The following is a 56,428-nucleotide window of genomic DNA, read 5'->3' as shown; positions in this document are numbered from 1 at the left end:
GTAGAACGGGCTCGGCCGCGCCTTGAAGATCGACACGAGCAGGGCCACCGCGGTCAGCGACCGTTCGCCGCCCGAGAGCAGGGACAGCCGCTTGACCTTCTTGCCCGGCGGACGCGCCTCGACGTCCACGCCCGTGGTGAGCATGTTGTCGGGATCGGTCAGCACCAGGCGGCCCTCTCCACCCGGGAAGAGGCGGCTGAAGACGCCCTCGAACTCGCGTGCCGTGTCCCGGTAGGCCTCCGTGAAGACCTGCTCGACCCGCTCGTCCACCTCCTTGACGACCTGGAGGAGGTCGGCGCGGGTCTTCTTCAGGTCCTCCAGCTGCTCGCTCAGGAACTGGTGCCGGGCCTCCAGCGCCGCGAACTCCTCCAGCGCGAGCGGGTTCACCTTGCCGAGCTGCTGGTAGGCGCGCTCGGCGGCCTTCAGGCGTTTCTCCTGCTCGGCGCGGACGAAGGGACGCGGCTGGTTGCGCGGGTGGCCGGGGTCCTCCGGCAGCTCCTCGCCTTCGGCGGGGGGCGAGGGCGGCACGGGCTGATCGGGCCCGTACTCGGTGACCAGCCCCTCCGGTTCGACACCCAGTTCCTCCAGCGCCTTGGTCTCCAGCTGCTCGATGCGCAGCCGCTTCTCGGCACCGAGTACCTCGCCGCGGTGGACCGAATCCGTCAACTTGTCGAGTTCGGACTTCAGTTCGCGTCCCGCGCTACGGGCGGCGGTCAGTTCCTGCTCGCGGGCGGCCTTGGCGGCCTCGGCGGCGGACCGCTCCTGCTCGGCCCGGGTGAGGGACACCTCGATGTGCGCGAGCAGCCGGCGGGCGCCGGCGGCGACGGCCTGGGCGACGGCTGCCTCGTGGCGCAGCCGGGCCCGGCGCTGCTCGGCACGCGCGCGTGCCTCGCGTTCCGCGCGGGCGGCACGGTCCAGGGAGTCGGCCCGTCCGGCCAGGCCCTTCACGCGTTCCTCGTGGGTGCGGACCTGGAGGCGGGCCTCCATCTCGGTCTGCCGGGCGTTCGCGCCGTCGGCGGCCAGCCGGTCGCGCACGGAGGTGTCCGGCTCCTCCTCGACGGGGGTCTCCTCGGCGACCTCCAGCCGCTCCGCCAGTTCCTCGGCGTCCTGGACGGCCTGCTCCAGCGCCTCCTGTGCGCGGGCCGCGGCCGCGGCGGACCGCTCGGCCTCGCCGGCGGCCGCGCGGGCCTGCCCGGCGAGCCGCCCCAGCTGCTGGGCCACGGCCGACTTCTCCCGGTCCGCGGCTCGCCGGCGTTCACCGAGTTCTTCTACGACACCGACGGCCGCGGTACGCCGTTCAGCCGCCATCCGCTGCTCCTCGGCCAGCCGCTCACAGCGCACCGCCAGCTCACCCAGCTCGGCCGCGGCCTCGTCGACGGAGGCCTGCACCTCCAGCAGGCTGGGGGCGCCGGCGGAGCCGCCGTGGGCGAAGTGGGCGCCCAGCGAGTCGCCCTCGGCGGTCACGGCGATCAGCTCGGGGTGCGCGTAGACGACGTCCTCGGCGTCCTCCAGGGTGCCGACGACCACGATGCCGCGCAGGAGGCGGCGGACGGCGGGCATGAGCTCGGCCGGTCCTTTGACGAGGTCCACGGCGGGGCGCGCCCCGGTGTGGGGGGTGGCGGGTGCCTGCGCGTCTGCGGGTGCCTGGTGGCTGGTCGCGCCGTTCCCCGCGCCCCCTCGGGGCGCTTCCGGTGCCCCGGACAAGAGCAGGGCCGCCCGTCCCCCGTCCTGCTTGCGCAGCAGGCGGATCGCTTCCGCTGCTGCGGCCGGGGTCTCGACGGCGATCGCGTCCGCGGCCGCTCCGAAGGCCGCCGCGAGGGCCACCTCGTAGCCCGGCTCCACGGTCAGCAGTTCCGCCGCCGGGCCGATGACTCCCTTGAGGCGGTCGCGGGCGCCGAGCAGTATGCCCGTGCCGTCCTTGCGGCGGAGGCCGAGTGCCAGGGCCTCGTGGCGTGCCTGGGTCGCGGCGCGGCTGCGTTCGGCGGCGGTGAGGGCCTCGCGGGCGGCGCCCAGTGCGGTTTCCGCCTCGGCGAGCTGCCGTTTGGCCGTCTCATGGCGTGCGGCCAGTTCCTCGTCGCCGGCGTCGAGGCCGTCGACCTCGGCCTTGAGCGCCTCGTACTCCTCCTGCGCGGCGACGGCGCGTTCCTGGGCCTCGTCACGTGCGGCGGCCAGGCGGTCGATCTCCGCCTGGGCGGACGCGGCGCGGGAGCGCGCGGCGCCGACCTGGCCGCGCAGCCGCGCGAGGCCCTCGCGGCGGTCGGCGATGGCGCGGGCGACGTCCTTGAGGCGCCGCTCCTCCTGGGCCAGCTCCCGCTCCAGCTCCGCGCGGTGGGCGACGGTGTCCTCCAGGGCCCGTTCGGCGGCCTCCAGCGCGGCCGTCAGCTCGGCCTCCTGCTCGCGGATGCGGGCGGCCTCGCGCTCCATGTCCTCCGGGTCGCGGCCGCGCCGCTCCTCGGGCGGGGCGGAGGTGGCGCTCTTGACCCGGGCGTCGGCCAGGGAGACCGTGCCGCGGACGCGTTCGGCGAGCTGGGAGAGTTCGTACCAGGTCTGCTGGGCGCGCTGGAGGCGTGGCGTGAGCCGGCGTACCTCGTCCTCCAGCAGGGCCTCGCGCTGCTGCGCCTTCTTCAGGTCCTGCTCGGCGGCTTCCTTGCGGGCCTTGAGCGCGGCCTCGTCGGCGATCTCGGTCTGCAGCGCGCGGCGCAGGCGTACGAGGTCGTCGGCGAGCAGGCGCAGGCGGGCGTCACGCAGGTCGGCCTGGATGACGGCGGCCCGGCGGGCGACGGCCGCCTGCCGGCCGAGCGGTTTGAGCTGGCGGCGCAGTTCGTCGGTGAGGTCCTGGACGCGGGCGAGGTTGGCCTGCATCGCGTCCAGCTTGCGCAGGGCTTTTTCCTTGCGCTTGCGGTGCTTGAGGACGCCGGCGGCCTCCTCGATGAAGGCGCGGCGGCCCATGGGGTCGGCGTGCAGGACGGAGTCGAGCTGGCCCTGGCCGACGATGACGTGCATCTCGCGGCCGATGCCGGAGTCGGAGAGCAGTTCCTGGATGTCGAGCAGGCGGCACGTGTCGCCGTTGATCTGGTACTCGCTGCCGCCGTTGCGGAACATGATCCGCGTGATGGTGACCTCGGCGTACTCGATGGGCAGCGCGCCGTCGGAGTTGTCGATGGTCAGCGACACCTCGGCCCGGCCCAGCGGCGGGCGGCCGGTGGTGCCGGCGAAGATGACGTCCTCCATCTTGCCGCCGCGCAGCGACTTGGCGCCCTGTTCGCCCATGACCCAGCTGAGCGCGTCCACGACGTTGGACTTGCCGGAGCCGTTGGGGCCGACGACACAGGTGATCCCCGGTTCGAAGCGGAGCGTGGTCGCCGAGGCGAACGACTTGAACCCGCGGAGCGTCAGGGCCTTGAGGTGCACGCCGTCGGACTCTACCTTCCACGGTTGTCTCACTCTATGAACCCCGGTGCTACCCGCGGTTTCACCGATGAACGGCGAGGGCACATCAGACGTTGTAGAGGGTGAAAGGATGCACGGGGGCAAGAAAGAAGGGACGCCGAGGCGTCCCTTGCACTTCTGACACTGAGCGGTTGACGGACAGCCCAACCACTGCCTGTGCTGTTGTGGAGCGTGCAGTGATCAGGTGAGCGCAGGCTCCGCCTGGTGTGCGTCAACGCTCTCCATGATCCTGTCGTGAGAAGCGGCAGCCTGCAGGGCGTCCTTCTCGGCCTGGATCCGTACGAGCTCGGATTCGAGGTCCTGGACGCGCTGCTGGAGCCGTCGCATCTCGGCGAGGAGTCGCGGGTCGGAGCCGCCGACGTAACCGAGAAGCGCCTTTGCCATGATGGATGGTCCTCCACACTGAGTGACCGACCGAAGCGGTGTGGGTCGTGAGGGATTCGCACCCGCGGCTGCCTGGCGGGCCTGGAGTTGTGCTGCCGTTCAGCCATGCCAAACAGCTAAGGTGCGCGGGCTTTCAGCGTCTCACCAAAAAGTTTGACGGTCAACACGATCACGCCCCGTGTGGGAGGACGACCCGGGGCACGCGGCTGACAAACGCCTGCGCGGCGACTCCTGCGGGCCCCTCGGGGCGTGGCGATCATCCTTGCGTGCGCGGGCCCTCATCGCAAGCCCTTCTCCGCAGCGACCTGCGGTTTCCGGGAGGCGCGGGGGGCGTGCGGAGCGCATCGGCGCGCCGTGGGGCGGACCGGGAGCCGCGCGTCAGCGGATGGCGAAGCCGTCGTAGCCGCCACGGGGTGTGTCCCAGATCTCGGTGACGCCCTCCACGCGACCCGGCGTGTCGCCGCCCCGGAGCCAGTCGAGCAGGCCCTCGCAGCCCGGGCGGGAGCCCTCCGCGACCACCTGGACGCGGCCGTCGGCCAAATTGAGAGCAAAACCACTCAGGCCGCCGATCTCGAGCGCCTTGGCCCGCGTGAACCAGCGAAAACCCACGCCCTGCACGTGTCCACGCACCCAGGCGACCAGTCGTACATCCTCGCTCATGGGTGCAACCTAACCGGCCAATGTCTCTTGGGACACTTCCTCCCCAGGCGCCATGGGGTACCGTCCCGACGCAATGCATCTCATATGAAACTCACCCGATCGGGTGGGTCTGGTCGGCTGCCGGGGGCGAGGGGACCCCCATGACCCGCTGGGCGGGCCGACCGGAGGACGAGGAAGGCCAGGACATGGGACGCCACCGACGCTCCGCCGCCGGCCGCGCCGCCAAGGGCCGCGCCACGGGGGCCGCGCAGCCGGAGGGCTCTCGCGCGGAGCACCGCACCCCGGGCGGTTCGACCCGGGGCGACACCGCCCCCCTGGGCATCGCGCCCTATCTGAACCCCGAGGCGTACGCGGAGGCCGTGGCGAAGAGCCAGGCGTATCTGTTCGCCACCGACGACACCTCCTCGGGGGGCGGCTCCGGGTCTGGCTTCGCTCCGGACGCGGGCGCGCCCCGCGGCGGTGGGCGCCGCCGGCGCAGGCGGGCCGTGACGCCGGTGCGCACCGGTCTGCTGGGGGTCGCGGGCGCGGTCGCCATCGGTACGGTCGCCGTCGCCTCCGGTGTGGTGCCGGGGCTGCACAACTACCGGCTCGGCGGCAGCGCGGGCGGGGACGGCGGGGTACGGGCAGCGGAGGCGCCGACGAACTCGCCCAGCGAGCAGGGCGGCACCTCCGGCAGCGCCGAGGCCGGCAGCACGGGCGGCACGGTCACCGCCCGGACCCCCGGTCGTTCCACCTCGGCGCCGACCTCGGCGTCCGCGTCGGCATCGGCGTCGGCATCGGTCACTCCCTCGCCTTCCGCGTCCCCGTCCACCCCGCCGCCCTCCCCCACGCCCACGCCGTCGAAGACGGCGTCGACGAAGCCGTCGGCCGTGCCGCACACGACCGCTCCCTCACGCAAGGCGACCCCCACGAAGCCGCCGGAGCGGACCAGCACGCCCCCGGCCCCGGTCCCGGTGTCGGCGCGCACACAGGCCGAGGCGGAGGTCCTGCGGCTGGTCAACGAGGAGCGAGCGAAGGCCGGTGTGGCCCCGCTGGCGGCGAACAGCGCGCTGACGGGCCTGGCCGAGAACTTCAGCGACGACATGGCCGCGCGCGGCTTCTTCGACCACACCGATCCCGACGGGCGCACCCCGTGGGACCGTGCCGCGAGGGCCGGTATCACGGGTCTGGGCGGCGAGAACATAGCCCGCGGTCAGGCCGACGCGGCGGCGGTGGTGGCGGCCTGGATGGACAGCCCGGGCCACCGCGCCAACATCCTGAACCCGTCCTTCAAGACCCTCGGTGTCGGCGTCCACCTCGGCGCCGGCGGCCCTTGGTGGACCCAGGACTTCGGATACTGAACCGCCCCGGCCGGGAAGGGCCGGGGCGGCTCAGGGGGCGGGGCCCGCGGCTGCGGGGCCCGGCCTCGAAGGGGGCGGCGCGCCCTGGGAGTTCTGGGTCCTGGTCACGGCTCTCGCCCGGTGGCACCGGACGGGTCAGGCGGCCGCCAGTCCCCGCAGGAAGACGCGGGCCGTGTCCGCCACGCGGCGGCCCAGGTGCTCCGCCGTGGCGAGGTCGGCCTTGTGGACGCCCTCCGGGCCCTCGTCGACATTGGTCTGGGCGGCCGCGCCGGAGAAGAAGCCGAGGCGGTTGAGGTCGTTCTCGGAGGCCGTGCCGCTGTTCCAGCCGGGCAGCAGGCCCAGATTGACCCAGTGCATGCCGAGCTGCGCGGCGAGGATCTGGAAGAACTGCAGCGTGTGCAGCTTGTCGCCGCTCTTGGAGCCGGAGTTGGTGAAGCCCGCCGCCAGCTTGTCCGCCCACGCCCGGCTGGCCCAGCGCTTCGAGGTGGCCTCGGCGAAGACGTGGAAGGCGCCGGACGCGGTGCCCATGTAGGTCGGCGAGCCGAAGACGATCGCGTCGGCGCGGTCCAGCAGCTCCCACTGGGCGTCGGTGATCTCGTCGACCTTGATCAGGTGCACCTCGGCTCCGGCGTCGACGGCACCCGCCCGTACGGCCTCGGCCAGGACGGCGGTGTGACCGAAACCGGAGTGGTAGGCGATCGCGACAACAGGGATGGTCATGCGTACTCCTCGTCAAGGCAGCTCGGAAACGATGACCAAAGGAAAGCACTAACTTTTGGTTAGTGCAACCCAGCAGAAAGCGCTGCGCTGGAGTACGCTCAAGACATGACCGGTACCGACCAGCGCACGCCCGACCAGGACCTGCCGTACAACGTGTTCGCCAAGGCCTGCCCGTCACGGGGCACGCTGGAGCACGTCACCGGACGCTGGGGCGCGCTCACGCTCGGCGCGCTGCACGAGGGCCCGCTGCGCTTCAACGAGCTGCGCCGCCGGGTGGACGGGGTGAGCGAGAAGATGCTGTCCCAGACCCTGCACGCGCTGGAACGCGACGGGCTGGTCCACCGTGAGGCCCAGCCCACGAATCCGCCGCGCGTGGACTACGAGCTGACGCCACTGGGCCGCCAGGTCGCCGAGCGGCTGCTGAGCCTCATCCACTTCGTCGAGGGCAGCATGGACGACGTCCTGGCCGCCCGGGACCGGTACGACGGGTCCCGCGCTACGGCGTGACGCGCGGCGCCCGCTGGCACTTGGGGCAGAAGTAGCTGGAGCGGTTCATCCACGGGCGGCGCCGCATCGGCGTGCCGCACCGCTTGCACGGCAGGCCCTCTCGGCCGTACGCGTCCAGCGACCGGTCGAAGTAGCCCGACTCGCCGTTGACGTTGACGTAGAGGCTGTCGAAGCTGGTGCCGCCGACCGCGAGGGCCTCGTTCATCACGTCGCGGATGTGGCCGAGGAGTTCGGCCGTGCGCGGCCGGGTGAAGCCGGCCGTGGGGCGCTCGTAGTGGACGCGGGAGCGCCACAGCGCCTCGTCGGCGTAGATGTTGCCGACCCCGCTGATCAGCGACTGGTCGAGCAGCGCCCGCTTGATGGTGGTCCGCTTGCGGCGCAGCGCCTGGTGGAAGACCTCGTCGTCGAAGAGGGGGTCGAGCGGGTCGCGGGCGATGTGCCCGATGACGTCCGGCAGTCCGTCGTCGGTGGTGTCGTGCAGCGACAGCCCGCCGAAGGTGCGCTGGTCGACGAAGCGCAGCTCGGTGCCCTGCACGTCGGTGAAGCGGACCCGGATGCGCAGGTGCTTCTCGTCGGGCGCGGCGTGCGGCTGGACCAGCAGCTGGCCGCTCATCCCGAGGTGCGCGAGGATCGCCTGCCCGGTGTCCTCCAGCGGCAGCCACAGGTATTTGCCGCGCCGGCTGGGCACGCCGATGCGGTGCCCTTCGAGCCGGTGCGCGAAGTCGTCGGCGCCGGCCGGGTGGCGGCGTACGGCGCGCGGGTGCAGCACCTCGGCGTCGGCGACGGTGCGGTGGGCGACCCACCGCTCCAGGCCGCGTCGTACGACCTCGACCTCGGGCAACTCGGGCATGGTGCTCCCCCCGTCACGCGGTGCGGCGTCACACAGTATGGAGCGAGCGCCCGCCCCGGTGCGGGGCGGGCGCTCGGTCGTTCGTCGGATCAGGTCGTCCGTCGGAGCAGGTCGTCCGACGGATCAGGCGGAGGCCGACGCCTCGTCGGCGCTCTCGGCGGCCTTCGCCGCCTCGGCCGCCTTGGCGCGCTCGTCCGCGGCGGCGCGGATGGCGCGCCACGCGGACTCGGCGGCCTGCTGCTCCGCCTCCTTCTTGCTGCGGCCGGTGCCGGTGCCGTACGAGACGCCTCCGACGCGGGCGGCAGCAGTGAAGGTCTTCTCGTGATCGGGGCCGGTCTCCGTGACCAGGTACTCGGGAACGCCGAGCCCCTCGGTCGCGGTCAGCTCCTGCAGGGATGTCTTCCAGTCCAGGCCGGCGCCCAGGTTGGAGGACTTCTCGATCAGCGGGTCGAACAGGCGGTGCACCAGTTCGGAGGCCGCGTCGAGGCCCTGGTCGAGATAGACCGCGCCGATCACCGCTTCCAGGGTGTCGGCGAGGATGGATGCCTTGTCCCGGCCGCCCGTGCCCTCTTCACCGCGGCCGAGCCGGATGAAGGAGCCCAGGTCGAGGCCGCGTCCGACCTCCGCCAGCGCACGCGAGTTGACCACCGCGGCCCGCAACTTGGCCAGCTGGCCTTCGGGCAGGTCGGGGTGGGTGCGGTACAGCGTGTCGGTGACGACGAGACCGAGTACGGAGTCCCCGAGGAACTCCAGGCGCTCGTTCGTCGGCAGACCGCCGTTCTCGTACGCGTAGGAGCGGTGCGTCAGCGCTCGCACCAGAAGGGCGGACTCGAGCTGGTAGCCGAGCCGCCCTTCCAGAAGCGTGTGGGACGAGGCCTGGTTGTCCGCCGACTGCTTCTTGGGCGTGGACACAGTGCCTCTCACCAGCCGCTCAGACCTCGAGGACCTGGCGCTTGTTGTAGGTGCCGCACGACGGGCACGCGATGTGCTGCTGCTTGGGCTCGTGGCAGCGCTCGCACGCGACCAGGGTGGGGACCGCAGCCTTCCACTGCGACCGGCGGTGGCGCGTGTTGCTGCGCGACATCTTCCGCTTCGGAACAGCCACGGCTACTTCTCCTGCTTCTCGTCGACGCCCGCTTCGGCGCCGCTCGTGTCGTCCTTGTCGCCGTCCCGAAGTGAGCCGGCGAGTCCCTGCAAAGCCGCCCAACGGATGTCGACGGCGTCGTGGTGGTGGTCCGGGTCGTCCGCGAGCCGTACCCCGCACTCGGGGCACAGACCGGGGCAGTCTTCCTGGCACACCGGCTGCATCGGCAGTGCGAGCACCACCGCATCACGCAGCACAGATTCGAGGTCGAAGAGTCCGTCCTCGAGGAAGAGCCTGTCCTCGTCGTCCTCGGCGTCGTCGCCCGGTTCCGTGTGCTGGACACGGCCCCGGTCGTCGGCGTCAGGGTACGAGAACATCTCCTGGAAGTCCGCTTCGACGTCGAGCTGAAGCGGCTCCAGACACCTTACGCACTCCCCCTTCGCCGTGGCACGGGCGGTGCCTGTGACAAGCACCCCTTCAATGACCGACTCCAGGCGGAGTTCGAGCTCCAGCGGGGCGCCTTCCGGCACTCCGATGACTCCCACCAGACCGAAGTCCCGGGGAGTGGGGACCGTGCGAGTCAGGCGCTGCAGCGCACCTGGCCGCCGACCCAGCTCGTGCGTGTCGAACACGAGGGGGTTGCGGTGGTCGAGGCGGGCGTTGTGAGCCATTCCTGCTTTCGGTCTTCCAGCTCAGGGGGGACGCCGCCGCGGAAAGCTCCGGGCAGCGCTGATCGCGGACGTACTCGCGACCGAAGAGCCAGGATACTGGACCTTTCGCTCTCGGCCCAATCCGGGCCGGACGGCTACAGGCCGCGGCCCTGTTCGTAGGCCCTGAGCTGTTCGGCGCTGATCATGCCGGTGTCGAAGAGGCTGGTCTCGTCGAGGGCGTACGACTGCTGCTGCGCCGTCTGCTGCTGCGGTACGGCCTGGCCCTGCTGCTGGGCCTGCTGCGGGTCGTAGACGGGCTGCTGACCGGTGTCGTAGCCGCCGTAGCCGTAGGGGTCGGCCTGCTGGTAGCCGTAGGCGTCCTGCTGAGCGTACTGCTGGTCCTGTTCGGCGTACTGCTGCGGGTAGCCGGCGTAGGGGTCGGGCTGCTGGGCGTACGCCGCGTACTGCGGCTGGTGCGCCGGCGGGGCCGGGCTGGGCTGGGCCGGGGTGTCCTGCTCGGCGAGGGCGGCGAGGTCGGCGAGGTAGTCGGCGTCGCTGGAGTGCTGGACGGTGCTGGTGTCGCCGGCGAGGGCGCCGAGGTCGTCCGTGGCGATCCGGCCGTGCAGCTTCTGCCGGCCGCGGCCGACCGCCTCCAGGGTCTTGGCCAGTACGGCCTCGAAGGCGCCGAGCTTGGCGTCGACGTAGGCGTCGGCGTCGCGGCGCAGGGTCTCGGGGTCGTGGCTGCGCTGCGGGGCGTCCTCATCCTCGTAGCCGTCCGCGTCGAGGCCGGGGCCGGTGCCGAGCAGCTTCTCGCGGCCGCGGCCCACCGAGCCGAGGGTCTTGGTGAGGACGACCTCGAAGTTGGCGAGCTTGGAGTCGACGTAGTCGTCGGCCTCGGCGCGGATCTCCTCGGCCTCCTGGCGGGCCTCGGCGAGGATCCGGTCGGCCTCGGCCTGCGAGCGGCGGGCGACCTCGGTGTCGGAGATCAGCGAGCCGCGCTCGGCGTGGGCGCCGGCGATGATCCGCTCGGCCTCCTGACGGGCCTGCTCGACCATCTGCTCCCGGTCGCCGATCACCTCTTGGGCGTGGGCGAGGGAGTCGGGCAGGGCCGCGCGCAGCTCCTCCAGCATCGACAGCAGGTCGGCGCGGTTGACCACGCACGAGGCCGACATGGGCATCGACCGGGCACCGGAGACCGCGGAGACGATCTCGTCGAGCTTTTTCTGCACGTCCACCGTGTGCTCGCCACTCTCTACGGATGTGATGGAGACGGACGGGACGACTGTAGCCCGTTCAGCCTTGACGCAGCCGCGTGTTGAGCGCCTGGAGCACGGGGGCCGGGACGAGGTGGGAGACGTCGCCGCCCCACTGCGCGACCTCCTTGACCAAGGAGGACGACAGGAAGCTGTAGGTGGGGTTGGTGGGCACGAAGAGCGTCTCCACCCCGGAGAGGCCGTTGTTCATCTGGGCCATCTGCAGTTCGTAGTCGAAGTCGCTGACCGCGCGCAGGCCCTTGACGATGGCGGGGATGTCACGCTGCTTGCAGAAGTCGACGAGGAGGCCGTGGAAGGCCTCGACCCGGACGTTGCCGTACTCGGCGGTCACGGTGCGGATCAGCTCGATCCGCTCCTCGATCTCGAACAGGCCCTTCTTGGACTGGTTGATCATCACCGCGACGTACACCTCGTCGTACAGACGGGAGGCGCGGGCGATGATGTCGAGATGTCCGTTGGTGATCGGGTCGAACGACCCGGGACAGACGGCGCGGCGCACTTGTGATCCCTCGCTCTCCGGTCCGGTCATCGTGCGTCTTCGCACGTAGAGGCGGCGCGACCGTACCAAAACGTTCCCTCGCCGTAGCGCCGGGCCCGGAGGGCTTCGAAACCGTCCGGCCACCGGAACTCCCCGCCCCTGGTGCTGCGCTCCACGGTGACGAGCGCTTGCTCAGCGAGCCAGCTTTCCGAGCGGAGTGTGAGCAGGATCTCGCGAAGATCGTCGTCGGTGACGGCGTACGGCGGATCGAGAAAGACCAGGTCGTAGGGGGCCTGCGGGGGTCCGGTGCGGACGATCTGTTCCGCTTTGCCGTGTCTGATCTCGGCGCCGGGCAGGCCCAGGCTCCTCGCGTTGTCGCGCACGGTCCTCGCGGCACGGGCGTCGGCCTCCACGAGGAGGGTGTGGCTCGCGCCGCGGGAGAGGGCCTCCAGGCCGACGGCGCCGGAGCCCGCGTAGAGGTCGAGGACCCGTTCGCCGTCGAGGGGGCCGCCGAGGAGGGACTGCCAGGTGGAGAAGAGGCCCTCGCGTGCGCGGTCTGAGGTGGGGCGGGTTCCGGTGCCTGGCGGGACCGCCAGGCGGCGGCCGCCGGCTGCGCCGGCGATTACGCGGGTCATCTCGGGTCCTTGGTAGGGGGCGGCTCGGTGTTCATTGTGGCTGGTCGCGTCCCCACGGCGGTAGCCGCGTACGGGGGGACGCCCCGCGCCCCGGGGCAGGACCGCTTCACCCCTTGTCCAGGTACTGCTCCCTCTCCTCGTCCAGGAGGGCGTCCAGTGCCGTCCGCAGGGCCGGAAGGCCCTCCAGTTCCGGGTCCGCCGCGACGATCCGCGCCGCCTCCTCCCTCGCCTCCGCGATGATCTCCTCGTCCTCGATGACCTCGAGGACGCGCAGGGAGGAGCGGGCGCCGGACTGGGCCTGGCCGAGGACGTCGCCCTCGCGGCGCTGTTCGAGGTCGATCCGGGACAGTTCGAAGCCGTCGAGTGTGGCGGCGACCGCGTTCAGGCGCTGGCGGGCGGGGCTCGCCTCGGGCATCTCGGTGACCAGCAGGCACAGCCCGGGGGCCGCGCCACGGCCGACCCGGCCGCGCAGCTGGTGCAGCTGGGAGACGCCGAAGCGGTCGGCATCCATGATCACCATCGCGGTGGCGTTGGGGACGTTGACGCCGACCTCGATGACGGTCGTGGCGACCAGGACGTCCGTCTCGCCGGCGGCGAAGCGGCGCATGACGGCGTCCTTGTCGTCGGGGTGCATCCTGCCGTGCAGCACCTCGACCGTCAGGCCGGTCAGCGGGCCGCGGGCGAGCTGTTCGGCGACGTCGAGGACGGCGAGCGGCGGGCGCTTCTCGGCGTCGTCCTCGGCGGACTTCTTGGTCTTCTTGTCGTCCTCCTCGTCACCGATGCGCGGGCAGACCACGTACGCCTGGTGGCCGTTCGCCACCTCCTCGCGCACCCGCTCCCAGGCGCGGGCCAGGAAGTGCGGTTTGTCGGCGGCGGGGACGACATGGCTGGCGATGGGCGAACGGCCGGCCGGGAGCTGGTCCAGGACGGAGGTCTCCAGGTCGCCGAAGACGGTCATGGCCACCGTGCGCGGGATGGGGGTGGCGGTCATGACGAGCAGGTGCGGCGGCTGCTTGCCCTTGCCGCGCAGGGCGTCGCGCTGTTCGACGCCGAAGCGGTGCTGCTCGTCCACGACGACCAGGCCGAGGTCGTGGAACTGGACCTTGTCCTCGATGAGCGCGTGCGTGCCGATGACGAGGCCGGCCTCGCCGGTGACCAGGTCGAGCAGCGCCTGCCGGCGGGCGGCGGCGCCCATGGAACCGGTGAGCAGGACGACCTTGGTGCCCTGTTCGGCGCCGCCGAGCAGGCCGCCTTCGGCCAGTTCCCCCATCATCTCGGTGATCGACCGGTGGTGCTGCTGGGCGAGCACCTCGGTGGGCGCGAGCATGGCCGCCTGCCCGCCGGCGTCGACGACGGCGAGCATGGCCCGCAGGGCGACCATGGTCTTTCCCGATCCGACCTCGCCCTGCAGCAGCCGGTGCATCGGGTGTTCCGTGGCCAGGTCGTCGAAGATCTCCTGGGAGACCTTCTGCTGGCCCTCGGTGAGGGTGAAGGGCAGGCGGGCGTCGAAGGCGGCGAGGATGCCGTCCGGCTCGGGGCGGCGGGCCACCGCCGGGAGCTGCGCGTCGGCGTGGCGGCGGCGGGCGAGGGCGACCTGGAGGACGAAGGCCTCGTCCCACTTCAGACGGGCGCGGGCGTCGGCGATGTCGGCCTTGGTGTGCGGGCGGTGGATCTTGAGCAGGGCCTCCGGCAGGGAGACCAGGCCGCGGCCCTCGCGCAGGCTGTCCGGGAGCGGGTCGGCGGCCTCCTGGGCGCTGGGCAGGACCGTCTGGACCGCCTTGCCGATCTTCCAGGACTCCAGTTTCGCGGTGGCCGGGTAGAGGGGGATGAGCGCACCGGCCCATGCCTCGACGCTCTCCTCGCCGTCGCCGCGCAGCAACTCGTAGGCGGGGTGGTTGAGCTGGAGGCGGCGGTTGAAGACGGAGACCTTGCCGGCGAACATCGCGCGGGTGCCCGGCAGCAGTTCCTTGTGGGGCTTGTGCACGCCGGCGTTGAAGAAGACCAGCTGGAGCCTGCCGCTGCCGTCGGTGATGGTCACCTCCAGCCGCTGGCCCTTGCCGCGCGGGGCCCGGGAGGAGGCGAAGGTGTGCAGGCGGGCGTCGGCGACCTGGGCGACCACCGTGACGTGCTCGTCCATGGGGAGGTCGGCGAGGTGGGTGAGCTGGCCCCGCTCCTCGTATCTGCGCGGGTAGTGGTGGAGGAGGTCGCCGACGGTGTGCAGGCCGAGGTGCTCGGCCATCACCTTGGCGGTGGCGGGGCCGAGCACCTTCTTCAGGGGTTCTTGCAGTGCGGGCACGAGATCCATTGCACACCACGGCACTGACAATGCCGAAGACGTGCGGCGACTCCGGTCCCTCGGCACGCGTGGCACGCGTCGGGAGGGGGCGGCGACGGCTTGGGCAAGTCTTCGGAAATCCCTGGTAGGGACGTTCGTTCGAACCGTAGGATGACGCGCTCCGGCCATCCCCCGCGGATCCCCGCCCCACCGGGACCGCCCGACCCCGCGCCCTCGGCCCTCCCCCACCAGCGGCGCTGTGACGATGGACTCGCAGACCTCACAGTCATCCCAGGCATCCCGGTCACCTCAGACACCTCAGACACCTCATTCGTTCCAGGTCGACCTGCGTGGTCTGGTCGACCTGCTCTCCCACCACCTCTACTCCAGTCCGAAGGTCTATCTGCGCGAGCTGCTGCAGAACGCCGTCGACGCCGTCACCGCCCGCCGGGCCGAGGAGCCCGGCGCTCCCGCCCGGGTGCGGATGTACGCCGAGGGCGGCACCCTGCGCGTGGAGGACTCCGGGATCGGGCTCACCGAGGCGGACGTGCACACCCTGCTGGCCACCATCGGCCGCAGCTCCAAGCGGTCGGACGGGTTGCGCGAGGCGCGCTCGGACTTCCTCGGGCAGTTCGGTATCGGGCTGCTGGCCTGTTTCGTCGTCGCCGAGCGGATCCGGGTGGTCAGCCGCAGCGCCCGTACCCCCGACGCGCCGCCGGTGGAGTGGACGGCGCGCGACGACGGCTCGTACACCGTGCGGACGTTGCCGGTGGCGGATCGGCCGGAGCCGGGCACGACCGTGTACCTCACCGCCCGTCCCGGGGCGGCCGAGTGGCTCACGCCCGAGCGGGTGCTGACGCTGGCCCGGGACTTCGGCTCGCTGCTGCCGTACGACGTGCGGGTCGGCGAGGAGGCGGTCACGGACCTGCCGGCGCCCTGGGACCGCTCCTATCCGAGTCCCGCGACGCGCCGCGTGGCGCTGGCCCGGCACTGCCACGCTCTGTTCGGGTTCACTCCGCTGGACTCCATCGACCTGGACGTGCCGGTGGCCGGCATCCGCGGGGTGGCCTACGTGCTGCCCCAGGCGGTGAGTCCCGCGCAGCGGGCGGGGCACCGCGTGCACCTGAAGGGCATGCTGCTGACCGAGCGGGCCGAACAGCTGCTGCCGGACTGGGCGTTCTTCGTGCGCTGCGTGCTGGACACCGACAGCCTGCGGCCCACCGCCTCGCGCGAGTCGCTGTACGAGGACGAGACGCTGGCGGCCGTGCGGGAGGCGCTCGGGGAGCGGATCCGGACCTGGCTGACGTCGCTCGCGGCCGGTGACCCCGAGCGGCTCGCGGCCTTCCTGTCGGTCCACCACCTCGGCGTGAAGTCGCTCGCGCGGCACGACGCGGAGATGCTGCGCACGATGCTGCCGTGGCTGCCGTTCGAGACGACGGACGGGCGGCTGTCGCTGGAGGAGTTCGCGCAGCGCCACCCGGTGGTGCACTTCACGCGGACGGTGGAGGAGTACCGGCAGGTCGCGCCGATCGCCTCCGCGCAGGGCGTCGGTGTCGTCAACGGCGGCTACACGTACGACAGCGAGCTGGTCGAGGCGCTGCCGTCGGTGCGGCCCGGCACGGTGGTCGCCGAGCTGGATGCGGACACCGTCACCGCGCATCTGGACGGGGTCGAGGCGGACGTGGAGCTGGCGCTGGCGGGCTTCCTGGCGGCCGCGCGGGCCAAGCTGGACCCGCTGGGCTGCGATGTCGTGCTGCGCGCCTTCCATCCGCTGTCGGTGCCCGCGCTGCACCTGGACGACCGGGCGGCCCGGCACGAGCAGGCGCGCGCCGAGGCGCAGGAGCAGGCGGACGACCTGTGGGCGGGCATCCTCGGCTCGCTGCGCGGCAGCGCGCCACGCGCGCGTCTCGTGCTGAACCACCTCAATCCGCTGGTGCGCCGGATCAGCGCGCTGGGCGATCCGGAGCTGATCGGCACCGCGACGGAATCGCTGTACGGGCAGGCGCTGCTGATGGCGCAGCGGCCGCTCAGGCCCGCCGACTCGGCGCTGCTGAACCGCGCCTTCATCGGGCTGCTGGAGTGGGCGACGCACGGGGAGGGCGAGCAGCGATGAACGAGATCACCGACTTCGACGCGTTGCGCCGGGCGATGGCGGAGAACTCCGAGCAGCCGGAGGGTCCGGCGCGCAACGCGCGTGCCGAGCAGCTGCTCGCCGAGGCGGAGAAGCTGGACATCCCGCTCGCCGTGATCGAGGCGCTCGGGCACCAGCTGAAGGTCTACAACTACAGCTCCGAGAAAGCGAAGATGTTCGTCCCGTTCGCGCGGCTGCTGCGTATGTGGGACGAACGGCCCGAGGACTTCGACGCGTACGAGGCGCACTCGCTGCACTGGGTGTTCAAGTGGATGTCGTCCGGCATGCTCGACCAGCCGCACATCCCGCTGGAGTCCATCGAGAAGTGGCTCGGCGAGATGGAGCACCGCTACCGGCTCGCCGGGTACTCCGAACGGGCGGTGCGCAGCGCGGAGCTGTCCGTCGCCGCGCATGTCGGGGACATCGCGCGGGCCGAGCGGGCCTGTGCCGGGTGGCTGGCCGCGGACCGCGACGACATGGCCGACTGCCACGCCTGCGAGCTGCACCAGCAGGGCTGGTGGCAGTCCGAGCGGGGCCGGGACGCGGAGGCGCTCGAGGCGTGGCGGCCGGTGCTGGAGGGCGAGTTCAGCTGTGCGCACGAGCCGCACACGGTGCTCGCCTCGTCGCTGCTGCCGCTGCTGCGGCTGGGACGGACGGACGAGGCGCGCGCGCATCATCTGCGGGGCCTGCGGCTGGTGCGGGCCATGGAGAGCATGCGGGGCGCGTTCGCTGACCACGTGGAGTTCTGCGCGCTCAGCGGCAACGAGGCACGCGCGCTGGAGCTGCTGGCCGAGCGTCCGGCGTACTTCACCGACGACGGGCATCCGCGCAGCCGCATGGATTTCCTGGCGGTGGTCGCGCTGCTCATGGACCGGCTGGTGCAGCTGGGCCTGGCCGGGCAGCGGGTGCCGGGGCCGGCGGGCCGGGGGTGGACGGCGGGGGAACTCGCCCTGCACGCGCGTGCCGAGGCGCTGGCGCTGGCCGAGCGCTTCGACCGGCGCAACGGCACGGCGTACGTGAGCGAGTGGGTACGGGCGCGGATGGCGCAGCGGCCGCTGGTGGAGCGGCTTGCGCTGGGCGTCCGGTCGGTGCGGACGGCTCCGCCGGCACCGGTGGCCGCGCCCGTGGCCGAACCCGCCGTCGAAGCGGACCTGCCCGCGCTGCTCGCCGAGGCACGGCGGCTGTCGGACACGCTGCGGCCGGACGCCCTCGAGGCGTGGGCGGCCGTCGCGCGGGCCGCCGAGGGCGCCGAGCTGACGCCGTACGACCGGGCGGAACTCCTCGACCACGAGGCGATGAGCCGCGGCGAGGAGGGCGCCGAGCTGTTCGAGCAGGCGGCCGGGCTGTACGCGCGGGCGGGCGACGAGGGTGAGGCCCTCGCGGCACGCGCGCGTGGGGCGTACGTGCGGGCGCTCGCCGGTGACGTGGACGCGGGACTCGCGGCGGTAGCGGAGCCGTACGACCGGGTGCTCGCGCTGTACGCCGGTGACGGCACCGGGCTGCGGCAGGCCGCGTCGGTGGTGATGAGCCGGGCGCGGATCCTGATGCGACGCGTGCACGAGGCCGAGGGGCCGGTGGACGCGGAGGTCGCGGAGCGGGCCGAGGGGGCCGTACGGGAGGTGCTGGCGCTCGTCGAGGGCCGCACCGGTGACGACGTGCGGCTCGCGGCGCGGCATGCCGAGGGGCTCGCGATCCTCGGCGAACTGGCCGCGCACGGCGGGGATCCGCGGGCGGCCGCCGAGCTGTTCGGCCGGGCGGCACGGGAGTTCACCGACGCCGGGGTGCCGTGGTTCGCGGTGGAGTACGAGGCGCGGCTGGCGCAGCTCGCCCATCACCTCGGGGACACGGCCGAGGCCGAACGGGCGCTGCGTGCGGCCCTGGAGCACGGCGGGGCGCAGCTGACGCCGGTCGGGCGGGCACAGCTGCACCTGCAGCTCGCCGAGGTCGTCGGCGGACGCGGTGAGGTGGCGGAGGCCGCCGAGCACACCCTGGAGGCCGCGCAGTGGGCGGACGAGGCGGGCGAGGGGCCGGCGCTGGGCGCCTGGGCGCGGCACCAGCTCGGCGGGCTGCTGGTCCGGCAGGGACGGTGGGCGGAGGCGGCGGAGGTGCTGGAGTCGGCACTGCCCGACGTGCGCGCCGAGACGCACGGCGACGGGGCGGTGGTGCAGACCCTGTGGTGGCTCGGGGACTGCCTGGGCGAGCTGGGCGAGCATCGGGCGGCGGCCGAACGGCGTCTGCAGGCGGCCGACATCGCCCGGCACTGGCCGGAGCAGCAGGACCACGCCACGCTCGCCCACCTCGCCGCGACGAGCCTGGAGGCGGCGGGGCTCGCGGAGGAGGCCGGGCAGGCCTACGCGCGGGCCGGTGAGCTGTGGCGCGCGGTGGACGACGTGCACGGCTTGGTGCGTTCGCTGCGTGCCCGCGCGTGGCTGGCGCTGCGGGCCGAGGACGGCCCGGCGGCGGCCCGGGAGCTGATGACGGCGGCCGCCGAGGAGTGCGCGGCGGCGCTCGCGGCGGCGGACGGGGACGAGGAGGCACGGCACCGGGTCACCGCGGAACTGGGCCACACCCACCGCCAGTACGGCGATCTGCTGGCCCGCTGCGGCCCGGAGGCCTTCGAGGACGCCCTGGCCGAGCTGGAGAAGGCGATCACCGTCTTCGCCTCGCTGGGCCCGGACGCGGTCCACGCCCGCACCGGCGCGGAACTCGCCGCGGGCCGGCTGGCGGCCGAGCTGGGCCGGCCCGACGCGGCACAGGCACGCGCGCGTGCCGTCCTCACGGCGTACGAAGGGGCCCCCGAGGACGACGGGACGGCCGCGTCCCGCCGTGCGGAGGCGGAACAGCTGGCGCAGGCGGTGGGGAAGGCACAGGCGGTGCAGAAGGAGGCGGTGCAGGAGGCACAGGCGGTGCGCAAGGCGGCGGACTGAGCGCGTCCGCACCGCCTCCGGTGTCCCCGCCGCCCTGCGCACCGCCGGGCGGCGGGATCACCCGCCGGTCAGCACGAACGCGTCACTCCACGCCGATCAGCAGGAGCGCGCCCTGCCGGCCGCCCCGGTAGACGACCGTGTCGACGGCCAGGTAGGTCTCCCGCACCCGGCTCTCCAGCCGGTCGGTGACGCCGTCGGGGGCGTCGTCACCGAGGACGAGGGTGACGAGTTCGCCGCCGGCCGCGAGCATGCGGTCCAGGACGGTCTCGGCGGTGGCGGTGACGTCCGCGCCGATCACGGCGACGTCGCCGTCGATGAGGCCGAGGACGTCACCGGCCTGGCAGATGCCGGCCGTGGTCCAGGACTCGTGTTCGGCGACGGTGACCTCGGCGTAACGGGTGGCGCCCGCGGCCGAGGTCATGGAGACGACGTCCTCGTCGAAGCGGCGGTCGGCCTCGTGCACGGCGAGCGCGGCGATCCCCTGGACCGCTGACCGGGTCGGGATGAGTGCCACCCGGATGCCCTCGGTGCGGGCCTGCTCGGCGGCCGCGGCGGCGGTGTGGCGCAACTCGGGGTCGTTGGGCAGCAGCACGACCTCGCGCGCGTGGGCGCGTCGTACGGCCTCCACCAGTTCGCCGCTGGCGGGCGGCTCCCCGGGACGGGCGAGCACCGTCGTCGCGCCCGCCTCGGCGTACAGCCCGGCGAGGCCCTCGCCGGGGACGACGGCGACGACGGCCCGCTGGGCGCGCTCGCGGGGCGGGCGCTCGCCGCGCGCGGTGTGTACGTCGTCGGCGCCGAAGTGGGTGATCCGGATCCGGTACGGCCGTCCGGCCTCCACCCCGGCCTCCACGGCGGCGCCGGCGTCGTCGACGTGCACATGGACGTTCCACAGCCCGTCGCCGCCGACCACGACGAGCGAGTCGCCGAGGGCGTCCAGGCGCCGGCGCAGCCGGGCGACGGCGTCGTCGTCGGCCTCCAGGAGGTAGATCACCTCGAAGGCCGGGGTGCGCTCGTCGGGAGCGGCTCCCGCGTCGGGGCAGGCGATGAGCGTCTCGGCGGGCACGCGCGCCTGCGCGGCGGCCCGCACGCGCGGGTGGCCGCCCGGATCCGACGGCGTCTCCCCCGTGAACGTCTCCACGAGCGCCCCCAGCACCGTCACCAGCCCCCGTCCGCCGGCGTCCACCACCCCGGCGTGGCGCAGAGCGGCGAGCTGGCCGGGGGTCGCGGCGAGCGCCGTGCGTGCCCCGTCGTACGCGGCCCGCGCGACCGTCCCGCAGTCGCCGCCCCGGCCGCCCTCGCCCTCGGCGGCGTCGGCGGCCGCCGCGGCGACGGTCAGCACGGTGCCCTCGACGGGGTGGGCGACGGCCTGCCGGGCGGAGTCGGCCGCGCACCGCAGCGCCCGCCGCAGCCCCGGCCCGTCGGTGTGAGAGTCGTCACCGTGGCCGGCGAGGACCTGCGCCATGCCGCGCAGCAGCTGGGCGAGGATGGTCCCGGAGTTCCCGCGCGCCCCGATGAGTGCGCCGTGCGCCATGGCGTGGACGGCGTCGGCCAGGGAGGGCCGCCCGCCGCCGGTCTCGTACCCGGCGAACACGGCCTCGACCGCGGCGGCGGCCGACTCCAGGGTCAGATAGAGGTTGGTGCCGGTGTCCCCGTCGGCCACCGGATAGACGTTGATCGCGTCGATCTCCTCGCGGGCGCGACCGAGCGCGTCCAGCGCGAGGGAGCACCACGTGCGCACCGCGAGAGCATCGAAGAATGTCTGCGGCACCTGCGCCACCTGCGCCTCCCTGAGCTGCTGGACGTGGGACGCAGCGTAGACCCCGGCCCGGTGCCCGCCGGAAGAGGGCCGTGGCCGGACCCCTGGGCCGCCATGGTAGTTTCGTTGTCCGGACGCAGTCGTTGTATGCTGCTCCGGTTGCCCGATCCCATCGGGCTGTTCCCCTGGCAGCGCCACTCAGATCTCAGATCACTCACCGATCGCAGGATCCGTCCCGGCATGCCGGGATTAACCGTACGTGCATCTGAAGTCTTTGGAGTGACCCGTGGCTGCCAACTGCGACGTCTGCGGCAAGGGGCCGGGCTTCGGCAACAACATCTCCCACTCGCACCGCCGTACGCCCCGTCGCTGGAACCCGAACATCCAGCGCGTGCGTACCGTGGTCGGTGGGACGCCGAAGCGCGTGAACGCCTGCACCTCGTGCATCAAGGCCGGCAAGGTCTCGCGCTGACGCAACGCTAAAGCGCGCGGCCACTGTCGGTTCGCTGCACAGAGCCGGTCCACCTCGGTGGGCCGGCTTTTTGCCGTACCCATGACGCGCTGTGGCCTGCCAGAATCCGCAGAATGCGCTTCGGCATCCTGGGCCCGTTGGAGATCGTCACCGACGACGGCGTCGCCCTCTCCCCCGGCGGTCCCCGCCCCCGCGCCCTGCTCACGCTGCTGCTGCTCGACGCCGGCCGGCCCGTCCCGGCGGACCGGCTCCTGGACGGCGTGTACGGCGCCGAGCCACCCGCCGAGGCCACGAACGCCCTGCAGTCCCAGATCTCGCGGCTGCGCCGGCGCCTGGGCCCGCACATCGCCGTCGAGGCCGCCGGGACCGGCTACCGGCTCGCCGTGGACCCCGCCGCCGTCGACGCCCACCGCTTCGCCCGTCTCGCCGCCGAGGGACGCACCGCCCTCGGCGCTGGTGATCATCCGCGGGCGGCGGCACTGCTGCGGGACGCCCTCGCCCTGTGGCGCGGCCCGGCGCTGCCCGACCTGCCGGACGCGCACGCCGAGCGGACCCGGCTTGAGGAGCTGCGGCTGGCCGTCGTACAGGACCGGATCGAGGCCGATGTCGCAGGTGGCAGCGGCGCGGAGCTGGTGCCGGAGCTGCGGGCGCTGATCGCGCAGCAGCCGCTGGACGAGCGGCTGTACGGCCGGCTGATGCGGGCCCTGCACGCGGACGGGCGGACCGCCGAGGCGCTCGCGGTGTTCGACCAGGCCCGCCGTGTGCTCGCCGACGAGCTGGGCGCCGACCCGTCGCCCGAGCTGTCCGCCCTCCACCTGGACCTGCTGCGGGCACGCCCCGGCGCCCCGCCCCGGCCCCGGCTGCCGGCGCAGCTGACCCGGTTCGTCGGCCGGGAGCCCGAGCTGGCCCGCCTCCCGGAGGCGCTCGCCGGGTCCCGGCTGGTGACGCTCACCGGGCCCGGCGGCGTCGGCAAGACCCGGCTCGCCCTGGAGGCCGCCCGCGGCCGGCTCGACGGGCCGGCCGGGCAGCCACGGCAGCCAGCGGCCGACGCGCCTGACGCCGCCCCGGACGTCTGCCTGGTGGAGCTGGCGCCGCTGGCCGACGGCGAGCGCATCCCGTACGCCGTGCTGGCCGCGCTCGGGGTGCGCGACGGGTTCCGCGCCCCGGCCACGGACGCCATGGACCGGCTGCTGACCGCGCTGGAGGACCGCGCGGTGCTGCTGGTGCTCGACAACTGCGAGCACCTGATCGACGCCGCCGCCCGGACCGTGGCGCTGCTGCTCGGCGCCTGTCCCGGTGTGCGGGTCCTCGCGACCAGCCGGGAGTCGCTGGGCATCACCGGCGAGGTACTGGTCCCCGTGCCGCCGCTGCCCGAGGAGCCGGCCGTACGGCTGCTGCTGGACCGGGCGCGCGCCGTACGCCCCGACGTCGACGGCGACGACGCGCGCGTGCCGGAGATCTGCCGTGCGCTGGACGGCCTGCCGCTGGCGATCGAGCTGGCCGCGGCCCGGCTGCGCACCCTGTCACCGCAGGAGCTGGCCGAGCGGCTGCACGACCGGTTCCGGCTGCTGGCCCGCGGCGACCGCGCCAAGGCGCCCCGGCACCGCACGCTGCGCGCCGTCGTGGAGTGGAGCTGGGAGCTGCTGGACCGGCGGGAGCGGGAGCTGGCGAGCCGGCTGACCGTGTTCCGCGGCGGCGCCACCCTGGACGCGGTGGCCGCGGTGTGCGCGGTGCCGTACCCGGAGGACGTCCTCGCGTCCCTGGTGGAGAAGTCGTTCGTGGAGGTGGCGGACGGGCGCTACCGCATGCTGGAGACGATCCGCGCGTTCGCGGCGCAGGAATTGGCGGGCGGCGCCGGGCACCCGGCCGGCTCGGCAGGGCTCCAGGACGCCCACGCCGCGCACTTCCTCCGGCTGGCCGAGCGCGCGCAGCCGTATCTGCGCGGCGGTGAGCAGTTGCCGTGGCTGGCCCGGCTGGCCGCCGAGCACGAGAACCTGGACGCGGCCCTGCGCCGGCTGACGGACACCGCCCCGCGCGAGGCGCTGCGCCTGATGGCCGCCCTGACCTGGTTCCGCCGGCTGCGCGGCCTGCACGGTGAGCGGGTGCCGCAGGCCCGTGCTCTGCTCGCGGCGGTCGGCGACGAGCCGCCCTCCGGCCTGTCCGAGGAGTACGCGCTGTGCCTGATGAACGCGGTCTCCGGGCAGGGCGACGACCCGGCCGACCCGGGCCTCGTCGCGCGGGCGGCCTCCGTCATGGCGACGCTGGAGACACCGCTGCGGCTGCCGTTCACGGTGGTCCTGTGGTCCCTCACGGGCGGCCCGCAGCTCACGGTCGACGCGCACGTGCGCGTGCAGGTCGGCGACGAGCCGTGGGGCCGGGCCCTGCTGGACCTCGGTCTCGCCTACCAGGCGTGGTTCTCGGGTCGCGCGCAGGAGGCGGAGGAGGTCTTCACGCGCGCGTGGGAGGGTTTTCGCGCCACCGGCGACCGCTGGGGCATGGCCAACTGCCTGGACCCGCTCGGCGGCTTCGCCCTCGCGCGCGGCGCACACGCGCGTGCCCTCGCACTGCTCGACGAGGGCCTGACCCATGTGCGGGAGCTGGACGCGCCCGAGGAGACCGCGGACCTGCTGCACCGGCGCGCGTACGTGCTGCTGGCGCGGGGCGCCCACGAGGAGGCCGCCGCGCACTTCGCCCGCTGCCGCGACCTCGCCCGCACGGCCGGTGCCGCCGACAAGGTGGCGGGCGCGCTGCGCGGCCTGGGCGACGTGGCCCGCCACGCCGGTGACACGGCACGCGCGCGGACGCACTACGAGGACGCGCTGCGGGCGTGCGCGGCCACCTGGTTCAGCGTCGGCGAGACGGTACGCATCCTGATCGGCCTGGGCCGCACGGCCGCCGCCGAGGGCGACACCGGTGCCGCCCGCGACTGGCTCGCGCAGGCCCGCGCCCAGGCCCTGCCGTCGTCCGACGTGCTGCTGCTGGCGGACGTCGCGGACGCCCTGGCCGGTCTCGCCGCCCGGCCGGAGGAGGCCGCCGAACTCCTGGGCGCCGCCACCGGTCTGCGGGGCCTGCGCCTGGACGGCGACCCCGATGTCGTCGGCACGGCACGGCGCACGCGTGCGTGCCTGTCGTCCGAGGCCTACGACAGCGCCTACGCACGCGGCGCACGGCTGCGGTCAGCGGCGGTCAGCACACGGTAGGGAAACGGTAAGCGGCGGTCGCGAGGCTTCTCGCATGACGCAGAAGCTGAGCCACCTCACCGTCCTGATCTCCGGCGCGAGCGTCGCCGGACCGGCCCTCGCCCTCGCCCTCTCCCGGTACGGCGCGCAGGTCACCGTCGTCGAGAAGGCGCCCGCGCTGCGCGGCGGCGGCTTCGCGGTCGACTTCCGCGGACACGTGCACCGCCGGGTGCTCACCGCCCTCGGCATCTGGGACGACGTCCACGCCCACCGGACGCGCATGGGCCGGCAGACCGTCGTCGACGCCGACGGCACCCCGCGCGTGGACCTGCCCGCGGAGATGATGAGCGGGGACGTGGAGATCTTCCGCGGCGACCTGTCCCGGATCATGTACGAGCGCACCAAGGACCGTGTGGAGTACGTCTTCGGCGACTCGGTCACGGCGCTGACCGACACCCCGGACGGGGTCGAGGCCGCCTTCGAGCGGGGCGCGCCGCGCCGCTTCGACCTCGTCGTCGGCGCCGACGGGCTGCACTCGGCCACCCGCCGTCTGGTCTTCGGCGACGAGTCCCGCCACCTGCGCTTCTTCGACCACTACGTGGCCGGTTTCCCCGTACCCAACCACTTGGGTCTCGACCGCACGGGCCGGCTGTACAGCGAGCCGGGCCGCTGTGTCGTCATCGGCAACTACGACGGCGACCCGGAACGGGCGGGTGCCCTGCTGGTGTTCCGGTCCGAACAGCTGGCGTACGACCGCCGGGACGTCGAGGCGCAGAAGCGGATCCTCATCGAGCGGTTCGCGGGGATGGGCTGGGAGACGCCGGCGGTGCTGAAGGCGCTGGCGGAGACCGACGACCTGTACTTCGACGCCATCGCGCAGATCCACCTCGACCGGCTGACGAAGGGCCGGGTGGCGCTCCTCGGGGACGCCGGGTACGGGGCGACGATGGGCGGCATGGGCACGGGCGTGGCCGTCGTCGGCGCGTACGTCCTCGCCGGGGAGCTGGCGCTGGCGGGCGGCGACGTGCGCGTCGCGCTGGCGGAGTACGAGGCGCGCATCCGGGACTTCGCGCGGGGGTGCCAGAAGATCTCCGGCAACGCGGGCCCGTTCTTCGCCCCGGCGACCGAGCGCCGCATCCGCAGCCGGGACCGCATGTACCGGCTGCTGAGCTCCCGGATGCTGGCCGGCTTCTTCAAGCGGCTGACGGAGAGGGCGGCGACCGCGATCGACCTCAGGGAGTACCCGGCGTGAACGACCGGCGCGGTGCGCCGGGCCGCCGCCCGGCGGAAGGGGCCGCCCGTGTCCCCGGGCGGCGCGGGCGCGCCGCTCCCGGGGCGGCGGCATGGCGGCCGGACGAACGACCGGCGCGGTGCGCCGCGGCCGCCGTGCGGCGACATGGCGGCCGTACATGCCGTGGCAGGCGGTCGCCTCCCGGATGCGCCGCTCGGGCGGTCGCCCGGCGGAAGGGGCCGCCCGTGTCCCCGGTCGGCGCGGGCGCGCCGCTCCCGGAACGGCGCGGCGGCCGTGCGCAGGCGTTGGCGGCCGTGCCCTGCGTGGCAGGCGGTCGCCTCCCGGATGCGCCGTTCAGGCGGTTGCCCGCGGGAAGGCCCAGCCGTGGTGTACGGGGCCGATGCCGGCGCCGAGGGCGAACCCGGCGGCGATGGCCCCGGTCACGTACTCCTTGGCCGCCGTGACCGCCTCCGGTACGGACTGCCCCTTCGCCAGGCCGCAGGCGATGGCGGAGGCGAGGGTGCAACCGGTGCCGTGGGTGTGCCGGTTGTCGTGGCGCGGGGCGCGCAGCCAGTGCTCCTCGGAGCCGTCCGTGAGCAAATCCACGGCGTCCCCGGCCAGATGACCGCCCTTGATCACCACCCAACGCGGCCCGTACGCCAGGACGGCCGCCGCGGCCCGCCGCAGGTCGTCCTCCGACTCGACGTGCACGCCGGTGAGTTGGGCGACCTCGTCGAGGTTGGGGGTGGCGACGGTGGCCGTCGGGAGCAGCTTGGTGCGCACGGCCTGAAGCGCGGAGGCGGCGAGCAGCGCGTCGCCGTGCTTGGAGACGCCGACCGGGTCGACCACGGCGGGCGCGTCCGTGCCGGCCAGCAACTCCGCGACCGTCTCGACCAGTTCGGCGGAGGCGAGCATGCCGGTCTTCACGGCCTGGACGCCGATGTCGTCCACGACGCTGCGGTACTGCGCGCGCACCGCCTCGGCCGGCAGCTCCCAAGCGCCCTGCACGCCGCGGGAGTTCTGCGCGGTGACGGCGGTGAGCACGCTCATGCCGTGCGTGCCGAGCGCGAGCATCGTCTTCAGGTCGGCCTGGATCCCGGCGCCGCCCCCGGAGTCGGAGCCGGCCACGGTGAGCACCCGGGGCGGCGCGGTCATGACTCGATGTCCCCGAAGTGGTCCCAGCCGCCCTTGCTGGTCCAGGGGGCGCCGTCGACGGTCACCTGGGGCAGTGCGGAGGGGTTGAGCACCTCGCCGATCACCTTCCAGCGGGCGGGCAGCTTGGCATCGGACGGGAACGTCGCGACGATCGCGTGGTCCTCTCCCCCGCTCAGCACCCACTGGAGCGGGTCGACGCCGACGGCCTGCCCGATGTCGTGCATCTGGGTGGGGATGTCGATGGCGCCGGAGCGGATGTCGATGCGCACCTTGCTGGCCTCGGCGATGTGTCCGAGGTCGGCGATCAGGCCGTCGCTGACGTCGCACATCGCGGTCGCGCCGAGCGCCGCGGCGGCCGGACCGGCGTGGTACGGCGGCTCGGGGCGGCGGTGGGCCTCGACGAAGGCGCGCGGCGAGCGGAAACCGCGGGAGAGCACCGCGTACCCGGCGGCGGACCAGCCGAGCCAGCCGGTCACGGCGACGAGGTCACCGGGCTGCGCGCCGGCCCGGGTGACGGGTTCCTGGTTGCGCAGGTCGCCGAGGGCGGTGATCGACACCATGATCGTGTCGCCGCGCACCACGTCGCCGCCGACCACGGAGGCCCCCGCGACCTGGCACTCGTCGCGCAGACCGTCCATCATCTCCGTCGGCCAGGTCACCGGCAGCTCGGCGGGCACGACCAGGCCGAGCAGCAGCGCGGTCGGGACGGCGCCCATGGCGGCGATGTCGGCGAGGTTCTGCGCGGCGGCCTTGCGGCCGACGTCGTAGGCCGTGGACCAGTCACGGCGGAAGTGCCGGCCCTCCAGCAGGATGTCGGTGCTGGCCACGACCCGCCGGTCGGGGGCGGCCACCACGGCGGCGTCGTCGCCGGGGCCCACCCGGACCGCCGGGGTGGTGGTGAGACGGGAGGTGAGCTCCCTGATGAGCCCGAACTCCCCGAGCTCACCAACAGTGCCCTTCATTGTCCTGGCTCCCCTTCCGTCCCTGCTGACGTTGTCCGTGCCCGGTCGCGCGGGACCAGTGTCCTCGATACCGTCGAAGTGACCGGCCGCAGGTGCCCGGTCGGTGAGACCGGCCCCCGCTGAGCGGTCTCTTCGGTCATCCTCGTCCGCCCTGTCCGTACCCCGGCACGCAAGGCCCGGTTCCCGCAGGTCTCCCCGCGGGGAGCGGCGACGCGGTACCGTGGCGTTCCTTTTCCCCACATGATCCTCGTGGCCGCCCTGGAGGTTCCGTGGTACAGGCGTACATCCTGATCCAGACTGAGGTCGGCAAGGCGTCGACCGTCGCCGAGACGATCGGCAAGATCCCTGGAGTGATCCAGGCCGAGGACGTCACGGGTCCCTATGACGTCATCGTGCGCGCTCAGGCCGACACCGTCGACGACCTGGGGCGCATGGTGGTCGCCAAGGTCCAGCAGGTGGACGGCATCACCCGCACACTGACCTGCCCGGTCGTCCATCTGTAGCCCCCGTCTACGCTTGGCCGGTGAGCTGCTTCCGTCACCGGCCCTTCGGCCTGCCCGCCCTCGTCCTGCTCCTCGGCGTCGCGGGCTGCTCCTTCGCAGACGACAGCGCGTCGGTCGCGGTTCCGTCGCCGGTGGCGAAGACCGCGGGGCTCTGCCGGGAGCTGGACCGGGTGCTGCCGTCCCGGGTCGACGGCCAGGACCGCCGGGACCCCGGCCCCGCGTCACCGCTGACCGCGGGCTGGGGGGACCCGGCGATCATACTGCGGTGCGGTGTGGAGCGGCCCGCGGCGATGAACGACGAGGAAGCCGACGGGGTCGACGTGAACGGGGTCGGCTGGCTGCTGGAGAAGCAGCAGGACGGCTCGTTCCGCTTCACGACGAGCCTGCGCAAGGCCTACGTCGAGGTGACGATCCCCGCGGGGCGTACGGCGGACGGCGTGGCGCCCCTGATCGACCTGGCACCGGGCATCAAGAAGGCGATCCCCGAGGGGATCGCCGACTGAGCGACTCAAGGGCCGCCGGAGGCCCTAGGGGGTGTCGCGCCTAGCGCAGGCCCGTGGACCTGCGCAGCGCCGCCTGGATGAGGCGGTCGACCAGCTCGGGGTAGCCGACGCCGGTGGCCTGCCACATCTGCGGGTACATCGAGATGGGCGTGAAGCCGGGCATCGTGTTGATCTCGTTGATGACGAACTCGCCGTCCTCGGTGAGGAAGAAGTCCGCGCGCACCAGGCCCTCGCAGGACGCCGCGTCGAAGGCGTCCACCGCGAGCCGCCGCACCTCGGCGGTCTGCTCGTCGGTGAGCGGCGCCGGGACGACGCCGGGCGTGGAGTCGATGTACTTGGCCTCGAAGTCGTAGTACGCGTGAGCGTCCGGCGGCGGGATCTCCGCGGGCACCGAGGCGCGCGGGCCGTCCTCGAACTCCAGCACGCCGCACTCGATCTCACGGCCGCGCACGGCCGCCTCGACCAGGATCTTCGGGTCGTGCCGCTGCGCCTCCTCGATGGCCTCGTCCAGGCCGGAGAGGTCGTCCACCTTGGTGATGCCGATGGAGGAGCCGGCCCGCGCGGGCTTCACGAACAGCGGCCAGCCGTGCTCGCCGGCGAAGTCGACGATCTTCTTGCGGGCGGCGGCGGTGTCCCGCTCCCACTCGCGGGGCCGGATCACCACGTACGGGCCGACCTTGAGCCCGAAGGAGGTGAACACCCGCTTCATGTACTCCTTGTCCTGGCCGACGGCCGAGGCGAGCACACCCGAGCCCACGTACGGCACGCCGGACAGCTCCAGCAGGCCCTGGAGGGTGCCGTCCTCGCCGTAGGGGCCGTGCAGCACCGGGAAGACCACGTCGACCTCGCCGAGCGCCTTGGGCACGGAGCCGGGCTCGCTGTAGACGACCTCGCGGCTGGCGGGGTCGACGGGGAGCACTACGCCGCCGTCGCCGGGCTCGGCCATGTCGTCGACCTCGGGGGTGCGGCGGTCGGCGATGGCCATCCGCTCCGGCTCGTCGGCCGTCAGCACCCAACGGCCCTCCCGGGTGATGCCGATCGGCAGGACGTCGTACCGCGTCCGGTCGATGGCGCTCAGGACGGCGCCGGCCGTGACCATGGAGATCCCGTGTTCGGAGCTGCGTCCGCCGAACACGACGGCCACGCGCGGCTTGCGGGACGGCTGCTCAGGGCTCTGGGGGAGGTTCTCGGTGCTCATATCGCGTTGAGAGTACCCGTTGGTATTCCCCGAGTCAGCGCCCGCCGGGCCACGGTGACTGCGTGTCCCCCGCCCGGTCGCGCAGCGTCGCGCGGACGGGCGCCGGTCAGCGCCGTTCGGGCTTGGCGCTGCGCGACATCAGCTCCTTGAGGGCGACCACCGGCGACTTGCCCTCGTGCACGATGGACACGACGGTCTCGGTGATCGGCATGTCGACGCCGTGCCGGCGGGCCAGATCCAGCACCGACTCGCAGGACTTGACGCCCTCGGCGGTCTGCTTGGTGACCGCGATGGTCTCCTGCAGGGTCATGCCCTTGCCGAGGTTGGTGCCGAAGGTGTGGTTGCGCGACAGCGGCGAGGAGCAGGTGGCCACGAGGTCGCCGAGGCCCGCGAGTCCGGAGAACGTCATCGGGTCGGCGCCCATCGCCAGGCCCAGCCGGGTGGTCTCGGCGAGGCCGCGGGTGATGAGCGAGCCCTTGGCGTTGTCGCCGAGCCCCATGCCGTCCGCGATGCCGACGGCGAGGCCGATGACGTTCTTGACGGCACCGCCCAGTTCGCAGCCGACGACGTCGGTGTTGGTGTACGGCCGGAAGTACGGCGTGTGGCAGACGGTCTGCAGGCGCTGCGCGACCGCCTCGTCGGTGCAGGCGACGACGGCCGCGGCCGGCATCCGGGCGGCGATCTCGCGGGCCAGGTTGGGTCCGGTGACCACGGCGACGCGTTCCGGGCCCACCTTGGCGACGTCCTCGATCACCTCGCTCATCCGCATGGTCGTACCCAGCTCGACGCCCTTCATCAGCGACACCAGCACGGTGCGCGGGGCGAGCAGCGGGGTCCACTCGGCGAGGTTGGCGCGCAGCGTCTGGGAGGGCACCGACAGCACGGTGAAGTCGGCGCCGGCGGCCGCCTCGGCGGGGTCGGTGGTGGCGCGGAGGTTCTCGGGCAGCTCCACGCCGGGGAAGTAGTCGGGGTTGGTCCGGGTGGAGTTGATCGCCTCGGCGACCTCGGGGCGGCGTGCCCACAGCACGACCTCGCACCCGGCGTCGGCGAGGACCATGCCGAAGGCGGTGCCCCACGAACCGGCGCTGAAGACGGCTGCCTTGACCGGCGTGACCGGCTTGCTCACGTGCCCTGTCCTTCCGCCTGCTTGCCCTGCGTCCGCGCCTCGGCCTGGGTACGGCGGCGCTGCTCGATGCGCTCGCGGCGCGGGTCGTACGGCGTGGCGGGCGCCTTCTCGCCGCGGATCTCCTCCAGCTGGCGGGTGATGGCCGCCATGATGACCTCGGTGGCCTCCTTCAGCACGTCCGCGGTCATCTCCTTGCCGTAGAAGCGGGAGAGGTCCACGGGCGGCCCGGCCAGCACGCGGTGGGTCTTGCGCGGGAAGAGGTCCGGCTTCTTGGCGTACGGCGGCAGCAGCTCGTTGCAGCCCCACTGGGCGACCGGGATGACCGGGCACCTGGTCTGCAGGGCGACGCGCGCGGCGCCCGTCTTGCCGGTCATGGGCCAGCCGTTGGGGTCGCGGGTGAGGGTGCCCTCGGGGTAGAAGGCGACGCACTCGCCGCGTTCCACGGCGTCGATCGCGGCCCGGAAGGCGCTGAGCGCGTCGGTGGACTCGCGGTAGACGGGGATCTGGCCGGTGCCGCGCATGGCGGCGCCGACGAAGCCCTTCTTGAAAAGCCCGCTCTTGGCCAGGAATCGCGGGACCCGGCCGGTGTTGTACTGGTAGTGGGCGTATGCGAAGGGGTCGACGTGCGAATTGTGGTTCACCACGGTGATGAATCCGCCGTCGGCCGGAATGTTCTCCATTCCGCGCCAGTCCCGCTTGAGCAGAAACACCAGCGGCGGTTTGCAGATCACCGCGGCGAAGCGGTACCAGAAGCCGATTCTGCGGCGGGGCACGCGGACACCTTCCTCTAGGGCTTGCCACCGGGGGCCCGTGGGGCCGCACAAGTGTCGCCCCGGGCCGCCGGTCTGTCGAGAACACCGTACGCCCGCCCGTCACCCACCACCGCCCTCGCGCGGAGCTTCGCACCCTGCCCCCGCTGTCCGGCACAGGAGCTCGCCCGGCGACAATGTCGAGGACACGAGAGGGACGGTACGCCGGTGCAGTGGACCTTGGTCATCCCCCTGAAGCCTCTGGCGCGGGCCAAGAGCAGGCTCGCGGACACGGCCGGGGACGGGGTGCGCCCGGGCCTGGCGCTCGCCTTCGCGCAGGACACGGTCGCGGCGGCGCTGGCCTGTGGCGCGGTGGGCGGTGTGGCGGTCGTCACGAACGACGCGCTGGCCGGCCGGGAGCTGGCGGCCCTGGGGGCCCGTATCGTCCCCGACGCCCCCTCCAGCGGCCTGAACGCGGCCCTGGCGCACGCGACCGCGGTCGTACGTGCCAAGGATCCCCGGACCGCCGTGGCGGCCCTCAACGCCGATCTGCCGGCCCTGCGGCCGCCGGAATTGGCCCGGGTCCTCGATTCGGCCGCCGCATTCCCGCGCGCTTTTCTCCCGGACGCGGCGGAAATCGGCACCACGCTGCTGTCGGCGGCCGTGGGCCAGGAATTGCATCCGGCATTCGGCCCGGACTCCCGTGCCCGTCACCGCGCGTCCGGCGCGGTCGAGCTGCCCCTGGACCGGGTGGATTCGGTACGCCAGGACGTGGACACCGGCGAGGACCTGCGCGCCGCGCTGTCCCTCGGTGTGGGCCCCCGGACGGCCGCGGCGGCCGCGCGGCTGCTGATCCGCGGGCAGTAGGCTGACCGTCATGCACGCGACCGCATACACGTACGACCCCGGGACCCGCTCCGGTCAGGTGCTCCTCGACGACGGCACCCCGGTGCCCTTCGACGCCCCGGCCTTCGACGCGGGCGGCCTGCGGCTGCTGCGCCCGGGTCAGCGGGTGCGGATCGAGACGGAGGGCGAGGGAGAGTCCCGCCGCGTCACGCTGGTGACCCTGCAGACGTTCTGACACGGGTCTCGGACGCGTCGCAGACGTGTCGACGCGGGTCCCGGCCGGGCCATCCCGTCCCAAAACCACTGCGCCACCAGGACATCGGGTCCAGCACACGCCGCGGGCCGGACTCCGTCAGGGAGTCCGGCCCGGCGCGTGAGCAACCCTTGCGCGTCGCCTCCTAGCGCGCGGTCGTCTTCTTCGCGGCGGTCTTGCGCGCCGACGACTTCTTGGCGGGCGCCTTCTTGGCGGTCGCCTTCTTCGCCGGGGCCTTCTTCGCCGTGGTCTTCTTCGCGGCGGCCGTGGTCTTCGCCGCGGTCGTCTTCTTGGCGGCCCCCGTCGTGGTCTTCTTCGCCGGGCTCGCCTTCTTGGCCGTGGTCTTCTTCGCGGCGGCCGTGGTGGTCTTCTTCGCCGGGGTCGCCTTCTTGGCGGTGGTGGTCTTCTTCGCGGCCGCCGCCGTCGTCTTCTTGGCCGCGGCCTTCTTGCCCGCGGACTTGGCGATGGTGGGCGGCGCGCCGGACAGGCTGCCCTTCGGGGCCTTCTTCACCGCGATGTCGTTCTTCGGGAGCTTCTTCGACCCGCTGACCAGGTCCTTGAAGCCCTGGCCCGCGCGGAAGCGCGGAACGGAGGTCTTCTTGACCCGAACCCGCTCGCCCGTCTGCGGGTTACGGGCGTAGCGGGCCGGCCGGTCGACCTTCTCGAAGGAACCGAACCCGGTGACCGAGACCCGGTCGCCCCCGACGACCGAGCGGACGATGGCGTCCAGGACCGCGTCGACAGCATCGGCGGCCTGCTGGCGGCCACCCATCTTGTCGGCAATCGCTTCTACGAGCTGCGCCTTGTTCACGTCTTCCCCTTCGGAGACATCGCCAGAACGAAAGTGTTCAAGCTTTTTCGCACGTTAGGCAGATATATACCGCAAATCAAACACGAAACGGGCTTATCACCCTTGTGCCGCAACGAACTCGGCGATCGCGGATGTGTTCAGTGGTCCTCTTCGGGGATGCGTCCCGCGTCGAGGTCCGCCATGAACCGCTCCAGCCGCCTTGTCGCACCGGCAAGATCGTGTTTGGCCGCGGCCGTAATGACCAGCAGCTTCCGGGTCAGCGCCATCCGTACGCCCTCCGGGACTTGCAGTGCGCGCACCCGGGTGTGCGCTTGTTTCAGTTGGTCCGCGACCGCCGCATAGAGCTCGAGTTGGCCGTCGTGTTCCATGCACAGATTGTGCCATCTGGGGCGAGTTGTCGCCCGCGCAGGGGGCAACTGCCGCCTCCGACAGCCGTCCCGGCGCACCGGGGGGACGCGTTCCGGAGCCTCGGGTACCCCGGCAACCACCGCCGTAACGTGGGAAGTTGAACGGTGATCGACCGGCCGACGGGGCCGTACGGGCCCGGACATGCCTGTACCCCCGATCGGTCCGATCGGGGGTACAGAGGGGGTGATGCGGTGGCCGAAACCCGCCCTTCGGGGGGCCGGGCCGCGCCGAAGGTTCAGACCTGGAGGGTGCGCGGCTTGAAGGAGGGCCGCTTCGCCTCGTACGCGGCGATGTCCGCCTCGTTCTGCAGGGTGATGGAGATGTCGTCCAGACCGTTCAGCAGCCGCCAGCGGGAGTTCTCGTCCAGCTCGAAGGAGGCGGTGATGCCCTCGGCGCGCACCTCACGCGCCTCAAGGTCCACGGTGACCTCAGCGGTGGGGTCCTTCTCGACCAGGTCCCACAGCGCGTCCACGGTCTGCTGGTCCAGGACCACGGTGAGCAGGCCGTTCTTCAGCGAGTTGCCGCGGAAGATGTCGGCGAAGCGGGAGGAGATCACGGCCTTGAAGCCGTAGTTCTGCAGCGCCCACACCGCGTGCTCACGGGAGGAGCCGGTGCCGAAGTCGGGGCCGGCGACCAGGACGGTGGCACCCTGCCGCTCGGGACGGTTCAGCACGAACTCGGGGTCCTTGCGCCAGGCCTCGAACAGCCCGTCCTCGAACCCGTCGCGGGTGACCTTCTTGAGCCAGTGGGCGGGGATGATCTGGTCGGTGTCCACGTTGCTGCGGCGCAGCGGGACGGCCCGGCCGGTGTGCGTGGTGAAAGCTTCCATGATCCTCAGACTCCAGCGGGCGTACGGGTCTCGGCGTCGGTCAGGTCGGCGGGCGAGGCCAGGTGCCCCAGGACCGCGGTCGCGGCCGCGACCTGCGGCGACACCAGGTGGGTACGGCCGCCCTTGCCCTGCCGGCCCTCGAAGTTGCGGTTGGAGGTGGACGCGGAGCGCTCACCGGGGGCCAGCTGGTCGGGGTTCATGCCCAGGCACATGGAGCAGCCCGCGTGCCGCCACTCGGCGCCGGCCTCCTTGAAGACCACGTCGAGGCCCTCGGAGACGGCCTGCAGGCCCACCCGGGCAGAACCCGGGACGACCAGCATCCGTACGCCGTCGGCGACTTTGCGGCCCCGCAGCAGGTCGGCCGCGGCACGCAGGTCCTCGATGCGGCCGTTGGTGCAGGAGCCTACGAAGACGGTGTCCACCTTGATGGACCGCAGCGGCTGGCCGGCCTCCAACCCCATGTACTCCAGGGCCTTTTCGGCGGCGAAGCGCTCCGAAGGGTCTTCGTACGAAGCCGGGTCGGGGACGGACGCGGAAAGCGGCGCACCCTGGCCGGGGTTGGTGCCCCAGGTGACGAACGGCGACAGTGCGGCGGCGTCGATGACGACCTCGGCGTCGAACTCGGCGTCGTCGTCCGTCTTCAGCGTCTTCCAGTACGCCACGGCGGCGTCCCAGTCGTCGCCCTCGGGGGCGTGCGGGCGGCCCTTGAGGTACGCGAAGGTCGTCTCGTCGGGGGCGATCATGCCCGCGCGGGCGCCGGCCTCGATCGACATGTTGCAGATGGTCATCCGGGCCTCCATCGAGAGCTTCTCGATGGCGGAGCCGCGGTACTCCAGGACGTAGCCCTGGCCGCCGCCGGTGCCGATCTTCGCGATGATCGCCAGGATCAGGTCCTTGGCGGTGACGCCCTCGGGCAGCTCGCCGTCGACCGTGATCGCCATGGTCTTGGGGCGGGCCATGGGCAGCGTCTGGGTGGCCAGCACGTGCTCGACCTGCGAGGTGCCGATGCCGAACGCCAGCGCGCCGAAGGCACCGTGCGTGGAGGTGTGGGAGTCACCGCAGACCACGGTGGTGCCGGGCTGGGTCAGGCCCAGCTGGGGGCCGACCACGTGCACGACGCCCTGCTCGACGTCGCCCAGCGGGTGCAGCCGCACGCCGAACTCGGCGGCGTTCTTGCGCAGCGTCTCCAGCTGGACCCGGGAGACGGGGTCCGCGATGGGCTTGTCGATGTCGAGGGTCGGGGTGTTGTGGTCCTCGGTGGCGATGGTCAGGTCGAGCCGGCGCACCCGGCGGCCGCTCTTGCGGAGGCCGTCGAAGGCCTGCGGGCTGGTCACCTCGTGCAGCAGGTGCAGATCGATGAAGAGGAGGTCGGGCTCGCCCTCGGCGCGCCGGACGACGTGGTCGTCCCAGACCTTCTCCGCGAGTGTCCTACCCATCGCTTTCCCTCCGGCCGGCAAGCGTCCACCGGCCCAACTAGAGATCTTGAGGAGGCGTTGCCCGTGCCCCGTGCGTCCGGACAACGGCCACCAGGCCCGTTGATCCGCGGGCCGCTGTGCCTTCGTGACATCCAGAGTGGCGGGTTCCGGAGAAAATTGAACTTGCGTTTCACAGAGTGAGACGCGAGTATCGTTGCATGGACAACAGTAGCGGCGTCGGCGTTCTGGACAAGGCGGCCCTCGTCCTGAGCGCTCTGGAGTCCGGTCCGGCCACCCTCGCGGGTCTGGTCGCGGCCACCGGACTGGCTCGACCCACGGCTCACCGCCTGGCCGTGGCATTGGAACACCACCGCATGGTGGCGCGTGACATGCAGGGACGTTTCATTCTCGGCCCTCGGCTGGCAGAACTGGCCGCCGCGGCGGGTGAGGACCGTCTCCTCGCCACCGCCGGCCCGGTGCTCACGCACCTGCGGGACGTCACGGGCGAGAGCGCGCAGCTCTATCGCCGCCAGGGTGACATGCGTATCTGCGTCGCCGCCGCGGAGCGCCTGTCCGGACTGCGGGACACGGTCCCGGTCGGCTCCACGCTCACGATGAAGGCGGGCTCGTCCGCGCAGGTCCTGATGGCCTGGGAGGAGCCCGAGCGCCTCCACCGCGGCCTGCAGGGCGCCCGCTTCACGGCGACGGCCCTCTCGGGCGTACGGCGCCGCGGCTGGGCCCAGTCGATCGGTGAGCGCGAGCCGGGTGTCGCGTCGGTCTCCGCGCCCGTGCGCGGCCCCTCCAACCGCGTGGTGGCCGCCGTGTCGGTCTCCGGCCCCATCGAGCGCCTCACGCGCCACCCGGGCCGTATGCACGCCCAGGCGGTCATCGACGCCGCCGCCCGCCTCTCGGAGGCCCTGCGCCGCACGGGCTGACCCCCACGCGACACCGAGGAGGGCCCGCCTCAACGCCGCGGCGGGCCCTCTTCCACGCCCGTACACCCCACCAGGCGTGCACGGCGGCCGCGCACCCCAGAGCCCACCCAGGGACGCCGGGAACTGCGCGACCGGCCACAGCGGACCGGTGCCCGCGCGGCCAACGGTCAGGCGCTCGCCTGCGAGCGGTGGGCGAAGCGGTCCTTCGCGTACCGCCCGCGCGCGGCGAGCGGCACCTGCCCGTGGGCGGCGGCCAGCCCGAACGCCGGCATGTCGGCGTAGATCGATTCGTGCGACCCCTCCGGCACGATGTACGCCTCGTGCCACAGTCCCACGCGCCCGCGGACCTTGCCGGCCTTCTCCAGGCGGTTGATCGTGGCCCACACCGAGTGGTGCAGGGCGCCGGGGTCGTGCGCGTAGGCGTAGAGTTTCTCCTTCGACTCCCAGTACTGCACGACGTAGTACGTCCGCGGTGACGCCGTCAGCAGGACGTGGCCGAGCAGTCCCCGGCTTCGGTCCCGGCTCAGCTCGCGCAGCATGCGCGGCATCGCCAGGAACACCGGCAGCCACTGGTGCACCGCCCAGAAGCGGTTGATGCGCATCCCGATCAGCAGGACGACGACGTCGCCCTTGGTGTCCGCGGTGGTGCGCCCGGCGGTGATGTGCTTCCCGAACATCGAGCCCCCTCGTCGGTGAGCGGCGCTATCCAACAGCACCGTGCTTGGATAGTGCCGTTATCCAAGGAGGGACGCAAGGGATGCGGCTGGCGGAGCTGAGCGAGCGCAGCGGGGTTTCCACCGCGACGATCAAGTACTACCTGCGCGAGGGGCTGCTGCCGCCCGGCCGGCAGGTCAACACGACGACGGCCGAGTACGACGAGGAGCATCTGCGCCGGCTGCGGCTGGTCCGGGCGATGATCCAGGTGGGCCGGCTGCCGGTGGCGACGGTCCGGGCGGTGCTGGGCCACGTCGACGACGACTCCCTCGGCCGCACGGTCCGTCTGGGCGCGGCCCTGTGGGCGCTGCCGCAGGTGCCGGACCCGGACGCCGACGACGAGTTCGTGCGAGGCGCCCAGCAGGAGGCGAAGCGGCTGCTCGCGACGCTGGGCTGGTCCAACGCCGCGCTGCTGACGACCATCTCCCCCGCCTTCCGCTCCCTGGTCGTGGCGATGGCCGCGCTGCGCCGGCTCGGCTACGACTGGAGTCCCGAACTGCTGGTGGGCTACGCACGGTTGATGCACCGGGCCGCCGAGCTGGACCTGGACTTCGTGGAGACGCAGCCGACGGAGGCCGAGAAGATCGAGGCGGCGGTGCTGGGGGCGATCCTGGTCGAGCCGATGCTCCAGGCGCTGCACCGGCTGGCACAGGAGGAGGAGTCGGCACGCCGGTACGGCTTCCAGTGAACGACGAAGGCCCTCCACCGAGGTGGAGGGCCTTCGTACCGTGTACCCCCGACCGGATTCGAACCGGCGCTACCGCCTTGAGAGGGCGGCGTGCTAGGCCGCTACACAACGGGGGCGTGGACACTGCAGGCGTTCAATACTGCACCGCCGCAGGTCCGAGCTGGTCTACCTGGACTCGAACCAAGACTAACTGAACCAGAATCAGTCGTGCTGCCAATTACACCATAGACCAATGATGGTTTAGACCAGTCAGTACCCCCGACCGGATTCGAACCGGCGCTACCGCCTTGAGAGGGCGGCGTGCTAGGCCGCTACACAACGGGGGCCCTAGCGATCCCGACATGATCGAGATCAGTACCCCCGACCGGATTCGAACCGGCGCTACTGCCTTGAGAGGGCAGCGTGCTAGGCCGCTACACAACGGGGGCTTTGCAGATAAGCTCTGCGAGCTGGCCTACCTGGACTCGAACCAAGACTAACTGAACCAGAATCAGTCGTGCTGCCAATTACACCATAGGCCACTGGAACTCAAGCCCCCTGCGGGGATCTCGTTCTAGTTTCGCTCCCCCGGGTCCCGGCCTTTCGGCCCGCTCCCCGGCGGCGCAGGAAGAACATTACCCGAAGGTGGACCGGGCTCCAAAACGGGTATCGCCGCCGAGGACCGCCGGGAGTTCGGCGAGGGTCGAGATCCGGTGCGGACGCGGGGGCGCATCACCGCCAGTACGCGCTCCGTCACGGTCGATCCACACCGACAGCAGGCCCGCCTCGGCCGCGCCGCGCCCGTCGATGTCCGGGTGGTCGCCGACGTAGGCCACCTCGTGCGGGGCGAGGCGCAGGGCGTCGCAGGCGGCGTGGAAGGCGGCGGCCTCGGGCTTGGAGACGCCCAGCTCGGCCGCGCACAGGATGGTCTCGAAGCGGCCGTGGACGCCGAGGACGCGCAGCTTGCGGTCCTGGACGCTGAGGCTGGAGTTGGACAGCACCGCGTGCCGGTAGCCGGCGTCCAGGGCGGGCACGGCGTCCGGGAAGAGGGCCCAGGCGGACTCGTAGTGACCGATGTAACGCCGGAACCAGTCGTCGCTCTCCGCGTCGCTCAGTTCGGCGGACAGGAACGTCCGCACGCGGTCGCGGCGCTGCCCTTCGAAGGTCGTCTCCCCCGCGGAGAAGCGCCCCCAGTGCAGCTCGGTGGCCTCCCTCCAGCGTGCGAGCGCCTGCTCCGCCGTACCGAAGACCTCGAGCAGACCCTCGGCGGCCAGGTGCGCGCGCATGCCGGCGCGATCGGCGCTCGTGCAGTCGAAGAGGGTGTCGCCGACGTCCCGGACCACGGCTCGGATGCTCATGGCCCGACGGTAACGACACGGCGGGGGCGGCACCCGGACGTTCCGGATACCACCCCCGCCGCGGGTGCGCCCTACGCCGTCAGCTTCGCCAGCGCCGCGTCGATGCGGGCCAGCGACTTCTCCTTGCCCAGGACCTCCAGGGACTCGAAGAGCGGCAGGCCGACCGTGCGGCCGGTGACGGCGACCCGGACCGGGGCCTGGGCCTTGCCGAGCTTGAGGCCGTGCGCCTCACCGGCGGCCAGGACGGCCTCCTTCAGCGACTCCGGGGAGGTCCAGTCGGCCGACTCGAGCTTCTCGCGGGCCGTGCGCAGCAGGGCGTCGGAGCCCTCCTTCATCGCCTTCGTCCACGACGCCTCGTCGAAGACCGGCTCGGCGAGGAACAGGAAGTCGACGTTGTCGGTGATCTCCGACAGCACCTTCACACGGGTCTGCGCGTGCGGGGCGACGGCCTGCCACTTGGTCTCGTCGAAGTCCTCCGGCGCCCAGGTGGCGAACGGGGCCTTCAGCCACGGGCGGCAGCGCTCGGCGAAGTCCTTCACGTCCAGCATGCGGATGTGGTCGGCGTTGATCGCCTCGCACTTCTTCAGGTCGAACCGCGCCGGGTTGGGGTTCACGTCGGAGATGTCGAAGGCGGCGACCATCTCCTCGACGGAGAAGATGTCCTGGTCGGCGGAGAGCGACCAGCCCAGCAACGACAGGTAGTTGAGCAGGCCCTCGGGCAGGAAGCCCTGCTCGCGGTAGAGGTTCAGGCTGGACTGCGGGTCACGCTTGGACAGCTTCTTGTTGCCCTCGCCCATCACGTACGGCAGGTGGCCGAAGGAGGGGGTGTCCTTGGCGATGCCCAGCTCGATCAGCGCCTTGTAGAGCGCGACCTGGCGCGGGGTGGAGGAGAGCAGGTCCTCGCCGCGCAGGACGTGGGTGATCTCCATCAGCGCGTCGTCGACCGGGTTGACCAGCGTGTACAGCGGGGCGCCGTTGGCGCGCACGATGCCGTAGTCCGGCACGTTCTCCGGGGTGAAGGTCAGCTCGCCGCGCACCAGGTCGGTGAAGGTGATCGTCTCGTCCGGCATGCGGAAGCGGACGATCGGGGCGCGGCCCTCGGCCTGGTACCGCTCGACCTGCTCGGCGCTCAGCTCACGGCAGTGGCCGTCGTAGCCGGAGGGCTTGCCGGCGGCCCGGGCGGCCTCGCGGCGGGTGTCCAGCTCCTCCTGGGAGCAGTAGCAGTGGTAGGCGTGACCGGCGTCCAGCAGCTTCTGCGCGACGTCCTTGTAGAGGTCCATGCGCTGCGACTGGCGGTACGGCGCGTGCGGGCCGCCGACCTCGGGGCCCTCGTCCCAGTCGAAGCCGAGCCAGCGCATCGCGTCGAGCAGCTGGTTGTAGGACTCCTCGGAGTCGCGGGCCGCGTCGGTGTCCTCGATGCGGAAGACCAGGGTGCCCTGGTGGTGCCGGGCGAACGCCCAGTTGAACAGGGCGGTGCGGACCAGGCCCACATGGGGGTTACCGGTGGGCGAGGGACAGAAACGGACGCGTACGGGAGAGCCGGATGCGCTAGCCACGCTTGACAACCTTGTTGGTGAGAGTGCCGATGCCTTCGATGGTGACGGCGACCTCGTCGCCGACGTTCAGGGGGCCGACCCCTGCCGGGGTGCCGGTGAGGATGACGTCGCCGGGCAGCAGCGTCATGGCCTCGGAGATGTTGACGATCAGATCCGCGATGTCGTGGATCATCTCGCTCGTGCGCCCCAGTTGGCGCTGTTCGCCGTTGACCGTGAGCTGGATGGTCAGGTCGGACGCGGTCGCGAGGTCCAGGTCCGTCTCGACCCAGGGGCCGAGCGGGCAGGAGGTGTCGAAGCCCTTGGCCCGCGCCCACTGCTTCTCGCGCCGCTGCACGTCCCGGGCGGTGACGTCGACGGCGCAGGTGTAGCCGAAGATCACGTCCGCGACGCGCTCGCGCGGGACCTCGCGGCACATGCGGCCGATGACGACGGCCAGCTCGGCCTCGTGCTGGAGGTCCTCGGTGAAGGCCGGGTACTGGATCGCGTCGCCGGGGCCGATCACCGAGGTGGACGGCTTGAAGAAGGCGAAGGGGGCGTCCGGCACCTCGTGGCCCAGCTCGCGGGCGTGCTCGGCGTAGTTGCGGCCGAAGGCGACGACCTTGTTGGGCAGCACGGGGGGCAGCAGCCGCACCTTGCTCAGCGGGACCTTGGTGCCGGAGAGCTCGAAGTCCGCGAACGGGATGCCCTTGATGATGTCGAGGACGAGCACGTCCGGCTTGTCGCCCTCGACCGCGCCGAAGGCGACGTTCCCGTCGATGGAAAACCTGGCGATGCGCACGGGATCCTTGCGCCCCTTAACTTGTCACTGAGCTGGCTGAAGTCTGACGCTCCAGGCTAACGCGGTGAACCGTCCGGGCCGCGCGCATCACGCCGGGCGGCCCGCCCCCGAGGTCCGTCACCCGGCCGGCGGCGCCGGCGCGGCGGGCGGGACGCCCCTGGCCGGGGCGGGCGTCCGCGCGGCGGGCGGGATGTCCGGGACACGGCGAAGGGCGCCCGCTTCGTGCGGGCGCCCTTCGCCGTCGTATCACCGCTGTGCGCTCACTGCGCGACGGTCACCGGGGCCTCCATGAGGACCGTGCGCCGCGGGTTGGCGGTCTGCGCCGGCAGATCGATGGAGTGCTCCGGCTGCTCCGGGATCTGCAGCTCGTCGGCTGCGTCCAGGTGAGCCAGCGTCGTGCGCCGCGGGTTGGCAAGCGGGCGGAACATCATCGTCGTCTTCACGGTTAACAAGACCTGTTCGTCTCGGGGCGCTGGGAGGGGCCCAAAGCTACCTCACGTGCGCGCGGATTGTCAGAACGTCACCTCTTGTCAAGCACGAGGCCAAACCCGCGCATTCCCGCCGAAGACGTGAAGACCACATGAACCTCGTGTGAGTTTGCTCACGAATCACCGCTCAAACCGGTCAATTCAGGCTCGCGGATCACCCCAGAGAAACGGACATTGCGCCCCTGAAGCCCTCATTCCGCTCCTGATCATGGCGACTGGGACACCACCCGCGCTCCGGCGACTCGCTCGGATACGCCCGATTGGTACGGGATCACTTTCCACACCTGGTAACCCGTCCCTCACGTGCTGTCACGGTCGTCACACAACAACCCACGAACCTTGTTGGAGATCCTGCACTGTGCTGGAATGCCACGGACCGCCGCAGGATCGAGCCGGCGCACAGGGGGCGCCCAGCAGCGTCGCTCCCGACAAGGTGGGCGGCGAGAGGGGGAGTCCAGCGCCGGTCACTCACGACCACCCGGGAGACGCATTCAGGGCGCTCTCCCAAGACGCCGACACCGTTTCTCCGTCTCTGCGGAGGGACGCCTGGTCCAGAGGTTGCGACGCTAGTGCAGGGACGTTTCAAGAGGGATGGCAGCGCTTCGGCGGAGCCGGAGCCGCACGGCGGGACTGGCCCGATGGCCGTCAGCTCCTCGCCCCAGCACGCCCAGAACCCGGGCCAGGCGGCCCCGTCCGGCGACGGCGGTGAGCGCCCCGGGCGCCCGGGGGTGACCGTGTCCGCTCCCACCCCCGCCACCCCCAAGGTCAAGCCGCCGCAGGGCCCCTCCGGCCCCGGCACGCGAATAGCCCTGCGCAACTGGCGCATCTCCACCCGACTGGTGTCGCTGCTCGCACTCCCCGTGGTCGCGGCGACCACGCTGGGCGCCCTGCGCATCAGCGAGTCGATGGACAACATCCAGCAGCTCGAGAACATGAAGCTGCTGACCGAGATGACCAAGCAGGCCACCGAGCTGGCCGCGGCGCTCCAGGAGGAGCGCGACGAGTCCGCCGGTCCGCTGGCGCACGGTTCCAAGGCCGAGGACCCCACCGTCAAGGGGCTGCGGGACAAGACCGACCGCGCCAAGGACAACTTCATCGACGCCTCGGAGCAGGTCGAGGACGGCAACCTGCAGGGTGTGCGCGAGAGCGTCGTCGCCATCGCCCGTGACCTGAACACCCTGGGCAAGATCCGCCAGGAGGCCTACACGGCCGACGGCAACTCCTCCCAGACGGTCGAGGCGTACCACCGGCTGATCACCCACCTGCTGGACCTGTCCCAGGACATGGCCGAGGCCACCAGCAACCCGGAGATGATCCAGCGCACCCGCGCGCTGGCCGCGTTCTCCTCCGCCAAGGAGTACGCCTCCATGCAGCGCGCGGTCATCGCGGCCGCCCTGCCCGCCAGCAACACCACCTACGGCGACCTCTCCGAGAACGACCGCAACTACGCCGAGTCGGCGACCGAGGGCCAGAAGTCGGAGCTGAGCACCTTCCGCAGCATCTACGGCGACAAGAACGCCGAGGAACTGCTCAAGCCCATCCAAGAGGGCAACCCGATCATCGAGGACGCCGACACCTACGCGAGCCGCGCGGTCCAGGACATCGGTGGTCTGAAGAAGCTGGACAAGCGGTCGTACAAGGACTGGCTGGACGACAGCGGCACCAAGCTCCAGCAGATGTCGAACATCGAGCTGACACTGCTCAGCGAGATGGAGCAGAAGGCCCGTGAGCTGCGCAGCGACTCCGAGCGCGAGGCGATCATCTCCGGTGCGCTGATCCTGCTCGTGCTCGGTGTGTCGCTGGTCGGCGCGTTCGTCGTCGCCCGGTCCATGATCCGCTCGCTGCGCCGGCTGCAGGAGACCGCGACCAAGGTCGCCCAGGAGCGCCTGCCCGAGCTGGTCAAGCACCTGTCGGAGTCCGACCCGCAGGACGTCGACACCTCCGTCGAGTCCGTCGGTGTGCACTCCCGGGACGAGATCGGCCAGGTGGCCGCGGCCTTCGACGACGTGCACCGCGAGGCGGTCCGCCTCGCCGCCGAGCAGGCCCTGCTGCGGGGCAACGTCAACGCGATGTTCACCAACCTCTCGCGCCGCTCCCAGGGTCTGATCCAGCGCCAGCTGTCGCTGATCTCCGAGCTGGAGTCCCGCGAGGCCGACCCGGACCAGCTGTCCTCGCTGTTCAAGCTGGACCACCTCGCCACCCGTATGCGCCGTAACGGTGAGAACCTCCTCGTTCTCGCGGGTGAGGAGCCGGGGCGGCGCTGGACCCGTCCGGTCCCGCTGGTCGACGTGCTGCGCGCCGCCGCCTCCGAGGTGGAGCAGTACGAGCGCATCGAGCTGGCCGCCGTGCCGACGACCGAGGTCGCCGGCCGCGTGGTCAACGACCTCGTGCACCTGCTCGCCGAGCTGCTGGAGAACGCGACCTCGTTCTCCTCTCCGCAGACGAAGGTCAAGGTCACCGGTCACGCGCTGCCCGACGGCCGGGTGCTGATCGAGATCCACGACACCGGCATCGGTCTCTCCCCCGAGGACCTCGCCGCGATCAACGAGCGGCTCGCCTCGCCGCCCACCGTGGACGTCTCCGTCTCCCGCCGCATGGGTCTGTTCGTGGTCGGCCGCCTCTCGCAGCGCCACGGCATCCGCATCCAGCTGCGCCCGTCCGACTCCGGCGGTACGACCGCGCTGGTCATGCTGCCGGTCGACGTCGCGCAGGGCGGCAAGAAGCCGCAGCCGCAAAAGCCCGGCCAGGGCTCCACCGGCGGTCCCGCCGCCGCGCAGGCCGCCGCCGGTGCGGCCGCCGCGCGCCGCCAGGCCACCGGGCACAACGGTGGCGGCCAGGGCGCCGGAGCCTTCGGCGCCTCCCCGTCCGCGGGCGGCCCGGGTGCCCCGGGTGCCGGCAACGGCGGTCCGCTGGGCGCCGGCCAGGGTCCGCGTGCCGCGCTGCCCGGCCGCGACGGCTCCCGCCCGGGTGCCCCGGCCGCTCCCCGTGGTCAGCAGCCGCAGGGCGGTCCGCAGCAGGGCCGGCCCGCGCCGGCCGGTACGGGTGCGCCCTTCGGTCAGCCGGCCGCGCCGCAGGGTCTGCAGGCAGCCGGTCCGGGCACGCCCGGTCAGGACCCCTTCGGGACGTCGCGCGGCCCGGTGCCGTCGCAGCGGCCCGCCGAGGACGCGGGCGCGGAGAAGGGCGGCCGGCGTCGCCGTCCGCAGCTGCCGGCGCGCGGCGGTGCCCGGGCCGAACTGCCCGGCAGCGCCCCGCAGCAGCCGCGTACGCCGAGCTGGAGCGACCAGAGCGCCGAGCCGCCGGTGTCGCGTGCCTCGCTGGACACCCCGCGCGGTCACGAGGAGCCGGAGGTCTCGCAGACCTCGCGGATGCCGCGGATCGACGACCGCCAGGGTCCCGGCGCGACCGCCGAGATCCCGGTGGTGGGCCGTGGGGACGACGCGCAGGGCCCGGGCGCCACCTCCGAGTTCGCCCGTCCGGACTTCGGCGCGCCGCGCCCGAGCGGTGACCAGGGCAGCGACCAGTTCGTCCGCTCCGACATCTTCGGCGCCCCCGGCACGCCGGGTGGCCGTGACTCCGGTCCCGGCGCGGGCCGGTTCGCGGCCCCGCAGGGCTACGACGACGGCTCGACGGGCCAGTTCCCGGCGCCCCCGCGCGACGGTGCCACCGGCCGGTTCCCCGCGCCGCAGCACGACGGCTCCACGACGGGCCGGCATGCGCTGCCCGCGCGCCCGGAGCCCACGGCCGGCGACCCGTTCGGGCAGCCGCAGCCGGGAGGTTACGGCTACCCGCAGCCGCAGGCCCCGCAGCAGCGCCCGGCCCAGGGGGAACCGCAGGCCCCGCAGCAGCGGCCCGCGTACACCGAGCCGCAGGCTCCGCAGCAGCGTCCGGTCCGCCGTGAGCCGGAGGCGCTGCCGCCGGCCAGCGGCCCGGGTGACGGCCGTACCCCGCTGTACGACACGCTGGAGACCAACTGGTTCCGCGGCGGCCGCGAGGACGAGCAGCAGCCAGGTGCCGCTGCGGCCCCGCAGCAGCAGCCGCAGGCGCCGGCGGGTCCCTCGGCTCCCCAGCAGCGTCCGGCCCAGAGCGGCTGGCGCAGCTCGCCGAACGACGATCTCGTCCGGCAGGCGGAGCGGGTGCGTCAGCCCGCCTCGGGTGGCGTCACCACCTCCGGTCTGCCGCGCCGCGTGCCCCGGGCGAACCTCGTGCCGGGCACGGCTCAGCAACAGCAGAACCAGGCCGGTCCGCAGGTCTCGCGCGCGCCTCAGGACGTGCGCGGACGGCTGACCAATCTCCGTCGGGGCATCGCTCAGGGCCGTCAGGCCGGCAGCGGCCAGACCGGCAGCTTCCCGAGCCCCACTCACCAGCAGGAGCGTTAGTTGAGCCAGATGAGCCAGGCGGCACAGAACCTCAACTGGTTGATCACCAACTTCGTGGACAACACCCCCGGGGTGTCCCACACCGTCGTCGTGTCCGCCGACGGTCTGCTGCTGGCGATGTCCGAGGGCTTCCCGCGCGACCGTGCCGACCAGCTGGCGGCCGTCGCGTCCGGGCTGACCTCGCTGACGGCGGGCGCCTCGCGGATCTTCGAGGGCGGCACGGTGGCGCAGACGGTCGTCGAGATGGAACGGGGCTTCCTGTTCCTGATGTCCGTCTCGGACGGCTCGTCGCTGGCCGTGCTCGCGCACCCGGAGTGCGACATCGGCCTCGTCGGCTACGAGATGGCGCTCCTGGTCGACCGCGCGGGCGCGGTGCTCACGCCCGACCTGCGTGCCGAGCTCCAGGGAAGTCTGCTCCACTGACCGGCCTGTGATCCATACGCGTCACCGAAAAACCGTCCGGCCGCCACAATCCCCCCACCGGCCCCGTCCGACGGCCAGCCCGACCGACTTGCTGTCTCGCCCGGAGGATTCATGACCCCGCCCACCGCCCATCATGATCCGTACGCAGGGTCGTACGAGGAAGAGGGCGACCAGCCGCTGGTCAGGCCGTACGCCATGACCGGCGGCCGGACCCGGCCGCGCTACCAGCTCGCCATCGAGGCGCTGATCAGCACCACGGCCGATCCGGCTGCGCTCATGGGGTTGCTCCCGGAGCACCAGCGCATCTGCCATCTGTGCCGTGAGGTGAAGTCGGTCGCGGAGGTGTCCGCGCTGCTCAACATGCCGCTGGGCGTGGCCCGCATTCTCGTCGCGGACCTCGCCGAGGCCGGTCTCGTCGCGATCCACCAGCCGGGCGGCGACGAGGCCACCGGTGCTCCGGACGTGACGCTGCTCGAAAGGGTGCTCAGTGGACTTCGCAAGCTCTAGCGGTCAGGCGACGACCGCGCGCTCCACCACCTCCGCGAAGATCGTGGTGGCGGGCGGCTTCGGCGTGGGCAAGACCACGTTCGTCGGCGCCGTCTCGGAGATCAACCCGCTGCGCACGGAGGCCGTGATGACGTCCGCGTCCGCGGGCATCGACGACCTCACCCACACCGGGGACAAGACCACCACCACGGTGGCCATGGACTTCGGCCGCATCACCCTCGACCAGGACCTGATCCTCTACCTCTTCGGTACACCGGGCCAGGACCGCTTCTGGTTCATGTGGGACGACCTCGTGCGCGGCGCCATCGGCGCGGTGGTGCTCGTGGACACCCGGCGCCTGGCCGACTGCTTCCCCGCCGTCGACTACTTCGAGAACAGCGGCCTGCCCTTCGTCGTCGCCCTCAACGGCTTCGACGGGCAGCAGCCGTACCAGCCGGAAGAGGTGCGCGAGGCCCTGCAGATCGGCCCCGACACCCCGATCATCACGACGGACGCCCGGCACCGCGCCGACGCCAAGTCCGCCCTGATCACGCTGGTGGAGCACGCCCTGATGGCGCGGCTGCGGTAGCGCGCACACCGGTACGACACGGGACCGACACTCAAGTCGGAAGGGCGATACGGCAGTTGTCGTAGGGCCCCCGCGGAGCCGGCTGTGGCCTTTGACACGGCCGGCTCCGGTGTTCATAACAGTTCGGCAGAGGAATCGTGGAGAACCGCCACGCGTCGCGGTCGACCGGTGTCGCTGTGCGCACGAACGCCCCGTCTTTTGGCGGGGCTCGCTCTTTATGACCGTTTTATGTGGGGCTTACATCACCTCGAGCCCGCGCATTCCGCTGTTTGGAAGAGCGCAGGTCGTCGTGCTGGAATGCCTGAACTGCCCAATAGTCAAAGACGTACTGGTAGGCGTACCGGGAGTCGTTGGCCGACCGGGCACGGACACACTGCGGCACGACGAAGGTGCCGACCGCCGAGAGGTTGTTGGTCGAGTGAGGCGAAGCAAGAACAGTCCCGAGCCGGCGGCGCGGGGCAACTTCACCCCGCCGCCGCGCACAGCGGCGCCCGCCCCTGTGCCCGGTTCGGAACCGTCGGCGGCGCCGGCCCCGAGCGGTGGCCGCTTCTCCCCCCGCAACTGGCGGGTGCCGACCCGGCTGAACGCGATCCTGCTCATACCCGTGCTCGTCGGCCTCGTCATGGGCGGCTTCCAGGTCAAGAGCTCGATCGACACCTGGCAGAACGCGGAGGACGCGGAGAACGTGGCGCTCCTGGTGCGCGCCGCCGAGGACTACGGCCAGGCCCTGCTCGACGAGCGCGACCTCACCGCGCCCGACCTGCTCCAGGGCAAGGGCGAGACGGCCGAGGTCAAGCAGCTGCGCGCCGCGACCGACTCCGCCAAGGGGAAGTTCGACGAGGCGGCGAAGAACCTGCCGCACACGGCCGCGCTCGACCGCCGTATGCAGCTGTTCCGCTCCAACGAGAACAAGCTGTCCGCGCTGCGCCAGGCCGCCTTCACCAAGCCGATGGACCCGGTGAAGACGGAGGAGGGCTACGTCCTCGTCCAGCACTCCCTGATGGAGTTCGCCAACGAGCTGAGCCTCGGCACCGGCAACGTCACCTCCTACGGCCGTACCGTCTACGCGGTCTCCCTCGCCAAGGCCGCGACCTCCCTGCAGCGCGCGATCGGCGTGCACCTGCTGATCCGGCCCGCCGAGAAGCAGAGCGTGGTGGCGCAGCAGCGCGTCTCCCTCGCCACGTACCGCTACCTCGAGGGCATCGCCGTCAACGAGTTCGTCTCCGGAGCCACCCAGGCCGACGTCAACCGGCTCGACCAGGTCATGGCGCAGCAGCGTCAGAAGGTCGGTGACCGGGGCGCCGCCGTCAACGCCGGCGACACCAGCTCCACGCAGGGTGGCGCCTACACCGCCATGCCCGTGGCCGACAAGATGCTCCAGGGCATCGCCTCCGGCGCGTTCAGCTCCCAGGAGCTGGCGGCCAAGGGCGTGACGCCGCAGACCTGGATGGGCGCCTCCACCGCGAAGTTCGACGGCTACCGCCAGGTCGAGACCGAACTGGTCGACAAGGCCGTGGCCGACGCGCAGGACATCGCCGACAACGCCAAGCAGGACGCCATCGTCACCGGCGCCATCGTGGTGGTCGCCCTGCTGCTCGCCTTCATCCTGGCCGGTGCCGTGGCCCGCCAGATGAGCCGCGCGATGCGCCAGCTGCGCAACGCCGCGTTCGGCATCGCCGAGCAGCGCCTGCCGATGCTGGTCGACCAGCTCTCGCGCACCGACCCCGGCCGGGTCGACACCCGGGTCGCCCCGATCCCGATCACCACCACCGACGAGATCGGCGAAGTCGCCCGCGCCTTCGACCAGGTGCACCGCGAAGCGGTCCGGCTCGCCTCCGAGCAGGCCCTGCTGCGGGGCAACATCAACGCGATCTTCACCAACCTCTCGCGCCGCAACCAGTCGCTGATCGAGGGTCAGCTGACCCTGATCACGGACCTGGAGAACAACGAGGCCGACCCGGACCAGCTGGAGAACCTCTTCAAGCTGGACCACCTCGCCACCCGTATGCGCCGCAACGGCGAGAACCTCCTGGTCCTCGCCGGCGAGGAGCCCGGCCGCCGCTGGGACCAGCCGGTGCCGCTGGTGGACGTGCTGCGCGCCGCCTCCTCCGAGGTGGAGCAGTACGAGCGCATCGAGCTGCAGGGCGTGCCGGAGGCCGAGATCCACGGCCGGGCCGTGACCGACCTCGTGCACCTGCTGGCCGAGCTGCTGGAGAACGCCACCACGTTCTCCTCCCCGCAGACCAAGGTCCGGGTCACCGCGACCCGTCTCCCGGACGGCCGCGTGATGATCGAGATCCACGACAAGGGCATCGGCCTGACGGCCGAGGACTTCGCCGACATCAACCACAAGCTGGCCAACCCGCCGACCGTGGACGCCGCGATCTCGCAGCGCATGGGCCTGTTCGTGGTCGGCCGGCTGTCCGACCGGCACGGCATCCGGGTCCAGCTGCGCCCCTCGGGCGAGCAGGCCGGCACCACCTCGCTGGTCATGCTGCCGGACGCGATCACGCACGGCGGTGGCGGCGAACAGCACGTCCAGCGCGACGAGTTCACCGTCTCGCAGATCATCCCGGAGCAGAACTTCCAGGGTGAGAACTTCAGCCAGCCGATGCGCACGGCCGCGGAGCTCGGCTTCGACGACAGCCGCTACAGCGAGGTCCCCGACGACCTGCGCGACCTGGACCCGGTCGGCCGTTCGCTGATGCGCGAGGAGCGCCGCGCGGCCCTGGAGGCCCAGGGGCACGGCCAGCCGCAGGAGCAGAACCCCGAGCAGGGCGGGTACGCCGACGACTTCGGCTCCGGCACCCGGCAGCAGCCGGCCTACGACGCCCACCAGGGCGGCTTCCCCGAGCAGGGCTCCGGGTACGACCAGCACACGGCGTACGAGGAGCAGCGCGGCGGCTACGACGGGCAGCAGGCGCCGTCGTACGAGGAGTCCTACTACGGGCAGAACGGCCACGTACCGCAGAACGACGGTTTCGGCACCGCCGGCGGCTACTCCGAGCGCTCCTATGCGGAGCCCGCGCAGGAGGAGTCCGCGTCGGCGCACGCCGCCGCCCCGGAGAACCTCTCGGGCTTCGACCAGACGTCCTACCAGGACGACTGGCCCCAGCACAGCGGCTACCAGAACGGCTACGGGTCCCAGTACGCTGCGGACGCACCGGAAGCGGAACCGCAGCGGACCGCTGACGCGAGTCAGCAGGACCACGTAGGCTTCGACCGTCCGGGACCGGCCACTTCCGCCGTCCACGAGCTGACCGACGCCGGGCTGCCGCGCCGCGGTTCCCACGCGAGCGGTTCGAACGGCTCCGCGCAGCGCGTGAACCAGGAAGCGCCGGCGCCCACTGCGGAGAACAACGGCGACAATGGCAGCTGGCGGTCGGCGAACGACGACCGCTGGCAGCAGGCCGCACAGCTTCGCAAGCCCAAGGCGGGCGGGGTCACCGCCTCCGGCCTGCCACGGCGGATTCCCAAGGCCAACCTGGTCGACGGCGCCGCCGAAACCACCCCTCAGGGGGGCCCACAGGTCTCCCGCGCCCCGGAGGACGTCCGGGGCAGGCTGAGCAACCTGCGCCGGGGCGTCCAGCGTGGACGCAGCGCGAGCGCAGGCAGTGAAACGAACGGCCAGGGCTTCGGTCCTGACAGCACCTACAACCAGGAGCGTTAGTGTGAGCCCGATGAGCCAGGCGGCACAGAACCTGAACTGGTTGATCACCAACTTCGTGGACAACACCCCGGGGGTGTCCCACACGGTGGTGGTCTCCGCCGACGGACTCCTTCTGGCGATGTCCGAAGGCTTCCCCCGCGACCGCGCCGATCAGCTCGCGGCCGTCGCCTCCGGTCTGACCTCGCTGACCGCCGGTGCGTCCCGGATCTTCGAGGGCGGCAGCGTGAACCAGACGGTTGTGGAGATGGAGCGGGGATTCCTGTTCATCATGTCCATTTCCGATGGTTCCTCGCTTGCGGTACTGGCGCACCCGGAGGCGGACATCGGTCTCATCGGGTACGAAATGGCCCTTCTGGTGGACCGGGCCGGTACTGTCCTGACGCCGGATCTGCGGGCCGAGCTCCAGGGCAGCCTGCTCAACTGACGGGGGGACGGTGCGTTTTGGCGTCCCGGGGCCGTAAGGTTTCGGGACGCGGGCTTCCACGTGGTGGGATGCCAGACACGCTCGGAGGAGGAGAGAAAGTGGCAACACCCCCAGGCGGTTCGTCTTCGGGCAACTGGTCGTACGGCCCTGGCCAGGGCCACGGCGACGGTTCCGCGAACCCGTACGCCTACCCCTCCGCCCCGAGCCACCGGCAGCCGTACATGCCCCAGGGCCCCGGCCCTTCGCCGTACGACCAGCCGCCGGCCCCGCGTATCCAGCCCGTGCAGCCGCAGCGTCGCACCCCCGAGCCGGCGCCCGCCGGGGCGTCGAACAACCCGCTGGTGCGTCCGTACGCCATGACCGGCGGCCGGACGCGTCCGCGCTACCAGCTCGCCATCGAGGCGCTGGTGCACACCACCGCTGCTCCGCACCAGATGCAGGGCCAGCTGCCCGAGCATCAGCGGATCTGCAACCTGTGCCGCGAGATCAAGTCGGTGGCCGAGATCTCGGCCCTGCTGACGATCCCGCTCGGCGTGGCCAGGATCCTCGTCGCCGACTTGGCGGAGGCGGGACTGGTCGCCATCCATCAGCCCGGCGGCGACGAGAACGCCGGCGGCCAGCCAGACGTGACACTGCTCGAAAGGGTGCTCAGTGGACTTCGCAAGCTCTAGCGGCGGTCCTTCCCGCTCCACCACCTCCGCGAAGATCGTGGTGGCGGGCGGCTTCGGCGTGGGCAAGACCACGTTCGTCGGCGCCGTCTCGGAGATCAACCCGCTGCGCACGGAGGCCGTGATGACGTCCGCGTCCGCGGGCATCGACGACCTCACCCACACCGGGGACAAGACCACCACCACGGTGGCCATGGACTTCGGCCGCATCACCCTCGACCAGGACCTGATCCTCTACCTCTTCGGTACACCGGGCCAGGACCGCTTCTGGTTCATGTGGGACGACCTCGTGCGCGGCGCCATCGGCGCGGTGGTGCTCGTGGACACCCGGCGCCTGGCCGACTGCTTCCCCGCCGTCGACTACTTCGAGAACAGCGGCCTGCCCTTCGTGATCGCGCTGAACGGCTTCGACGGGCAGCAGCCGTACCAGCCCGACGAGGTGCGCGAGGCCCTGCAGATCGGCCCCGACACCCCGATCATCACGACGGACGCCCGGCACCGCGCCGACGCCAAGTCGACGCTCATCACGCTCGTCGAGCACGCGCTGATGGCGCGGCTGCGGTAGCGGACGCCCGCCCGACGCTCCGGCCCCCGACCGTTCGCGGTTCGGGGGCCGTCGTGCGTGGCCGGCGCGGGCGCGTGGTTGCTCAGTCGCCGCAGAAGGGTGCGGTGCGCACGGATCCGCCGAGGTGCTCGTCGTCGGTGCCGAGCAGGGCGTCGGCCGTGCCGGGCAGGCACTCCACGGCCTCGATCTTGTGCCCGGGGAAGGTGCCGAGGACGGCCGGCTTCCTCGCGAGCGTGACACGGATCCGGCCGGACGGCGACACGGTCACCCGGCCCGCGTCGCTCACCGCCGAGTCGAACGGGCCGTCGTCCCCGGCGTCGGCCGCTGAGCTGACCAGCACGCGCCCCGAGGAGGTGACGGAGACATCCGATATGTGGCGCGTGCCCGGGGCGGTGGGGTACGACGCCCGGTAGGTGTGCCGGGTGACGGTGCCGAACTGCGGCTGCCCCCAGGGGGCGAAGGTCAGGGGGGCCACGTTCAGGGTCGCGGGGCGGTCGGTGCCGGAACCCCGGTCGGCCCACAGGGCCACGAGCCGGCCGCCCTGGCGCACGAGCGCCAGACTCTCGTAGTCGTCGCCGGCCGCGATCCCCGGCACGGGGGTGTAGTCGACGACGGTCGCGGTCGTGTCGGTGACCGTGAGCCGGTAGACGATGCCGCGGGAGGCGAGGGCCAGGTACTCCCCCGGTGCGTCCGGGATCGCCTCGATCGCCTCCAGGTCCACGGGTTCGGCTCCGCTCCAGGTCAGCGGGGTGACCTGGGGCGCGCCGTCGGCGCCGAACGCGAGGCGGGAGAGCCGCGGCTGCCCGGTGAGCTTGTTGTCGTGGACGATCAGCGCGGTGCGGCCCTCGTGGGCCAGGCCGCTGACCCCGGTGGTGGAGTCCGTACCGACCCTGTGCCAGCCGTCGTCGGCCCCGGCCGGGGCGGACGCGAGCACGGCCAGCAAGGCGGCCGCCGCGGTGGCGTACGCGGTGGGCCGCAGCATGGGGAGTCTCACGTGTGGATGCCTGCCTTCCCTGTCGCCGGCGCGGGGATCACGCGCCGGGGGGCCAGGTTAGTGATCTTGCTCGTGGCGGCCACAGAAGCAGAACGTCCGAATCCGCTTCGGTTCCGGACCGGAGGAACGTCCAGCCCGACGCGACGCAGCGGGCGCGCCGGGGCGGCGGCCGGTGCCGGACAACGCGGCGGCCCCGCTCTCCTCGGGGGAGGGCGGGGCCGTCGGTGTCGCGTGGGTCAGCGCCAGCTGTGCGGAGCGCGGAAGCCGTTCTCGCGCTCCAGGCGGCGCCAGCCGGCGCGCGGGCGGCCGCGGTGGGCCGGGACGGTTTCGGCGGGGCGGGCGGCCGCGCGGGCCAGGAGGACGGCCGTGATGGCGGCGACCTCCTCGGGCTCGGCGTGACCCTTCTCGACGCGGATGTCGGCAGTGCTCATGGTGTCAGTCTCCGTGAGTAAGGGGTCCGCGGGGTTGCCGCGGTGGGTCCGCTGGGTTACTGCGGAGGGTTGCCGTGCTTGCGCGAGGGCAGGTCGGCGTGCTTGGTCTGGAGCATGGCGAGGGAGCGGGCGAGGACTTCGCGGGTCTCGGCGGGGTCGATGACGTCGTCGACGAGGCCGCGTTCGGCCGCGTAGTAGGGGTGCATCAGCTCGGCCTTGTACTCCTTGACCATCTTCTGCCGCATCGCCTCGGGGTCCTCGGCGTCGGCGATCTGGCGGCGGAAGATGACGTTGGCCGCGCCCTCGGCGCCCATCACGGCGATCTCGTTGGTCGGCCACGCATACGTCAGGTCCGCGCCGATGGACTGGGAGTCCATCACGATGTAGGCGCCGCCGTAGGCCTTGCGCAGGATCAGGGAGATCCGCGGCACGGTCGCGTTGCAGTACGCGTACAGCAGCTTCGCGCCGTGCCGGATGATCCCGCCGTGCTCCTGGTCGACACCGGGCAGGAAGCCCGGCACGTCCAGGAACGTGATGATCGGGAT

51 protein-coding genes and 5 tRNA genes (1 of these 56 cut by a window edge) are annotated in these 56,428 nt (G+C 72.4%); 21 read left to right on the top strand and 35 right to left on the bottom strand.

Translation table 11 applies throughout. The features are described 5' to 3' along the window. From smc to ACZ64A_RS36640, 3 genes are all read right to left on the bottom strand, one after another. On the bottom strand, nt 1-3,411 hold the 5' portion of the coding sequence (gene smc / locus ACZ64A_RS36650) for a chromosome segregation protein SMC (protein ID WP_469816344.1). The gene continues 198 nt to the left of window position 1, outside the view; the window shows 3,411 of its 3,609 coding nt (coding positions 1-3,411); the start codon lies at nt 3,409-3,411; its stop codon lies beyond the left edge, outside the window. Nucleotides 3,412-3,630: 219 nt separating this feature from the next. Next, nucleotides 3,631-3,834, bottom strand: coding sequence for a hypothetical protein (locus ACZ64A_RS36645; protein ID WP_361627640.1), 204 nt, complete (start codon nt 3,832-3,834; stop codon nt 3,631-3,633). Nucleotides 3,835-4,212: 378 nt separating this feature from the next. Beyond that, nucleotides 4,213-4,494 (bottom strand): acylphosphatase, encoded by a 282-nt coding sequence (locus ACZ64A_RS36640; protein WP_361627643.1) that lies wholly within the window; start codon nt 4,492-4,494, stop codon nt 4,213-4,215. Nucleotides 4,495-4,679: 185 nt separating this feature from the next. On the opposite strand from ACZ64A_RS36640, the gene ACZ64A_RS36635 reads away from it, so the two are divergent. Beyond that, on the top strand, nt 4,680-5,834 hold the full coding sequence (locus ACZ64A_RS36635; RefSeq protein ID WP_469816350.1) for a CAP domain-containing protein: 1,155 nt from the start codon (nt 4,680-4,682) through the stop codon (nt 5,832-5,834). 135 nt (nt 5,835-5,969) lie between these two features. Here ACZ64A_RS36635 and ACZ64A_RS36630 read toward each other — a convergent pair whose 3' ends face one another. After that, complete coding sequence (locus tag ACZ64A_RS36630; RefSeq protein ID WP_469816342.1) at nt 5,970-6,554, bottom strand: flavodoxin family protein; 585 nt, start codon at nt 6,552-6,554, stop codon at nt 5,970-5,972. Nucleotides 6,555-6,659: 105 nt separating this feature from the next. Between ACZ64A_RS36630 and ACZ64A_RS36625 the strand changes: the two genes are divergently transcribed. Continuing rightward, nucleotides 6,660-7,061: a winged helix-turn-helix transcriptional regulator gene (locus tag ACZ64A_RS36625; protein ID WP_469816340.1), complete on the top strand. Its 402-nt coding sequence runs from the start codon at nt 6,660-6,662 to the stop codon at nt 7,059-7,061. On the opposite strand, the gene mutM is transcribed toward ACZ64A_RS36625, so the two are convergent. The 8 genes from mutM to recG all read right to left on the bottom strand — a co-directional run bounded on the left by mutM (nt 7,051) and on the right by recG (nt 14,337). Beyond that, on the bottom strand, nt 7,051-7,911 hold the full coding sequence (gene mutM, locus ACZ64A_RS36620) for a bifunctional DNA-formamidopyrimidine glycosylase/DNA-(apurinic or apyrimidinic site) lyase (RefSeq protein WP_469816338.1): 861 nt from the start codon (nt 7,909-7,911) through the stop codon (nt 7,051-7,053). The genes ACZ64A_RS36625 and mutM overlap by 11 nt on opposite strands. Nucleotides 7,912-8,034: 123 nt before the next feature. Further along, nucleotides 8,035-8,835 (bottom strand): ribonuclease III, encoded by an 801-nt coding sequence (gene rnc, locus ACZ64A_RS36615; RefSeq protein WP_469816336.1) that lies wholly within the window; start codon nt 8,833-8,835, stop codon nt 8,035-8,037. A gap of 7 nt (nt 8,836-8,842) precedes the next feature. Then, nucleotides 8,843-9,016 (bottom strand): 50S ribosomal protein L32, encoded by a 174-nt coding sequence (gene rpmF, locus ACZ64A_RS36610; RefSeq protein ID WP_003951102.1) that lies wholly within the window; start codon nt 9,014-9,016, stop codon nt 8,843-8,845. A 2-nt stretch (nt 9,017-9,018) separates the two neighbouring features. Continuing rightward, complete coding sequence (locus tag ACZ64A_RS36605) at nt 9,019-9,666, bottom strand: YceD family protein (RefSeq protein WP_469816334.1); 648 nt, start codon at nt 9,664-9,666, stop codon at nt 9,019-9,021. A 134-nt stretch (nt 9,667-9,800) separates the two neighbouring features. After that, nucleotides 9,801-10,880: an ATP synthase F0 subunit B gene (locus ACZ64A_RS36600; protein WP_469816332.1), complete on the bottom strand. Its 1,080-nt coding sequence runs from the start codon at nt 10,878-10,880 to the stop codon at nt 9,801-9,803. Between the two features lie 58 nt (nt 10,881-10,938). Continuing rightward, nucleotides 10,939-11,418, bottom strand: coding sequence for a pantetheine-phosphate adenylyltransferase (coaD, locus tag ACZ64A_RS36595; protein ID WP_469816348.1), 480 nt, complete (start codon nt 11,416-11,418; stop codon nt 10,939-10,941). A 26-nt stretch (nt 11,419-11,444) separates the two neighbouring features. After that, a complete protein-coding gene (gene rsmD / locus ACZ64A_RS36590; protein ID WP_469816330.1) occupies nt 11,445-12,032 on the bottom strand; it encodes a 16S rRNA (guanine(966)-N(2))-methyltransferase RsmD in 588 nt (195 codons plus the stop codon). A gap of 106 nt (nt 12,033-12,138) precedes the next feature. Further along, nucleotides 12,139-14,337: an ATP-dependent DNA helicase RecG gene (recG, locus tag ACZ64A_RS36585; protein ID WP_469816329.1), complete on the bottom strand. Its 2,199-nt coding sequence runs from the start codon at nt 14,335-14,337 to the stop codon at nt 12,139-12,141. A 235-nt stretch (nt 14,338-14,572) separates the two neighbouring features. On the opposite strand from recG, the gene ACZ64A_RS36580 reads away from it, so the two are divergent. Together ACZ64A_RS36580 and ACZ64A_RS36575 are read left to right on the top strand one after the other, a co-directional pair. Next, nucleotides 14,573-16,420 (top strand): HSP90 family protein, encoded by a 1,848-nt coding sequence (locus tag ACZ64A_RS36580; RefSeq protein WP_469816327.1) that lies wholly within the window; start codon nt 14,573-14,575, stop codon nt 16,418-16,420. Beyond that, nucleotides 16,417-19,365 carry a tetratricopeptide repeat protein gene (locus ACZ64A_RS36575; RefSeq protein WP_469816325.1) on the top strand — a complete coding sequence of 983 codons (2,949 nt, stop codon included), beginning with the start codon at nt 16,417-16,419 and terminating at the stop codon, nt 19,363-19,365. The genes ACZ64A_RS36580 and ACZ64A_RS36575 overlap by 4 nt, the downstream gene beginning before the upstream one ends. 82 nt (nt 19,366-19,447) lie before the next feature. On the opposite strand, the gene ACZ64A_RS36570 is transcribed toward ACZ64A_RS36575, so the two are convergent. Continuing rightward, a complete protein-coding gene (locus ACZ64A_RS36570) occupies nt 19,448-21,142 on the bottom strand; it encodes a DAK2 domain-containing protein (RefSeq protein ID WP_469816323.1) in 1,695 nt (564 codons plus the stop codon). A gap of 265 nt (nt 21,143-21,407) precedes the next feature. Here ACZ64A_RS36570 and rpmB point away from each other — a divergent pair, with 265 nt between their 5' ends. From rpmB to ACZ64A_RS36555, 3 genes are all read left to right on the top strand, one after another. Continuing rightward, nucleotides 21,408-21,593: a 50S ribosomal protein L28 gene (rpmB, locus tag ACZ64A_RS36565; RefSeq protein WP_004924906.1), complete on the top strand. Its 186-nt coding sequence runs from the start codon at nt 21,408-21,410 to the stop codon at nt 21,591-21,593. Nucleotides 21,594-21,706: 113 nt separating this feature from the next. Further along, a complete protein-coding gene (locus tag ACZ64A_RS36560) occupies nt 21,707-24,793 on the top strand; it encodes an AfsR/SARP family transcriptional regulator (RefSeq protein ID WP_469816321.1) in 3,087 nt (1,028 codons plus the stop codon). Nucleotides 24,794-24,827: 34 nt separating this feature from the next. Further along, nucleotides 24,828-26,024: an FAD-dependent monooxygenase gene (locus tag ACZ64A_RS36555; protein WP_469816319.1), complete on the top strand. Its 1,197-nt coding sequence runs from the start codon at nt 24,828-24,830 to the stop codon at nt 26,022-26,024. Nucleotides 26,025-26,357: 333 nt separating this feature from the next. Here ACZ64A_RS36555 and thiD read toward each other — a convergent pair whose 3' ends face one another. Then, nucleotides 26,358-27,158 carry a bifunctional hydroxymethylpyrimidine kinase/phosphomethylpyrimidine kinase gene (thiD, locus tag ACZ64A_RS36550; protein ID WP_469816317.1) on the bottom strand — a complete coding sequence of 267 codons (801 nt, stop codon included), beginning with the start codon at nt 27,156-27,158 and terminating at the stop codon, nt 26,358-26,360. After that, nucleotides 27,155-28,120 carry a thiamine-phosphate kinase gene (locus tag ACZ64A_RS36545; protein WP_469816315.1) on the bottom strand — a complete coding sequence of 322 codons (966 nt, stop codon included), beginning with the start codon at nt 28,118-28,120 and terminating at the stop codon, nt 27,155-27,157. Before ACZ64A_RS36545 ends, thiD begins: the two co-directional genes overlap by 4 nt. Before the next feature lie 269 nt (nt 28,121-28,389). Between ACZ64A_RS36545 and ACZ64A_RS36540 the strand changes: the two genes are divergently transcribed. Next, on the top strand, nt 28,390-28,623 hold the full coding sequence (locus tag ACZ64A_RS36540) for an Lrp/AsnC family transcriptional regulator (RefSeq protein ID WP_029384521.1): 234 nt from the start codon (nt 28,390-28,392) through the stop codon (nt 28,621-28,623). A 20-nt stretch (nt 28,624-28,643) separates the two neighbouring features. After that, entirely contained in the window at nt 28,644-29,126 is a 483-nt protein-coding gene (locus ACZ64A_RS36535; RefSeq protein ID WP_469816313.1) for a DUF3515 domain-containing protein, read from the top strand. Between the two features lie 40 nt (nt 29,127-29,166). Here the strand turns inward: ACZ64A_RS36535 and ACZ64A_RS36530 are convergent, their stop codons facing one another. The 3 genes from ACZ64A_RS36530 to ACZ64A_RS36520 all read right to left on the bottom strand — a co-directional run bounded on the left by ACZ64A_RS36530 (nt 29,167) and on the right by ACZ64A_RS36520 (nt 32,223). Next, nucleotides 29,167-30,324: a D-alanine--D-alanine ligase family protein gene (locus ACZ64A_RS36530; protein WP_469816311.1), complete on the bottom strand. Its 1,158-nt coding sequence runs from the start codon at nt 30,322-30,324 to the stop codon at nt 29,167-29,169. A 106-nt stretch (nt 30,325-30,430) separates the two neighbouring features. After that, nucleotides 30,431-31,450 carry an NAD(P)H-dependent glycerol-3-phosphate dehydrogenase gene (locus ACZ64A_RS36525; RefSeq protein WP_469816309.1) on the bottom strand — a complete coding sequence of 340 codons (1,020 nt, stop codon included), beginning with the start codon at nt 31,448-31,450 and terminating at the stop codon, nt 30,431-30,433. Beyond that, a complete protein-coding gene (locus ACZ64A_RS36520; RefSeq protein WP_469816307.1) occupies nt 31,447-32,223 on the bottom strand; it encodes a lysophospholipid acyltransferase family protein in 777 nt (258 codons plus the stop codon). Before ACZ64A_RS36520 ends, ACZ64A_RS36525 begins: the two co-directional genes overlap by 4 nt. 204 nt (nt 32,224-32,427) lie before the next feature. On the opposite strand from ACZ64A_RS36520, the gene cofC reads away from it, so the two are divergent. Both cofC and ACZ64A_RS36510 read left to right on the top strand, forming a co-directional pair. Further along, entirely contained in the window at nt 32,428-33,066 is a 639-nt protein-coding gene (cofC, locus tag ACZ64A_RS36515) for a 2-phospho-L-lactate guanylyltransferase (RefSeq protein ID WP_469816305.1), read from the top strand. A 10-nt stretch (nt 33,067-33,076) separates the two neighbouring features. Further along, nucleotides 33,077-33,280, top strand: a complete 204-nt coding sequence (locus ACZ64A_RS36510; protein WP_469816303.1) for a hypothetical protein — start codon at nt 33,077-33,079, stop codon at nt 33,278-33,280. Between the two features lie 163 nt (nt 33,281-33,443). On the opposite strand, the gene ACZ64A_RS36505 is transcribed toward ACZ64A_RS36510, so the two are convergent. The 4 genes from ACZ64A_RS36505 to leuC all read right to left on the bottom strand — a co-directional run bounded on the left by ACZ64A_RS36505 (nt 33,444) and on the right by leuC (nt 36,782). Next, nucleotides 33,444-34,109 (bottom strand): HU family DNA-binding protein, encoded by a 666-nt coding sequence (locus ACZ64A_RS36505; protein WP_469816301.1) that lies wholly within the window; start codon nt 34,107-34,109, stop codon nt 33,444-33,446. 137 nt (nt 34,110-34,246) lie between these two features. Further along, nucleotides 34,247-34,477 carry an SCO5555 family protein gene (locus tag ACZ64A_RS36500; protein WP_469816299.1) on the bottom strand — a complete coding sequence of 77 codons (231 nt, stop codon included), beginning with the start codon at nt 34,475-34,477 and terminating at the stop codon, nt 34,247-34,249. A gap of 275 nt (nt 34,478-34,752) precedes the next feature. After that, a complete protein-coding gene (gene leuD / locus ACZ64A_RS36495; RefSeq protein WP_469816297.1) occupies nt 34,753-35,346 on the bottom strand; it encodes a 3-isopropylmalate dehydratase small subunit in 594 nt (197 codons plus the stop codon). Between the two features lie 5 nt (nt 35,347-35,351). Beyond that, complete coding sequence (leuC, locus tag ACZ64A_RS36490) at nt 35,352-36,782, bottom strand: 3-isopropylmalate dehydratase large subunit (protein ID WP_469816295.1); 1,431 nt, start codon at nt 36,780-36,782, stop codon at nt 35,352-35,354. 197 nt (nt 36,783-36,979) lie between these two features. Between leuC and ndgR the strand changes: the two genes are divergently transcribed. Then, on the top strand, nt 36,980-37,696 hold the full coding sequence (gene ndgR / locus ACZ64A_RS36485) for an IclR family transcriptional regulator NdgR (protein WP_361627730.1): 717 nt from the start codon (nt 36,980-36,982) through the stop codon (nt 37,694-37,696). Between the two features lie 167 nt (nt 37,697-37,863). On the opposite strand, the gene ACZ64A_RS36480 is transcribed toward ndgR, so the two are convergent. Continuing rightward, nucleotides 37,864-38,373 (bottom strand): DUF4188 domain-containing protein, encoded by a 510-nt coding sequence (locus ACZ64A_RS36480; RefSeq protein ID WP_469816293.1) that lies wholly within the window; start codon nt 38,371-38,373, stop codon nt 37,864-37,866. An 80-nt stretch (nt 38,374-38,453) separates the two neighbouring features. On the opposite strand from ACZ64A_RS36480, the gene ACZ64A_RS36475 reads away from it, so the two are divergent. Then, a complete protein-coding gene (locus ACZ64A_RS36475; RefSeq protein ID WP_469816291.1) occupies nt 38,454-39,098 on the top strand; it encodes a MerR family transcriptional regulator in 645 nt (214 codons plus the stop codon). Nucleotides 39,099-39,141: 43 nt separating this feature from the next. Here the strand turns inward: ACZ64A_RS36475 and ACZ64A_RS36470 are convergent. The 9 genes from ACZ64A_RS36470 to ACZ64A_RS36430 all read right to left on the bottom strand — a co-directional run bounded on the left by ACZ64A_RS36470 (nt 39,142) and on the right by ACZ64A_RS36430 (nt 43,212). After that, nucleotides 39,142-39,214: transfer RNA gene (locus tag ACZ64A_RS36470), tRNA-Glu, on the bottom strand. A gap of 44 nt (nt 39,215-39,258) precedes the next feature. Then, nucleotides 39,259-39,330: transfer RNA gene (locus ACZ64A_RS36465), tRNA-Gln, on the bottom strand. A gap of 21 nt (nt 39,331-39,351) precedes the next feature. Next, nucleotides 39,352-39,424: transfer RNA gene (locus ACZ64A_RS36460), tRNA-Glu, on the bottom strand. A 29-nt stretch (nt 39,425-39,453) separates the two neighbouring features. Then, nucleotides 39,454-39,526: transfer RNA gene (locus ACZ64A_RS36455), tRNA-Glu, on the bottom strand. Between the two features lie 21 nt (nt 39,527-39,547). Continuing rightward, nucleotides 39,548-39,619: transfer RNA gene (locus tag ACZ64A_RS36450), tRNA-Gln, on the bottom strand. 93 nt (nt 39,620-39,712) lie between these two features. Beyond that, entirely contained in the window at nt 39,713-40,435 is a 723-nt protein-coding gene (locus ACZ64A_RS36445; protein ID WP_469816289.1) for an HAD family hydrolase, read from the bottom strand. Nucleotides 40,436-40,506: 71 nt separating this feature from the next. Continuing rightward, entirely contained in the window at nt 40,507-41,991 is a 1,485-nt protein-coding gene (gene gltX, locus ACZ64A_RS36440; RefSeq protein ID WP_469816287.1) for a glutamate--tRNA ligase, read from the bottom strand. Continuing rightward, nucleotides 41,984-42,769 (bottom strand): fumarylacetoacetate hydrolase family protein, encoded by a 786-nt coding sequence (locus ACZ64A_RS36435; protein ID WP_469816286.1) that lies wholly within the window; start codon nt 42,767-42,769, stop codon nt 41,984-41,986. The genes gltX and ACZ64A_RS36435 overlap by 8 nt, the downstream gene beginning before the upstream one ends. 260 nt (nt 42,770-43,029) lie before the next feature. After that, on the bottom strand, nt 43,030-43,212 hold the full coding sequence (locus tag ACZ64A_RS36430) for a hypothetical protein (RefSeq protein ID WP_469816284.1): 183 nt from the start codon (nt 43,210-43,212) through the stop codon (nt 43,030-43,032). A 614-nt stretch (nt 43,213-43,826) separates the two neighbouring features. On the opposite strand from ACZ64A_RS36430, the gene ACZ64A_RS36425 reads away from it, so the two are divergent. The 8 genes from ACZ64A_RS36425 (at nt 43,827) to ACZ64A_RS36390 (ending at nt 54,458) form a co-directional block, all read left to right on the top strand. After that, nucleotides 43,827-47,633 (top strand): sensor histidine kinase, encoded by a 3,807-nt coding sequence (locus tag ACZ64A_RS36425; protein WP_469816283.1) that lies wholly within the window; start codon nt 43,827-43,829, stop codon nt 47,631-47,633. A gap of 9 nt (nt 47,634-47,642) precedes the next feature. Continuing rightward, nucleotides 47,643-48,056, top strand: coding sequence for a roadblock/LC7 domain-containing protein (locus ACZ64A_RS36420; protein WP_023546525.1), 414 nt, complete (start codon nt 47,643-47,645; stop codon nt 48,054-48,056). Between the two features lie 111 nt (nt 48,057-48,167). Continuing rightward, the gene (locus ACZ64A_RS36415) at nt 48,168-48,563 is read left to right on the top strand and encodes a DUF742 domain-containing protein (RefSeq protein WP_361627748.1); all 396 of its coding nucleotides are present in this window, start codon (nt 48,168-48,170) and stop codon (nt 48,561-48,563) included. Beyond that, nucleotides 48,544-49,131, top strand: a complete 588-nt coding sequence (locus tag ACZ64A_RS36410) for a GTP-binding protein (protein WP_469816281.1) — start codon at nt 48,544-48,546, stop codon at nt 49,129-49,131. Before ACZ64A_RS36415 ends, ACZ64A_RS36410 begins: the two co-directional genes overlap by 20 nt. A gap of 418 nt (nt 49,132-49,549) precedes the next feature. Next, a complete protein-coding gene (locus ACZ64A_RS36405; RefSeq protein ID WP_469816279.1) occupies nt 49,550-52,801 on the top strand; it encodes a sensor histidine kinase in 3,252 nt (1,083 codons plus the stop codon). A 10-nt stretch (nt 52,802-52,811) separates the two neighbouring features. Further along, nucleotides 52,812-53,225, top strand: coding sequence for a roadblock/LC7 domain-containing protein (locus ACZ64A_RS36400; protein WP_004983065.1), 414 nt, complete (start codon nt 52,812-52,814; stop codon nt 53,223-53,225). 98 nt (nt 53,226-53,323) lie between these two features. Then, on the top strand, nt 53,324-53,896 hold the full coding sequence (locus ACZ64A_RS36395) for a DUF742 domain-containing protein (protein WP_103781643.1): 573 nt from the start codon (nt 53,324-53,326) through the stop codon (nt 53,894-53,896). Further along, entirely contained in the window at nt 53,877-54,458 is a 582-nt protein-coding gene (locus ACZ64A_RS36390; RefSeq protein WP_026084856.1) for a GTP-binding protein, read from the top strand. The genes ACZ64A_RS36395 and ACZ64A_RS36390 overlap by 20 nt, the downstream gene beginning before the upstream one ends. Before the next feature lie 82 nt (nt 54,459-54,540). Here the strand turns inward: ACZ64A_RS36390 and ACZ64A_RS36385 are convergent, their stop codons facing one another. The 3 genes from ACZ64A_RS36385 to ACZ64A_RS36375 all read right to left on the bottom strand — a co-directional run. Next, nucleotides 54,541-55,452 (bottom strand): hypothetical protein, encoded by a 912-nt coding sequence (locus ACZ64A_RS36385; protein WP_469816276.1) that lies wholly within the window; start codon nt 55,450-55,452, stop codon nt 54,541-54,543. 236 nt (nt 55,453-55,688) lie between these two features. Further along, nucleotides 55,689-55,883, bottom strand: coding sequence for an acyl-CoA carboxylase subunit epsilon (locus tag ACZ64A_RS36380; RefSeq protein ID WP_469816274.1), 195 nt, complete (start codon nt 55,881-55,883; stop codon nt 55,689-55,691). Nucleotides 55,884-55,939: 56 nt separating this feature from the next. After that, nucleotides 55,940-56,428 (bottom strand): carboxyl transferase domain-containing protein (locus ACZ64A_RS36375; RefSeq protein ID WP_469816272.1); only part of this gene is annotated, 489 nt, incomplete at its 5' end.

This window comes from Streptomyces sp. NPDC104814 (genome assembly GCF_055583185.1).
This window is presented reverse-complemented; position numbering and strand designations above follow the sequence as displayed.

What these genes read in the sequence shown, in the direction of transcription:
- leuC (WP_469816295.1), bottom strand. Translation starts at nt 36,782, where the DNA reads ATGGGTAGGACACTCGCGGAGAAGGTCTGGGACGACCACGTCGTCCGG.
- ACZ64A_RS36380 (WP_469816274.1), bottom strand. Translation starts at nt 55,883, where the DNA reads ATGAGCACTGCCGACATCCGCGTCGAGAAGGGTCACGCCGAGCCCGAG.
- rsmD (WP_469816330.1), bottom strand. Translation starts at nt 12,032, where the DNA reads ATGACCCGCGTAATCGCCGGCGCAGCCGGCGGCCGCCGCCTGGCGGTC.
- ACZ64A_RS36400 (WP_004983065.1), top strand. Translation starts at nt 52,812, where the DNA reads ATGAGCCAGGCGGCACAGAACCTGAACTGGTTGATCACCAACTTCGTG.
- ACZ64A_RS36530 (WP_469816311.1), bottom strand. Translation starts at nt 30,324, where the DNA reads ATGAGCACCGAGAACCTCCCCCAGAGCCCTGAGCAGCCGTCCCGCAAG.
- ACZ64A_RS36420 (WP_023546525.1), top strand. Translation starts at nt 47,643, where the DNA reads ATGAGCCAGGCGGCACAGAACCTCAACTGGTTGATCACCAACTTCGTG.
- ACZ64A_RS36475 (WP_469816291.1), top strand. Translation starts at nt 38,454, where the DNA reads ATGCGGCTGGCGGAGCTGAGCGAGCGCAGCGGGGTTTCCACCGCGACG.
- ACZ64A_RS36510 (WP_469816303.1), top strand. Translation starts at nt 33,077, where the DNA reads ATGCACGCGACCGCATACACGTACGACCCCGGGACCCGCTCCGGTCAG.
- ndgR (WP_361627730.1), top strand. Translation starts at nt 36,980, where the DNA reads ATGGACAACAGTAGCGGCGTCGGCGTTCTGGACAAGGCGGCCCTCGTC.
- ACZ64A_RS36445 (WP_469816289.1), bottom strand. Translation starts at nt 40,435, where the DNA reads ATGAGCATCCGAGCCGTGGTCCGGGACGTCGGCGACACCCTCTTCGAC.
- ACZ64A_RS36580 (WP_469816327.1), top strand. Translation starts at nt 14,573, where the DNA reads ATGGACTCGCAGACCTCACAGTCATCCCAGGCATCCCGGTCACCTCAG.
- ACZ64A_RS36645 (WP_361627640.1), bottom strand. Translation starts at nt 3,834, where the DNA reads ATGGCAAAGGCGCTTCTCGGTTACGTCGGCGGCTCCGACCCGCGACTC.
- ACZ64A_RS36500 (WP_469816299.1), bottom strand. Translation starts at nt 34,477, where the DNA reads ATGGAACACGACGGCCAACTCGAGCTCTATGCGGCGGTCGCGGACCAA.
- ACZ64A_RS36640 (WP_361627643.1), bottom strand. Translation starts at nt 4,494, where the DNA reads ATGAGCGAGGATGTACGACTGGTCGCCTGGGTGCGTGGACACGTGCAG.
- thiD (WP_469816317.1), bottom strand. Translation starts at nt 27,158, where the DNA reads ATGACCGCGCCGCCCCGGGTGCTCACCGTGGCCGGCTCCGACTCCGGG.
- mutM (WP_469816338.1), bottom strand. Translation starts at nt 7,911, where the DNA reads ATGCCCGAGTTGCCCGAGGTCGAGGTCGTACGACGCGGCCTGGAGCGG.
- ACZ64A_RS36555 (WP_469816319.1), top strand. Translation starts at nt 24,828, where the DNA reads ATGACGCAGAAGCTGAGCCACCTCACCGTCCTGATCTCCGGCGCGAGC.
- ACZ64A_RS36635 (WP_469816350.1), top strand. Translation starts at nt 4,680, where the DNA reads ATGGGACGCCACCGACGCTCCGCCGCCGGCCGCGCCGCCAAGGGCCGC.
- recG (WP_469816329.1), bottom strand. Translation starts at nt 14,337, where the DNA reads ATGGATCTCGTGCCCGCACTGCAAGAACCCCTGAAGAAGGTGCTCGGC.
- ACZ64A_RS36545 (WP_469816315.1), bottom strand. Translation starts at nt 28,120, where the DNA reads ATGAAGGGCACTGTTGGTGAGCTCGGGGAGTTCGGGCTCATCAGGGAG.
- leuD (WP_469816297.1), bottom strand. Translation starts at nt 35,346, where the DNA reads ATGGAAGCTTTCACCACGCACACCGGCCGGGCCGTCCCGCTGCGCCGC.
- ACZ64A_RS36415 (WP_361627748.1), top strand. Translation starts at nt 48,168, where the DNA reads ATGACCCCGCCCACCGCCCATCATGATCCGTACGCAGGGTCGTACGAG.
- ACZ64A_RS36560 (WP_469816321.1), top strand. Translation starts at nt 21,707, where the DNA reads ATGCGCTTCGGCATCCTGGGCCCGTTGGAGATCGTCACCGACGACGGC.
- ACZ64A_RS36480 (WP_469816293.1), bottom strand. Translation starts at nt 38,373, where the DNA reads ATGTTCGGGAAGCACATCACCGCCGGGCGCACCACCGCGGACACCAAG.
- ACZ64A_RS36625 (WP_469816340.1), top strand. Translation starts at nt 6,660, where the DNA reads ATGACCGGTACCGACCAGCGCACGCCCGACCAGGACCTGCCGTACAAC.
- ACZ64A_RS36575 (WP_469816325.1), top strand. Translation starts at nt 16,417, where the DNA reads ATGAACGAGATCACCGACTTCGACGCGTTGCGCCGGGCGATGGCGGAG.
- ACZ64A_RS36630 (WP_469816342.1), bottom strand. Translation starts at nt 6,554, where the DNA reads ATGACCATCCCTGTTGTCGCGATCGCCTACCACTCCGGTTTCGGTCAC.
- ACZ64A_RS36605 (WP_469816334.1), bottom strand. Translation starts at nt 9,666, where the DNA reads ATGGCTCACAACGCCCGCCTCGACCACCGCAACCCCCTCGTGTTCGAC.